This is a genomic window from Shewanella sp. SR1, assembly GCF_020447145.1.
GTDB classification, from domain to species: domain Bacteria; phylum Pseudomonadota; class Gammaproteobacteria; order Enterobacterales; family Shewanellaceae; genus Shewanella; species Shewanella baltica.
In genome coordinates, this window is record NZ_JAJAEF010000027.1 from 1 (window position 1) to 57,671 (window position 57,671).

At 45.9% G+C, this 57,671-nt stretch carries 54 protein-coding genes and 2 pseudogenes; 27 read left to right on the forward strand and 29 right to left on the reverse strand.

Translation table 11 applies throughout. The features are described 5' to 3' along the window. Positions 1-213 precede the first annotated feature (213 nt). From KV201_RS18860 to KV201_RS18870, 3 genes are all read right to left on the reverse strand, one after another. On the reverse strand, positions 214-534 hold the full coding sequence (locus KV201_RS18860) for a hypothetical protein (protein WP_006080276.1): 321 nt from the start codon (positions 532-534) through the stop codon (positions 214-216). A gap of 73 nt (positions 535-607) precedes the next feature. Beyond that, the gene (locus tag KV201_RS18865; protein ID WP_106651567.1) at positions 608-1,192 is read right to left on the reverse strand and encodes a peptidylprolyl isomerase; all 585 of its coding nucleotides are present in this window, start codon (positions 1,190-1,192) and stop codon (positions 608-610) included. Positions 1,193-1,221: 29 nt separating this feature from the next. Then, on the reverse strand, positions 1,222-1,788 hold the full coding sequence (locus KV201_RS18870) for a YajG family lipoprotein (protein WP_226060199.1): 567 nt from the start codon (positions 1,786-1,788) through the stop codon (positions 1,222-1,224). Positions 1,789-1,934: 146 nt separating this feature from the next. Here KV201_RS18870 and KV201_RS18875 point away from each other — a divergent pair, with 146 nt between their 5' ends. The 10 genes from KV201_RS18875 to KV201_RS18920 all read left to right on the forward strand — a co-directional run bounded on the left by KV201_RS18875 (position 1,935) and on the right by KV201_RS18920 (position 10,998). After that, positions 1,935-2,498, forward strand: coding sequence for a porin family protein (locus tag KV201_RS18875; protein WP_226060200.1), 564 nt, complete (start codon positions 1,935-1,937; stop codon positions 2,496-2,498). Positions 2,499-2,798: 300 nt separating this feature from the next. Next, complete coding sequence (locus tag KV201_RS18880) at positions 2,799-3,830, forward strand: DUF2804 domain-containing protein (protein WP_226060201.1); 1,032 nt, start codon at positions 2,799-2,801, stop codon at positions 3,828-3,830. 142 nt (positions 3,831-3,972) lie between these two features. Further along, complete coding sequence (locus tag KV201_RS18885) at positions 3,973-4,839, forward strand: sterol desaturase family protein (RefSeq protein WP_226060202.1); 867 nt, start codon at positions 3,973-3,975, stop codon at positions 4,837-4,839. Between the two features lie 169 nt (positions 4,840-5,008). Then, positions 5,009-5,632 carry a hypothetical protein gene (locus tag KV201_RS18890; protein ID WP_006080282.1) on the forward strand — a complete coding sequence of 208 codons (624 nt, stop codon included), beginning with the start codon at positions 5,009-5,011 and terminating at the stop codon, positions 5,630-5,632. A gap of 198 nt (positions 5,633-5,830) precedes the next feature. After that, entirely contained in the window at positions 5,831-7,222 is a 1,392-nt protein-coding gene (gene mpl, locus KV201_RS18895) for a UDP-N-acetylmuramate:L-alanyl-gamma-D-glutamyl-meso-diaminopimelate ligase (protein WP_226060203.1), read from the forward strand. Between the two features lies 1 nt (position 7,223). Further along, positions 7,224-7,883 carry a flavin prenyltransferase UbiX gene (locus KV201_RS18900; RefSeq protein WP_226060204.1) on the forward strand — a complete coding sequence of 220 codons (660 nt, stop codon included), beginning with the start codon at positions 7,224-7,226 and terminating at the stop codon, positions 7,881-7,883. A 7-nt stretch (positions 7,884-7,890) separates the two neighbouring features. Beyond that, on the forward strand, positions 7,891-8,421 hold the full coding sequence (gene hpt / locus KV201_RS18905; protein WP_011845844.1) for a hypoxanthine phosphoribosyltransferase: 531 nt from the start codon (positions 7,891-7,893) through the stop codon (positions 8,419-8,421). Positions 8,422-8,627: 206 nt separating this feature from the next. Then, positions 8,628-9,566, forward strand: coding sequence for an ABC transporter ATP-binding protein (locus tag KV201_RS18910; RefSeq protein WP_226060205.1), 939 nt, complete (start codon positions 8,628-8,630; stop codon positions 9,564-9,566). Next, a complete protein-coding gene (locus tag KV201_RS18915; RefSeq protein ID WP_006080287.1) occupies positions 9,563-10,333 on the forward strand; it encodes an ABC transporter permease in 771 nt (256 codons plus the stop codon). Before KV201_RS18910 ends, KV201_RS18915 begins: the two co-directional genes overlap by 4 nt. Before the next feature lie 152 nt (positions 10,334-10,485). Next, positions 10,486-10,998, forward strand: coding sequence for a hypothetical protein (locus KV201_RS18920; protein WP_226060206.1), 513 nt, complete (start codon positions 10,486-10,488; stop codon positions 10,996-10,998). Between the two features lie 71 nt (positions 10,999-11,069). Here KV201_RS18920 and KV201_RS18925 read toward each other — a convergent pair whose 3' ends face one another. The 3 genes from KV201_RS18925 to rluA all read right to left on the reverse strand — a co-directional run bounded on the left by KV201_RS18925 (position 11,070) and on the right by rluA (position 16,409). Next, positions 11,070-15,005, reverse strand: coding sequence for a rhombosortase-dependent M36 family metallopeptidase (locus KV201_RS18925; RefSeq protein WP_226060207.1), 3,936 nt, complete (start codon positions 15,003-15,005; stop codon positions 11,070-11,072). 169 nt (positions 15,006-15,174) lie between these two features. Continuing rightward, positions 15,175-15,636 (reverse strand): transcriptional regulator AsnC, encoded by a 462-nt coding sequence (gene asnC / locus KV201_RS18930; protein WP_006080290.1) that lies wholly within the window; start codon positions 15,634-15,636, stop codon positions 15,175-15,177. Between the two features lie 95 nt (positions 15,637-15,731). After that, complete coding sequence (gene rluA, locus KV201_RS18935; protein ID WP_012588501.1) at positions 15,732-16,409, reverse strand: bifunctional tRNA pseudouridine(32) synthase/23S rRNA pseudouridine(746) synthase RluA; 678 nt, start codon at positions 16,407-16,409, stop codon at positions 15,732-15,734. A 216-nt stretch (positions 16,410-16,625) separates the two neighbouring features. Between rluA and KV201_RS18940 the strand changes: the two genes are divergently transcribed. Together KV201_RS18940 and KV201_RS18945 are read left to right on the forward strand one after the other, a co-directional pair. Next, a complete protein-coding gene (locus KV201_RS18940; protein ID WP_226060208.1) occupies positions 16,626-18,545 on the forward strand; it encodes a U32 family peptidase in 1,920 nt (639 codons plus the stop codon). 200 nt (positions 18,546-18,745) lie between these two features. Continuing rightward, the gene (locus KV201_RS18945) at positions 18,746-19,120 is read left to right on the forward strand and encodes a PH domain-containing protein (RefSeq protein WP_006084057.1); all 375 of its coding nucleotides are present in this window, start codon (positions 18,746-18,748) and stop codon (positions 19,118-19,120) included. 157 nt (positions 19,121-19,277) lie between these two features. On the opposite strand, the gene KV201_RS18950 is transcribed toward KV201_RS18945, so the two are convergent. Further along, on the reverse strand, positions 19,278-21,794 hold the full coding sequence (locus KV201_RS18950) for a toxin-antitoxin system YwqK family antitoxin (protein WP_226060209.1): 2,517 nt from the start codon (positions 21,792-21,794) through the stop codon (positions 19,278-19,280). A 180-nt stretch (positions 21,795-21,974) separates the two neighbouring features. Between KV201_RS18950 and KV201_RS18955 the strand changes: the two are divergent. Together KV201_RS18955 and KV201_RS18960 are read left to right on the forward strand one after the other, a co-directional pair. Then, positions 21,975-22,091: pseudogene (locus tag KV201_RS18955) on the forward strand (cupin); the annotation flags it as partial. A gap of 219 nt (positions 22,092-22,310) precedes the next feature. Further along, positions 22,311-22,553, forward strand: a complete 243-nt coding sequence (locus tag KV201_RS18960; RefSeq protein WP_319000226.1) for a cupin domain-containing protein — start codon at positions 22,311-22,313, stop codon at positions 22,551-22,553. A 27-nt stretch (positions 22,554-22,580) separates the two neighbouring features. On the opposite strand, the gene KV201_RS18965 is transcribed toward KV201_RS18960, so the two are convergent. The 4 genes from KV201_RS18965 to KV201_RS18980 all read right to left on the reverse strand — a co-directional run bounded on the left by KV201_RS18965 (position 22,581) and on the right by KV201_RS18980 (position 27,067). After that, entirely contained in the window at positions 22,581-23,753 is a 1,173-nt protein-coding gene (locus tag KV201_RS18965) for an AAA family ATPase (protein ID WP_226060211.1), read from the reverse strand. A gap of 83 nt (positions 23,754-23,836) precedes the next feature. Then, entirely contained in the window at positions 23,837-25,003 is a 1,167-nt protein-coding gene (locus tag KV201_RS18970; RefSeq protein WP_226060212.1) for a membrane dipeptidase, read from the reverse strand. Positions 25,004-25,201: 198 nt separating this feature from the next. Further along, positions 25,202-25,648, reverse strand: coding sequence for a SufE family protein (locus KV201_RS18975; RefSeq protein WP_226060213.1), 447 nt, complete (start codon positions 25,646-25,648; stop codon positions 25,202-25,204). Between the two features lie 81 nt (positions 25,649-25,729). Further along, positions 25,730-27,067, reverse strand: a complete 1,338-nt coding sequence (locus tag KV201_RS18980; RefSeq protein WP_226060215.1) for a cysteine desulfurase — start codon at positions 27,065-27,067, stop codon at positions 25,730-25,732. A gap of 347 nt (positions 27,068-27,414) precedes the next feature. On the opposite strand from KV201_RS18980, the gene KV201_RS18985 reads away from it, so the two are divergent. Next, positions 27,415-29,115 (forward strand): methyl-accepting chemotaxis protein, encoded by a 1,701-nt coding sequence (locus KV201_RS18985; protein WP_226060216.1) that lies wholly within the window; start codon positions 27,415-27,417, stop codon positions 29,113-29,115. A 179-nt stretch (positions 29,116-29,294) separates the two neighbouring features. On the opposite strand, the gene KV201_RS18990 is transcribed toward KV201_RS18985, so the two are convergent. From KV201_RS18990 to KV201_RS19000, 3 genes are all read right to left on the reverse strand, one after another. After that, entirely contained in the window at positions 29,295-31,571 is a 2,277-nt protein-coding gene (locus KV201_RS18990) for a TonB-dependent receptor plug domain-containing protein (RefSeq protein ID WP_226060217.1), read from the reverse strand. Between the two features lie 53 nt (positions 31,572-31,624). Then, positions 31,625-31,921, reverse strand: a complete 297-nt coding sequence (locus KV201_RS18995; RefSeq protein ID WP_226060218.1) for a hypothetical protein — start codon at positions 31,919-31,921, stop codon at positions 31,625-31,627. 945 nt (positions 31,922-32,866) lie between these two features. Further along, positions 32,867-33,907, reverse strand: coding sequence for an NADP(H)-dependent aldo-keto reductase (locus KV201_RS19000; protein WP_226060220.1), 1,041 nt, complete (start codon positions 33,905-33,907; stop codon positions 32,867-32,869). 454 nt (positions 33,908-34,361) lie between these two features. On the opposite strand from KV201_RS19000, the gene KV201_RS19005 reads away from it, so the two are divergent. The 6 genes from KV201_RS19005 (at position 34,362) to nqrF (ending at position 40,293) form a co-directional block, all read left to right on the forward strand. Then, the gene (locus KV201_RS19005) at positions 34,362-35,735 is read left to right on the forward strand and encodes a Na(+)-translocating NADH-quinone reductase subunit A (RefSeq protein WP_071938532.1); all 1,374 of its coding nucleotides are present in this window, start codon (positions 34,362-34,364) and stop codon (positions 35,733-35,735) included. After that, a complete protein-coding gene (locus tag KV201_RS19010; protein WP_226060221.1) occupies positions 35,735-36,967 on the forward strand; it encodes an NADH:ubiquinone reductase (Na(+)-transporting) subunit B in 1,233 nt (410 codons plus the stop codon). Before KV201_RS19005 ends, KV201_RS19010 begins: the two co-directional genes overlap by 1 nt. After that, the gene (locus KV201_RS19015) at positions 36,957-37,763 is read left to right on the forward strand and encodes a Na(+)-translocating NADH-quinone reductase subunit C (protein WP_071938530.1); all 807 of its coding nucleotides are present in this window, start codon (positions 36,957-36,959) and stop codon (positions 37,761-37,763) included. Before KV201_RS19010 ends, KV201_RS19015 begins: the two co-directional genes overlap by 11 nt. Beyond that, complete coding sequence (locus KV201_RS19020) at positions 37,760-38,380, forward strand: NADH:ubiquinone reductase (Na(+)-transporting) subunit D (protein WP_006080314.1); 621 nt, start codon at positions 37,760-37,762, stop codon at positions 38,378-38,380. Before KV201_RS19015 ends, KV201_RS19020 begins: the two co-directional genes overlap by 4 nt. A 9-nt stretch (positions 38,381-38,389) precedes the next feature. Further along, the gene (gene nqrE / locus KV201_RS19025) at positions 38,390-38,998 is read left to right on the forward strand and encodes an NADH:ubiquinone reductase (Na(+)-transporting) subunit E (RefSeq protein WP_006080315.1); all 609 of its coding nucleotides are present in this window, start codon (positions 38,390-38,392) and stop codon (positions 38,996-38,998) included. Positions 38,999-39,075: 77 nt separating this feature from the next. Beyond that, on the forward strand, positions 39,076-40,293 hold the full coding sequence (gene nqrF, locus KV201_RS19030) for an NADH:ubiquinone reductase (Na(+)-transporting) subunit F (RefSeq protein WP_226060222.1): 1,218 nt from the start codon (positions 39,076-39,078) through the stop codon (positions 40,291-40,293). Positions 40,294-40,389: 96 nt separating this feature from the next. Here nqrF and KV201_RS19035 read toward each other — a convergent pair whose 3' ends face one another. The 7 genes from KV201_RS19035 to yjjX all read right to left on the reverse strand — a co-directional run bounded on the left by KV201_RS19035 (position 40,390) and on the right by yjjX (position 46,043). Next, positions 40,390-40,785, reverse strand: a complete 396-nt coding sequence (locus tag KV201_RS19035; protein WP_226060223.1) for a hypothetical protein — start codon at positions 40,783-40,785, stop codon at positions 40,390-40,392. A 464-nt stretch (positions 40,786-41,249) separates the two neighbouring features. Then, positions 41,250-41,909, reverse strand: coding sequence for a hypothetical protein (locus KV201_RS19040; RefSeq protein WP_226060224.1), 660 nt, complete (start codon positions 41,907-41,909; stop codon positions 41,250-41,252). Next, a complete protein-coding gene (locus KV201_RS19045) occupies positions 41,896-42,474 on the reverse strand; it encodes a biosynthetic peptidoglycan transglycosylase (RefSeq protein ID WP_226060225.1) in 579 nt (192 codons plus the stop codon). Before KV201_RS19045 ends, KV201_RS19040 begins: the two co-directional genes overlap by 14 nt. Before the next feature lie 44 nt (positions 42,475-42,518). Continuing rightward, entirely contained in the window at positions 42,519-43,400 is an 882-nt protein-coding gene (locus KV201_RS19050) for a restriction endonuclease (RefSeq protein ID WP_226060226.1), read from the reverse strand. 66 nt (positions 43,401-43,466) lie between these two features. Continuing rightward, a complete protein-coding gene (locus KV201_RS19055) occupies positions 43,467-44,054 on the reverse strand; it encodes a hypothetical protein (RefSeq protein ID WP_226060227.1) in 588 nt (195 codons plus the stop codon). A gap of 374 nt (positions 44,055-44,428) precedes the next feature. Next, the gene (locus tag KV201_RS19060) at positions 44,429-45,478 is read right to left on the reverse strand and encodes a bifunctional helix-turn-helix transcriptional regulator/GNAT family N-acetyltransferase (RefSeq protein ID WP_226060228.1); all 1,050 of its coding nucleotides are present in this window, start codon (positions 45,476-45,478) and stop codon (positions 44,429-44,431) included. Between the two features lie 4 nt (positions 45,479-45,482). Continuing rightward, a complete protein-coding gene (gene yjjX, locus KV201_RS19065) occupies positions 45,483-46,043 on the reverse strand; it encodes an inosine/xanthosine triphosphatase (protein WP_071938525.1) in 561 nt (186 codons plus the stop codon). Between the two features lie 701 nt (positions 46,044-46,744). On the opposite strand from yjjX, the gene KV201_RS19070 reads away from it, so the two are divergent. Further along, positions 46,745-48,040 (forward strand): aromatic amino acid transport family protein, encoded by a 1,296-nt coding sequence (locus KV201_RS19070; protein WP_006080322.1) that lies wholly within the window; start codon positions 46,745-46,747, stop codon positions 48,038-48,040. A gap of 115 nt (positions 48,041-48,155) precedes the next feature. On the opposite strand, the gene KV201_RS19075 is transcribed toward KV201_RS19070, so the two are convergent. Further along, the gene (locus tag KV201_RS19075; protein WP_226060229.1) at positions 48,156-48,611 is read right to left on the reverse strand and encodes a GNAT family N-acetyltransferase; all 456 of its coding nucleotides are present in this window, start codon (positions 48,609-48,611) and stop codon (positions 48,156-48,158) included. Positions 48,612-48,827: 216 nt separating this feature from the next. Between KV201_RS19075 and KV201_RS19080 the strand changes: the two genes are divergently transcribed. Together KV201_RS19080 and KV201_RS19085 are read left to right on the forward strand one after the other, a co-directional pair. After that, positions 48,828-49,124, forward strand: coding sequence for a hypothetical protein (locus tag KV201_RS19080; protein ID WP_006080324.1), 297 nt, complete (start codon positions 48,828-48,830; stop codon positions 49,122-49,124). A gap of 209 nt (positions 49,125-49,333) precedes the next feature. Further along, positions 49,334-50,668 carry a dicarboxylate/amino acid:cation symporter gene (locus KV201_RS19085; protein ID WP_226060230.1) on the forward strand — a complete coding sequence of 445 codons (1,335 nt, stop codon included), beginning with the start codon at positions 49,334-49,336 and terminating at the stop codon, positions 50,666-50,668. Positions 50,669-50,806: 138 nt separating this feature from the next. On the opposite strand, the gene KV201_RS19090 is transcribed toward KV201_RS19085, so the two are convergent. Then, positions 50,807-51,223, reverse strand: a complete 417-nt coding sequence (locus KV201_RS19090) for an META domain-containing protein (protein WP_006080326.1) — start codon at positions 51,221-51,223, stop codon at positions 50,807-50,809. 71 nt (positions 51,224-51,294) lie between these two features. Between KV201_RS19090 and KV201_RS19095 the strand changes: the two genes are divergently transcribed. Further along, positions 51,295-51,525 (forward strand): hypothetical protein, encoded by a 231-nt coding sequence (locus KV201_RS19095; RefSeq protein ID WP_006080327.1) that lies wholly within the window; start codon positions 51,295-51,297, stop codon positions 51,523-51,525. 68 nt (positions 51,526-51,593) lie between these two features. Here the strand turns inward: KV201_RS19095 and KV201_RS19100 are convergent, their stop codons facing one another. Beyond that, entirely contained in the window at positions 51,594-52,610 is a 1,017-nt protein-coding gene (locus KV201_RS19100) for a GGDEF domain-containing protein (protein ID WP_107403867.1), read from the reverse strand. Positions 52,611-52,778: 168 nt separating this feature from the next. Between KV201_RS19100 and KV201_RS19105 the strand changes: the two genes are divergently transcribed. After that, positions 52,779-53,321: a GNAT family N-acetyltransferase gene (locus KV201_RS19105; protein WP_226060231.1), complete on the forward strand. Its 543-nt coding sequence runs from the start codon at positions 52,779-52,781 to the stop codon at positions 53,319-53,321. Between the two features lie 80 nt (positions 53,322-53,401). Continuing rightward, positions 53,402-53,752 (forward strand): hypothetical protein, encoded by a 351-nt coding sequence (locus KV201_RS19110; RefSeq protein ID WP_006080330.1) that lies wholly within the window; start codon positions 53,402-53,404, stop codon positions 53,750-53,752. Positions 53,753-53,790: 38 nt separating this feature from the next. Here KV201_RS19110 and KV201_RS19115 read toward each other — a convergent pair whose 3' ends face one another. The 5 genes and pseudogenes from KV201_RS19115 to KV201_RS19135 form a co-directional block, all read right to left on the reverse strand. Next, a complete protein-coding gene (locus tag KV201_RS19115) occupies positions 53,791-54,195 on the reverse strand; it encodes a GNAT family N-acetyltransferase (protein ID WP_011845882.1) in 405 nt (134 codons plus the stop codon). A gap of 717 nt (positions 54,196-54,912) precedes the next feature. After that, a complete protein-coding gene (locus KV201_RS19120; protein ID WP_226060232.1) occupies positions 54,913-55,617 on the reverse strand; it encodes a hypothetical protein in 705 nt (234 codons plus the stop codon). Between the two features lie 96 nt (positions 55,618-55,713). Beyond that, entirely contained in the window at positions 55,714-56,442 is a 729-nt protein-coding gene (locus KV201_RS19125) for a restriction endonuclease (protein ID WP_149981248.1), read from the reverse strand. 74 nt (positions 56,443-56,516) lie between these two features. Further along, positions 56,517-56,738 (reverse strand): hypothetical protein, encoded by a 222-nt coding sequence (locus KV201_RS19130; protein WP_226060233.1) that lies wholly within the window; start codon positions 56,736-56,738, stop codon positions 56,517-56,519. A 348-nt stretch (positions 56,739-57,086) separates the two neighbouring features. Further along, positions 57,087-57,301: pseudogene (locus KV201_RS19135) on the reverse strand (IS91 family transposase); the annotation flags it as partial. Positions 57,302-57,671: the final 370 nt, after the last annotated feature.

Genomic DNA, 57,671 nt, shown 5'->3' on the forward strand with positions numbered 1-57,671 from the left:
AGCATAAGTCTTGGCATGGCTTGAGGTTATGGTTACTTTTGGCGAAGCAAATTATAACGTCTTGCCATGCTGTCTAAAAATCACTCTCGAAAGATCAACAGCCCCTAATACCTTGAGTAAAAGAGATCACAAAAATGAAGGGGGAGGAATGAATTGCGCGATAAAAAAAGGCCCTGATAACAGGGCCATTTTCTATCGATAGGAATGCTGAACTTAAGGTCTTATCCCGACGCATCCCTGCGGCACTCGGCCGCCTAAACTCAGATAGTCACAGCAATCATTCACTTGCTTACGCAGATATTGATTGCCGCGGATCACACAGTCAGGCCACCTGTTAAAGCTGTGGAGCAAGTGCCAAAACACTTTTTCAGTTTCCGTTTGCGCTTCGCCAGTCGAATTCAATTGCTGCCATTCTTCTAACGTGTCCCATAAGTAAAGTTGCACTTCATGGAAGTCGAGTTCTTCACTCAAAAACGCTTTTCCATAAAAGGCGAGTTGGGGCGCTTTATTATCGATGAACTCAGTTGCCGTCATCGTTTGCCTCCTTTCTGTTTGCTATAACAGTATAGATGCAAAATTAGCGCTTTTGCTCGAAATTATTTTTGGATTACTGTTTAGGTAATAACTTGGCGGTTTTCAATACGATAGGTGTCACAGGGACGTCAGGCCAATTGAGCTTAGTGTTCGTGCCTGTCTCAACGACAGCCATAGCTTCGAGGACAGTTTTCCCTTCAATCACTTCACCAAATACGGCATAACCCCAACGGCGTTTGGATGGGTCGAGCTTAGTATTGTCGGCCACGTTGAAGTAGAACTGGCGTGTGGCTGAGTGCGGCTCGTTTTCCCGCGCCATGGCGATAGTGCCTATGCTGTTGGTGAGACCATTTCCTGATTCGTTGACTATCGGCTTGCCGTCTGGCAACTCTTCATACTTAGGGGTGAGTCCACCGCCTTGCACCACAAAGTCACTGATCACACGGTGAAATATCGTGTTGTCGTATTCGCCTTTGACGACATAAGTTAAAAAGTTATCGACAGTGATAGGTGCGCGTGTCCTATCTAGCTCGACCACTATTTTGCCTAAGCTAGTGTCAAACTCGACTCTGGGATACAAGGTATCGGCCTGAATGTCGAGAGCGAGGCTATTGTGACTCATAAAGAGAAATAAGAGGGCTGATATCCAACGGAGCATATTGATTTCCTTATAATAAACTGACGCTGTTATTGTTGTAGAAACTGATTAAGCTCAGGATCATTGAGAATTTCACCTGTGAGTTGGCCGAGTAATTTATTCATATCCAGCTCTAAGGTCGCAAAATCGGGTGTTAAAGGGCCTTTCAAGGTGCCTTTTGCCTTATAACGTTTAACCAGTTCTTGGGTTGAGTTTTTGGCTTGCACTGCGATTAACACACTGTGTTTTGCCTCATAGCCAAAAGTCTTTTTAGTGACATCCATTTGCAATTCTTCTAATTGAATTTGCACTGAATTAGTCGCGCTAGGATCGATTTGATAACCCGCTTGGCTAAAGCTGGCGCGGAATACTTCATCGAGCAGCAATTTAGGCGGTTCACTCGGGCTGACCAAACGTGTTTTTGTCCCTTCTTCAATAAAACGCGCCACGAAATCGACGGTGCGTGTATCGACGGTTTCAAGAGAGATAGGAACACGTTGCGCGGTTTGTTGGCTGATATTGGGCACTTGGGGACTGAAAGCCATATGAGTCGGATTTTGGCTGGCACAGCCCGCGAACAGCAGGGGAAAAGTCAAAGTCAGTAATAGCCGTTTCATGGGATCTCTCGTACAAGTAAAAGTGGCTACAGCATACCAGAAATCACTTTTGATGCCACAGAACACCTCGATTCAGTTGGAGTACAGCTTTTAGTGATAATATCCAGCGTTCACTATGGGTTAGTTCATTTCTTTAGGTGAAAAATATGCCAAAACTGTTGATAATTTCGTTTATTGTGGGCCTGACACTGGCGTCAAGCATCATGAGCACCAATGCATTTGCGGGGGACTCTGCCCATATACTCGGCGGCAGTTTAGGCTACGGTAGCCAAGAGTTTGAAACTAAGAATGGTAAATATGATGCCGGTGACACCCTGAGTGGCGACTTATATTACCGTTATATGCTCAACGAGCATTTTGGGGTTGAAGCGGGTTATTTAGCGGGTTCCGGTGGTGTTGCGAGTGCGCTTGTCAGTATTATCAGCGAGATAAAAAACTTGAGTTATAACGGTGTTAGAACCACAGCCTACGGAGAGTATGCGTTGTCTCGCGGTAACAGCCTTTATGCCAAGCTGGGCGCTGCCTACACTCAAGTGAGCTATGAGATGCATAAGCAGGAGATGGACTCGAACGATGTCGGCTTTTATGGCGCGGTTGGTTGGCAATATCGCTTTAAGTCAGGATTCGGTTTGAATTTGGAGTATGAATATCTTCCGATGAAAGAGTTAGAGTTGCAGGGGATAAACTTTGGAATGAGCTATCGATTCTAGTCCTGCTTAGCATCTAGCATCTAGCATCTAGCATCTAGCATCTAGCATCTAGCATCTAGCATCTAGCATCTAGCATCTAGCATCTAGCATCTAGCATCTAGCATTAAAGCGCCTTAGGGCGCTTTTTTCGTTTTATAACCTAGGATGATAAAGCATTAAACAGAATACTGACTGGCAACAAAATGACAACATTTTGACCTTGCACTCTTTTAATGCAAAGGGGGACGGGTTAGAGTAAAAATTCGATGTTTAGAATGAGAGAGCACAGATGCTCCCGCGTTATTTCTGTAAGGCTTAGTCATGTTAACGATAGCAACGCAAATCGCCCCAGATAGCCTGATCAATCCGAAGGGGTTACCCCATTTCGGCCATTTCGATGGCATAGTCAAAACCTTAGGTTTAGCGGACTTTGCTTATTTCGACACTATGGATAAACCCGCTTCAGCGTGGGCCAAGCATTTCGATTATAAACAGTTTCAGTTTGTCTCTTTGGTCACGCCGCGTTATGTCCTTGGTGTCGCACTCGCCGATATTGCTTACGTCGGCAGTGCGTTTTGTTATTTATACGATATAAAAACCAACACTCTCACCCAGCTTGATTGGCTAAAACCTTTAAGATTTGGCTATCAGATGACGCCATCGCCTGCCGAGGGTAAAAGTCGTATTGGCCGTAAAGGAGCGCAGTTAAGCTTTGAGATTGTAGAGGGCGGTTGGCGGTTAATCATTGATACTAAAAATATTCAAGCCGATGTGACTTTGCACTCAGCTCCCTTAAGTTTGCCTATGGCCATGTGTAGTCCTACTGGATACAACGGCTGGACTTACACACAGAAACATAATGGTTTGACGGTTAAAGGTAGTTTGACTGTAGCTCATGAGCCGCAGCCGCTGAATCACGCTTTAGCTGGTTATGATTTTTCGGCGGGTTACATGCGCCGCGATACCAGTTGGCGCTGGGCGTCGATCAACGCGCGGATCCATGAGGGCATTATGGGGCTTAATTTAGCCGCGGGCGTCAATGAAACCGGCGCTACTGAAAATGTCTTTTGGATTAATGGCGAGCGTCATTTACTCGGGTCAGTGCAATTTGAGTTTGATCGACATGCCACGCTCGGCGCCGAGGTTTGGCGAGTCTACAGTCAAAATGGCCAAGTGGATTTACAGTTTGCGGCGCGCAATTGTCGCAGTGAAAAGCGTAATTTGCTCTTGCTTAAGAGTAATTTCCGCCAATTCATCGGCCATTTCAGCGGCACTATTACCGATAATCAAGGACACAGTTACCAGATAAATAATGTTCTGGGGCTCGCCGAAGATCACTATGCCCGCTGGTAACCGAATGCGGGTCGTCAAACGTTACTAACCGACCGCTGTTGTCTGTGTTGTGGCGTTTAATGCAGTTTATAAAGTTCGCTCAGAATCGATATAAAAACACTAAAAATAGTCATAAAACAACAAGAGAACAGGACGACCTTATATGGATATCGCCTCGCTGATCCAGCACCCAGAGCTGTTACTGCTAGTGCTCGCACCTTTGTTTTTCGTGTGTATTTTGCTGGAATGGTACTTTGGCGATAAAAGACAAAGGCTACCGTTAAGTGCACGTTATCGTGGCCAAGAAGTGCTGTGTAATTTCAGCCTCGCGGCCATGCATCAAGGCGCCGATCTGCTCACTGGCTTGTTGATCGCTAAGCTGTATCTGGCGATGTTTGGTTGGAAGTTATTCGATATTGAAATGGGCCCATTAAGCTTTATTGCCTTGATGATCGCGCAGGACTTTTGTTATTACTGGTTCCACAGGGCGAGCCATAGAGTGCGCTGGATGTGGGCGGCTCACGTGGTGCACCATAGCTCTGAGAATATGAATTTTAGCACGGCGTTTCGCCAGAGTTTAATGTATCCGTTTGCGGGCATGTGGGTGTTTTGGTTGCCGCTGGTGGTCATAGGTTTCGACCCAAACTGGGTGGTATTTGTGGTATTACTCAATCTGGGATTGCAATTTTTTGTGCATACCCAAGCGATTAAATCACTCGGACCGCTGGAATGGGTCTTCAATACACCGTCACATCACAGGGTGCACCACGGTCGTAATCCCCAATATATAGATAAAAACTATGCGGGTGTGCTGATTATCTGGGACAAGCTGTTTGGTACTTTTGAGCCCGAGGTAGAGACTGTGGTTTACGGTATCACTAAGCCTGTGAATAGTTTTAATCCCCTTAAAGTGACGTTTAGCGAATGGCGAGACATGTTTGCTGAGGTCACCGCGACAGGCTTGAGTGTTAAACAACGACTACGTATCTTGTTTGCTCCGCCTTCCAGCAGTTTAAAAAGCGAGGAATAACAATCCACTGCATTTTCCAAGTTAAATAGCGCAAATGGCTAATAGAGTCTTGAATTTAGCCTTGCTAGCCTATATTCCGTTTTTTGCCACTGTTTTGGTGTAAAAATGTACAATCCCATACTTTGGTGGTACTTTTTGGGATAAGGAATTTAACTTGGGAGGACTTATCATGATGGATGAACCTCGATTATCCGCGGAGGAGCTTGCTTGTTTTAGCGAACTTTTTTCGCCGACTCGTGTGGGCACTGCCTTGACTAACGATCCCCTTGTCAATCACGTGCTCACAGTCACAACTGAAGTGCCGCAAGTTATCGCTTCGATTCTCGGTAAGGCAAAACTCACTCTATTAGCCGAAGTCGGGCCCTATAAACTCTGGTTTCCGCTACTGATGAAAGTGGATGACTTTGGACAGTTTCAACCCACTTTAGGCGTGCCTGAAGTACTCGATGCCTCGGGAGTGGAGCGCAGTTGGCGGTTAACCCAAGCCGATGATGTATGGATATTCGACCACGATCAAGGTGAGCAATGGTCAGTTGCCTCGTTATCCAGTTCTGGCATGGCTATTCGCGCTAAATCGCAGCAGCAATTTAAGCAATTGTTAGGCAGTAAAGATCTGCAATTACAACTGCCCAATGGCGAGACTATGCGCGTCGATATCGAGCCTATTCGTAGCGAGAAAGGTCTGGCCTTCGTTAAGTTTCAGGCTGAAACCGAAGAGCGTGAAGCGTTACGTCAATTCTTATTTAGTCGTCACCGTAGCCAGCACGCTCAGCTCTACCGTGACTTACGTTAGTACTTGCATTGCAACAGTTTTCGGCCTTGTGTTAGTTTTCCTGTTATCTAAAAATCTCAGTTCTGCAACTCGAATGTGAAATCCACGGATTTAAAAACTGTCATTTGCGATTGCAGTGCTTTTCGCCGATTGTTACCTGCCAATCTGTCGCCCGATGGATTAGAATGGCATTGAATTCAAAACATCAGAGCGAGCGGTATGCACGTACATATTTTAGGAATTTGTGGAACCTTCATGGGTGGTCTAGCGTTATTGGCTAGGGCAAAAGGGCACAGAGTGACGGGCTCGGATGCCAATGTCTATCCTCCAATGAGCACGCAACTAGAGGACCAAGGCATTGAGCTTATTCAAGGTTTTGATCCCAGCCAGCTGGGTGAAGCAGGGCATTATCCTGACTTAGTTGTCATTGGTAATGCCATGAGCCGTGGTAATCCTTGCGTGGAAGCCGTGTTGAACATTGGCATCCCTTATACCTCTGGCCCGCAGTTTTTAGCCGATCATATTTTGCCTGAGCGTTGGGTACTGGCAGTGTCTGGCACTCACGGTAAAACCTCGACTTCTAGCATGTTAGCCTGGATTTTAGATGATTGTGGTTATGAGCCTGGGTTCTTAATCGGTGGTGTACCGCAAAACTTTGGTGTGTCGGCGCGTTTAGGCAAGACGGCTTTCTTTGTGGTTGAGGCCGATGAATACGACAGTGCCTTCTTCGATAAACGTTCGAAATTCGTGCATTATCATCCGCGTACCTTAGTGATAAACAATCTTGAGTTCGATCATGCCGATATTTTTGCCGATCTGGCCGCGATTCAAAAACAGTTTAATCATTTAGTTCGCACTGTACCTGGCGAAGGAAAGATCGTTTGGCCCGCCGATTCCCATGCTGTTAAGCAGACGATTGATATGGGTTGCTGGAGCGAGCAAGAAACCTATCATTTAACCGAATCGACCAGCGGTTGGTATGGCAAAGCCTTAAGTGATGATTGCCATCGATTTGAAGTGTTTTTTGATGGTGAGTCCCAAGGTATTCTCGAATGGGATTTGATTGGTCAGCACAATATTGAAAACGCCATGATGGCCATTGCTGCCGCGCGTCACGTGGGCGTTAAGCCGAGTGCTGCAATTGAAGCCTTAGCTAAGTTTATGCCACCTAAACGTCGACTCGAATTACTCGGAATCGTTAACGGCGTGAGCGTTTACGATGACTTTGCCCACCATCCAACGGCCATTGCGACCACGTTAAAAGGCATGCGGGCTAAGGTCGGCCAGAGCAAGATTACTGTGGTACTCGAGCCGCGCTCAAACACCATGAAGAGCGGTGTCCATAAAGACACTTTAGCTTTTTCTATGATGCAAGCCGACGAAGCCTTTTTATATCAAGCCGATACCATCGGCTGGAATATGAAAGAAGCCATGGAAGCGGCGGTGATCCCCGTGACTGTGTTACATCAAATTGATGATGTGGTCGCCAAAGTAACGGCAACGGCCAAAGCGGGCGACACCATAGTGGTGATGAGTAACGGCGGTTTTGGCGGTTTACATAAGAAGCTGCTGGCCGCATTAGAGCTGCGTTCAACTGTAGAGCAGGTTTAAGATGAGCTACGCAAAGTCGACAAAGGCAATTAGCTTAGCTTGGACGGGCGCCTCGGGTGCGCCCTATGGCCTTAAGTTGCTCGAGTGTCTGTTGGTATCGGGTTATCAAGTGTTTTTGATGATCTCTAGTGCTGCTCGGGTAGTATTAGCGACTGAACACGGTCTGCAGTTAAGCGCCAACAGCGACAAAGCCCATGCCCAGCTGTTGGCTTTACTGCACGAAAAAGGCGTGATTATCACTGGCGAGTTAGTGGTGTTAGGCAAAGATGAGTGGTTTTCACCGCCTGCATCCGGTAGCGCCGCACCTAAACAAATGGTGATTTGCCCTTGCTCGACGGGGACGTTAGCGGCTGTGGCTACCGGAATGAGTAATAATTTACTCGAACGCGCCGCCGATGTGGTGATTAAAGAGCGCGGCCAACTTATCCTAGTGCCGAGGGAAACTCCTTTTAGTGCCATACACTTAGAGCATATGTTGAGCCTTTCTCGCCTCGGCGCGACCATTATGCCCGCCGCCCCCGGTTTTTATCACAATCCCAAATCGGTTGAAGATCTGGTAGACTTCATGGTCGCTCGAATTCTCGATCATTTGGGCGTTGACCATGCATTAACGAGTCGCTGGGGTTATGACAAACAGTCTAACCGCGACCTCGACAATTGAGACTTATATGAAACACACCACCGAAGTGATGATCTCTGCGGAAGAGATAAGCCAGAAATTGGATCAAATGGCCGAGCTAATCAATGCCCATTATGCCCACAGCGAACGTCTGCTGATGGTAGGCTTGTTAAAAGGCTCAGTGGTCTTTATGGCTGACCTGTGTCGCCGAATTAAAGGCCATGTTGAAATCGATTTTATGTCGGTTTCCAGTTATGGCAATGCTATGACCAGCTCACGGGATGTGAAAGTGCTGAAAGATGTGCAATCAGATATCGCCGGTCGCGATGTATTGATTGTGGAAGACTTGATTGACTCAGGTAACACCTTAAGCAAAGTGCGCGAGATGCTGTTACTGCGCGAGCCTAAGAGCCTTGCACTGTGCACCCTGCTGGATAAACCTGAACGTCGTGAAGTGGATGTGAAGGTCGATTTTATCGGTTTCACTATCCCTGATGAGTTTATCGTGGGTTATGGTATTGATTATGCAGAGCAATATCGCAATCTACCTTACATCGCGAAAGTCGTGCCACTCGATTAAGTGTCCGATACCGTTTAAAACTCCCGCAACAGGCGGGAGTTTTGCTTTTTACGGTTATATAAAAAATAGTATAAATAATTGAACCATTAAAGATTGGTTTTTCAATCGATTAGCTAATTTTTTGCTTTAGTTCTGCAACCCATCATTGTAATTGTGTTTTTTAGCACCATCTTATTACTTTCTAATGTGTAAGGATCGGTACAAATATGGCGAATATTACCCATGCTCTGGTACTCGAAGGGCTTAAAAAAACCTATAAAGGCGGCGTCGAAGCGGTCAAAGGCATCAGCCTCACCGTCAATCAAGGGGATTTCTTTGCCTTACTCGGCCCCAATGGTGCGGGTAAATCCACCACGATTGGTATTATAAGCTCCTTAGTGCAGAAGAGTTCAGGTTCGGTCAAAGTCTTTGATTATGATATCGATAAGCAGCTAGAACACGCCAAGCTTTGTATTGGTCTAGTGCCGCAAGAGTTTAACTTCAACCAGTTTGAAACCGTACTGCAAATCGTGGTGAATCAAGCGGGTTACTATGGTGTGCCTAAGCCTGTTGCCCTTGAACGCGCTAAAAAATACTTAAGCCAACTGGATTTGTGGGAGAAACGTAATAGCCAATCGCGGGAATTATCCGGCGGCATGAAGCGACGGTTAATGATCGCCCGCGCCCTGATGCATGAACCTAAGTTGTTGATTTTAGATGAGCCTACCGCAGGCGTGGATATTGAACTGCGTCGCTCTATGTGGGAGTTCCTCAAACAAATTAATCAGCAAGGCGTGACGATCATCCTGACCACCCATTACCTTGAAGAGGCTGAAATGCTTTGCCGTAATATCGGCATTATCGACAAAGGCATTTTAGTGGAATGCACTAGCATGAAGGCGCTGCTCAGTAAGCTGAATATGGAGACGTTTATTCTCGATCTGCGTCGCGATACAGTAACGGCACCGGTACTCGATGGCATGGCGTGTCGCTTAACTGACTCTCATACCTTAGAGGTGGATGTGGTTAAAGAGCAAAATCTCAACGATGTCTTTAGCCAATTAAGTGCGGCCAATATAGAAGTGCTATCGATGCGCAACAAGTCTAATCGCTTAGAAGAACTCTTCGTCGAACTCGTGAAGAAAACTCAGGGAGTCTCTGCATGAATCAGCTCTACTTTATCGCCTTTAAAAGCATCTTAAGCAAAGAAATTAATCGGTTTACGCGAATTTGGATCCAGACTTTAGTGCCGCCTGCGATTACCATGACCTTGTATTTCTTGATCTTTGGTAACTTAGTCGGCAGCCGAATTGGAGAGATGGGCGGCGTATCTTATATGGAGTTTATCGCCCCAGGTTTGATCATGATGTCGGTGATCACTAACTCTTACTCGAACGTGGCGAGCTCATTCTACAGTGCTAAGTTTCAACGCAATTTAGAAGAGCTGATGGTGGCTCCTGTGCCCCATTATGTGTTGATTGCAGGTTATGTTGGTGGCGGCGTGGCGCGCGGTTTGTGTGTCGGCCTAATAGTGACGCTTGTGGCCATGTTCTTCGTTGATATTAGCTTGCATCATGCTGGTTTAGTGGTAATGACAGTGTTTTTAACCTCAGTGCTATTCTCCTTAGGTGGCTTGATTAACGCTGTTTTTGCAAAAAGTTTTGATGATATCAGTATCATCCCCACTTTTGTGCTTACCCCATTAACTTACCTTGGCGGGGTATTTTACTCGCTGTCACTTTTGCCCCCTTTCTGGCAAGGCGTGTCGGCACTCAACCCTGTGGTCTATATGATCAACGTGTTCCGCTATGGCTTTTTAGGCTTCGCCGACATCAGTGTGCCATTGTCCATCGCCATTATGATCGGTTTCTGTGTCGCCCTGTGGACCTTAGCGTATTACTTAGTCTCGCGCGGAATAGGGTTACGTTCGTAACTGCTTAAAATTAAGATTGAGATTTGAAGGGCATAAATTTTAATGCCCTTTTTATACGTAAATTTTGGTTTAGGCATTATTTTGCTTCATTTGCTATAGGAACTTGTTAAGGTAAATCTATAACTCGGCTCGTCGTTTTTAAGGGTAAAAGTATGAGAAATACTTTATATATGCTTGTTGTGAGTTGTTTATTTGGCTGTACTAATGCAAAAAACGAAACGGTAGCCACTGACAACCTCTCAGATAATAGTGCTAAGGTTGCAACTTCACCCGCACAAGATGTTGTATTAAATCCACTGCAAAAAGTAGCTCCAGCACCCAAAGGTGTTAATTCATCTACTGAGAAAAATAAATTGTATCGTTATCAATTTAATGGTCGTCAGTTTACTACCTCAACGGATCAGTTAGTGAAAGGAACCGTGGTTTACGATACGCAAATGTCTGTATTTGGAAAGCTAAAAGGTTCGTTAATACTTGTTAGTCAGTTGCCATTATCAACATTCTCCTCTGGCTTTAGCATTGATAACATTGCCGAGAATACCTATCGACTGATCCCACTCGATAGCCGTATTTTATTGCTTGATGTGCTTAAACATCTGCAGGAGTTTGGTCAGGCTGAGTTGGAAGTTGATTATAGTCCAATGGATAGAACACCCATTATTTAGAGAGAGTTGGGCATCAGTACAGATAATAAAAAAGCCGCAAATTGCGGCTTTTTTAATTTTGGTTAATCTTATTATTTACGGCGGCGTAGTGCTGCCAAAGGTAACAAGATGAATGATAGCCAACCTAAACTACCACCAGAGTTTCTATTTGATACTACTGTTGGTGTCGGTTCAGGAACATCTCTCACTTTAACTGATATCGTTTTGACAACATCAGCGGTACCATCATTTACCGTCAGACTAAATGCTAGTGTTTCGAGTTTGCTAACCTGCGGTGCAGCGAAGCTTAAGGATGCGGTGTTGGCACCTGTAAGTGTCGCTGTAGCGCCAGAGGTTTGTGTCCAAGTATAAGTGAGTGTATCACTGGCGTTAGCATCAACAGCTGTGGCGTTGATCGTAACTGCATCACCCTCTTTGACTTCAGTCGCACTTGCAGCCAAGGTGACGCTTGGCAAGCGGTTGTCGCATGGATTGACATCGCCAGCCGTCTGCTCATGAAACACACTCGTTACAATATTTGAGAAGGTGACATTATCGACAATCCAACCAAATTCATTTGAGTTAGTATCAGAGACAATACGGAAGCGGAAGCGAACTTCGTTACCATTTAATGCTGTACCAAAGTTAACGGTTTCTATCTCGCCAGCGGAGGCCATGATGCCAGTAAAGGCTTTCCGGCCTGGAAGTAAATCTGCCAACTCACCTGTATAGCCAGCGCCTTCAAATGCACCACCCATTTTAGTTACATCGGCCCAGTCACCACCGTTGATGCTGATTTCAACTACACCACCGTCATAGTTTTCTTCAATTTCAAAGTATTGGAACCAGCTAATTTTGAAGTCGCCACCATAGCCAACCGTTACGGGTTTAGTTTCGTAGGCAACGTCTGAAGCGAAACCGTTGTTGGCAATACGAAGGTATTGAGTATCGACTGGGAAGTAGTCAGCATAATCGCTTTCAAGTTTTGCAGTGCCTTTGGCCATATCGCCACCGCTGATGATGTGCTCTTTAAAATCAACTAACCCTGCCTGATTTTCCATATCACTTACAGACATATTGCCAACAAGAGACTTGTCTTTAAAGTCTAAATTGACGGTAGTAGTAAAGCTATACTCATCGGCCTCAGTCCCTTCCTCTAACGTTGGGAATGTCAGTTTTAGCTCGATAGTATCGGCAGTTGCAGCATCATTGAGTGTCAGCTCAATAGGTGTGCTTGTTGCCTCGGCATATAGTCCTAAAGCACCAAATGTCACTTTGCCATCATTAGCAAAGGTAATATTCTGGCCACTTGTAACCTCAATTTTTCCTTCGAGCCCTGCAAACGCTTTGCTGCCTCGGTTAGCTATCGTGAAGCTAACAGTTCCAGTCTCACCTTTATCTAAAATACCATCTTTGCTGCAGTAGCCTACTGTCATGCCTTCATAATCGGCATTAACTGTGTGACTTGCTACATTGAAGGTTGATAGCTCAGTCTTATAGGACTCTACAACCCCTTGATGTTTAGCGTCGTAACGTTCAGGAGATACAGCACCAAGACCCATACCACGACGAGCAAAGGCTTTTAGGAACAGTTCATAGTCTTTAGGTTCACTAGCGTAGGCTGCGGCAAGCAAGGCGTCACGAGCCTCGGTATAGGTTGGCGCAATTGGTGTCATCTTATAAGCTGCAACGAGGTAATTCATCATCATGCTGCGAGCTTCAGCAAAGCTATAGCGTTCGTCGTTGATTAATGAAACATAACAATCCCATAGCATTGCAGCCCATGGTTCACCTGCATCATGGACTTCAGCATTACCATTAACATCTGCTCCTGTTCCTTTGCCTAGTTCAACATTACCGAAAGTGAGCGGGTTCACTTCCATATCAGTACTGTAAGGGTAATTACGAATGCCAGAATAGAAAGAGGCGACATATGTAATTGCAGCATAAGGTTTTTGGAATAATTCGTTGCCAGCGATGAGTGCATCATCTGCTTCTGATATAACTAGCAATGCATGGAAATCACCCCAGCCTTCGCCCATCGAACGGCCTTGTTGGTTGATTAGACCTGAAGAATTGCCTACTAAACGGTTACTGATGTAGTGTCCCCATTCGTGGGCAACAATCGCATTATCCCAAGAGCTATCTTTAAATGGCTTAGTATTGAACATGGTTACTGTGACGGGTTTAGCCGCGTCGAGTTGCGCATAAATCAGTGCACCATCATTTTTTGATAAACCAATACTTGGGACTTTAACTGTATCATCGGTGCCACCCATAGGTGCCGGTTCAACAGTGCCAGAGTTATTCGCAATGAGCACACCGATAGCGCCTGCTTGCTGAGCAAACTTAGCTTTAACGGTAAACCCACAGACTCCACGATCAATAATGGCAATTTTGCCTGCTAATTCAGCAGCATTTGTTGGTGCAGTACAGCCATCGTTAACGGGTGCTACATCATCGACTAAACGAACCACATCGCTACTGACTTCAAATTGACCTTGTCCAAAACCTGCGCGCTGTGTTGAATCAAGCAAACCGATAGCAGCATCAGAGGTCACTGTTACGCCATAGTCTTCACCGTTTACGGCGTCTTTACTATCCCAGAGATACATTTGCATTCTAGGTGAATTACCATCAGCAGGTGTACTCATGTTGGCATTATTAAAGCCTGAGTTATCTTGAACTTCAGCCCTAATCGCATCACCTTCTTCGCCGCCACGACCATAGTTTTGAACTTGAGCGTTACCCGCAGCCTCATCAAAACCGTGGTCATAAAACAAATCATGTAGATAGTTGTTCATATAGAACAAGTTTACGATTGATGCCTTACGGTTATTAACTGAGCTTTCAGCTTGAGTTGTATTGTATTTGTAGTCGAAGGTTTTATCGCTGGTGAGCTCAGAAGTGAAGTCGCCGTTGGTAAAGCCATCTGGAGCAAGGGCATCTACGTAAGCAAATACGTTGTTACCAGAGGTGGTTGTAGCCTCTTCTGTTAACCAAGGGTCCATTGTACTGATTGGGCCTGAAGTGATAGTGACCATAGGAGCATCTAAATATTCAGTTGCATCAACTTGGTCTTTGCTCATCGCGGGGACAACATTGCCATGGGGACCATCCCATGGAATACCCTGATCATCTGCGTATATGCGGTAATTGAATGCGGCTTCCTGTGCGGTAAGATTATGTTTAAATAAAACTTTGTTATCTAGATCACTAATGACAAAAGAATAGAATTCAGAATCTACACTTTTATTGTCGGCGACTTCAATTTCGACATAATGCGCAGGAACCAGCGAGCCCTTCAATTCAAAGAATACGGGTTTAGATCGAGGTTCACCTTTAAGTATTTTTGAACTACTAGACGCGGCTACATTAAAAGACTGATATTTACCAATCTTAGAGGTCGCACTGATGCTCACATCGGCAACACCCATTGCTTTAGAGGCGGCTTTTACTGCATTAGCAGGGTCATTAAAATCTGGTTTTATGCCTTTCAATTCAGTGGTATTGGCAGTGCTAGCGGGTAGTAAGCTGCCAGAAGTTGCGACTAAATCAAACTCTCGATTCATTAAAACATTAAAACTACTATTAAATACTTCAATACCTTGATATTCCTGCTGATATTTTGCAATCATAGCACCGCGGCCAGTATCGTGTAGGCTTGCTAATATTGGTTTCAAACTGGTGTTTTTACTTGTTGATAATCCAGTTACTTGATTGAGGTAATAATCCGCAGCAAAAGTGAGTTTGTACTTAGCATTTAAGGCACCCATATCAGGAGTTCTTTGGCCAGATTTTGCCCATTGGAAAGTGGCATTACCTGTTTTAACGTCATACTGATCTTTCATCCCACTAACAGAATTTGCTGTTTGACTCTGTTGGCTGTTAGTAAGGTTCTTTGGGATTTGGTTAATACGAAGTGTATTATTGTCTGCATTGGCGGCAGCTGAAAGCAGCGCCGCTGAAATGGCGATCGATAGTTTTGTTTTCACAACTTCTTCCTTGTCAATGAATGCCTTCAGCACTTTATTGAATGTGCTTGTAGCTAAATTGTTATGGTTATGCTGCACTCTTTGGTGGTAGCGATGAAGTTGTAACACAAAAGTGATATGTGGGTAACACTTTTGGGTAAAAAAAGACTTATGCCATATTTTGCCGTATATCACTCTGTTTAAGGAGTTGAGATCTTCTTGCCTAAGGCTTAACCGCTCTGACTATTGGGTTTTGTAGGCTGATTAAGGTTTCTGTTGACTGGATTTCATCAATAGATTGGATGCGATTGATGAGTACGTGCTGTAAACCATCGATGGATTGGCACATTACCTTTACGAAAATACTGTAGTTGCCTGTGGTGTAATAGGCTTCGACGACTTCTTCGAGGGCGTTGAGTTTGGCTATGGCGGCAGGATAATCGCCAGCACTTTTAAGATTGATACCGATAAAACAGCAGACGTCATAGCCTAAGGCTTTAGGGTTTACCGTGATCTGCGCGCCTGTGATGATCCCCGCTTGCTTCATTTTTTCTACCCGAACATGGATAGTGCCAGCGCTAACGCTAAAGCGTTTAGCGAGTTCGGCAAAGGGCGTGCGGGCATCCTGCATTAGGGCTTCGAGGATATGATTATCGAGTTGATCGCGCTGAAATGCGGTATCCATAAATAAACTCTCTATAACGTAATGAATTGTCATAAAGTTACGTTTTTTTATGGGGAATTGCTACCGATTTTGCCCGTCTTAGTTGATTTTAGTGATCATTGTTCGCCCAAAGGCTCACAAAAAGGCACTTCTGCGCTAAAAGTCATACTGACACCCGTGTAGGGATGTTTGATGGTGAGCTCTGCCGCATGCAGTAATAGGCGAGGCGCTAAGGATTTGGCTAATGGGTCGGCATAAAAACCATCGCCTAAGATCGGATGGCCTAGCGCCATCATATGCACGCGTAATTGGTGTGAGCGGCCAGTAATTGGCGTGAGTTTCACCAGCGTCGAGCGTTTGGCACGACTTATTACTTGGTAGTGAGTTAAAGACGGTTTGCCCACAAGATGATCGACTTTCTGTTTGGGGCGATTTGGCCAGTCGCAGATCAGCGGATAATCAACACTACCAGTGTCATTCTTGACATGGCCAGCGACCCTTGCAAAGTAGGTCTTGCTGGTTTCTCTATCGTGGAATTGACGTTTTAATTCACGTTCGGCGCTACGAATAAGGGCGACAACGATCACGCCTGAGGTCGCCATATCGAGGCGGTGGACGATTTGGCTATGGGGATGTTCAGCTTTTACCCGAGCATAGACACTGTCGTAATGGGCGGGGGAGCGACCGGGCACAGACAACAATCCCGAAGGTTTGTTTATGACGATAATGTCTTTATCTTGATAAAGAATATCGAGCCAAGGAGTTGTCGGTGGTTGGTAAATAAAATCAGTCATAATGAGGCCTATTCGTCAATGCGCCGCAAAGATACTCTGCTAGGCTTGAGGGTGCAAGTGCGACGCCCAAAGATTGCCTGTGGCATGAACCTTTCTGAGATAACTAAAGCGTCGAAGTAAAGCGTATTAGTTGATGATTTGCTGATAGAGCTGGATTTGAGTTCTTGCTATAATTACGCTCTTTTTTGTTAACGACCCTGTTGAGCCTTTGAAGCCATGAGCCAGCCAGAGATATACACTCCCGAGAATCTTTCTCACGTCCATAACCGCCTTGAGTTATTGGCGCCTGCAAAAAATGCTGACTACGGTATCGAAGCCATACGCCATGGTGCCGATGCGGTATACATAGGGGGGGGGCCCGCATTTGGTGCGCGGGCAACGGCAGGTAACAGTGTTGAAGATATCGCGCGACTCTGTACTTATGCTCATCAATATCATGCTCAGGTATTCGTCGCCCTCAATACTATTTTGATGGATAACGAACTGGCCGACGCCGAAAAACTCATTTGGCAATTGTACGAAGCCGGTGCCGATGCGCTGATTGTGCAGGACATGGGTGTATTGCAACTCAATTTGCCGCCGATTGCCCTGCATGCCAGTACCCAAATGGATAACCGCAGCCCAGAAAAAGTGGCGTTCTTAGAGCAAGTTGGTTTTTCTCAGGTGGTGCTCGCCCGCGAATTAGGCTTGAGCCAAATCCGTGATGTGGCCGCGCATACTAATATGCAGCTCGAATTCTTTATCCACGGCGCTCTGTGTGTGGCTTACAGTGGTTTGTGTAACTTGAGTCATTCCTTTAGTAACCGCAGTGCTAACCGCGGCGAATGCTCGCAAATGTGCCGTCTGCCGGGCAATCTTAAAACCCGTCAAGGCGATGTGTTAGCGCAGAATGAACATTTATTGTCTTTAAAAGACAATAACCAAACCGAAAACCTTGAAGCGCTCATCGATGCGGGCATTCGCTCGTTTAAGATTGAAGGTCGCTTAAAAGATTTAAGTTACGTTAAAAACGTCACCGCACATTATCGCCAAAAGCTGGATGCGATTATGGCGCGTCGTCCTGAGTTTAAGGCTTCGTCCCACGGCCGCTGTGAACATTCCTTTATCCCAGATCCTGAAAAGACCTTTAACCGTGGCAGCACAGATTACTTTGTTAACGAACGTAGCCAAGGGATTAAAGATTTCCGCTCGCCAAAATACATAGGCGAAGAAGTCGGTAAAGTGGTCAGCATAGGCAAAGACTTTATCCAAGTGAGCTCAAATCATGAGTTTAATAACGGCGATGGCTTAGCGTTTTTCCCTGCGAATTTTGCCATGGCAAAACAATCGGATGACAAACTGCAAGGCCTGCGGGTTAACCGCGCCGAAGGCTTAAAACTGCATATATTGCAGGTGCCAAAGGATTTAAAAGTCGGCATGACCTTATATCGTAACCATAACCAAGCCTTCGAAGCACTGTTATCGAAAGAATCTTCTAAGCGGATTATCGGCGTCGATTTACGTTTGAGCGACACTCAAGACGGACTGGCGCTGACCTTGACCGATATCTATGGCCTAAGCGCCACAGTGAGTTTAACGGTCGAGAAGACACCTGCGACAGATGTCGACAAGACCTTGCAAAATACCCGCACTCAGCTGGGTAAGCTCGGTAGTACCGACTTTGTTGCCCGCAGTATCAGTATCGATACGGCGCAAGCCTGGTTCTTGCCAGCGTCTGTGCTCAATGGCCTGCGTCGTGATGGCGTGGCCGCCTTAGAGGCTGCCCGTATACAAGGTTATGTGCGTCCACTGCCGTGGAAACATAATCAAGATGCAGTGTATCCCGTCAAGCATTTGAGTTACTTAGGCAACGTAGCCAACGAAAAGGCCAAGGATTTTTATCAACGTCACGGCGTGATTGAGATCCAAGATACCTATGAGAAAAACGGCGTCACTGAAGACGTGCCATTGATGATCACTAAGCATTGTCTGCGGTTTAACTTCAATCTGTGTCCGAAGGAAGTACCAGGCATCAAGGCCGATCCTATGGTGCTTGAAATCGGTAACGATGTGCTCAAGTTGGTATTCGACTGTCCTAAATGCGAAATGATGGTGGTCGGTGAAAACCGTCAAGTGCGAGGCCAGAAACACCTTTAACACTTGTCATTAGGAGCATTGCCCAGTGCAATGCTCCTAACACCCATTCAGCTAACATCCGCGCGCCTACATGTGCCTACCTATCATTGATGTTGTTCTCACCATAGCTACTCCCATATTTTCATCAAAGCCCGATATTGCACATGCGACGTTCAGCGGCTATCTTATTGAAAATAATATCAATAATAAGGGATGTTAAAATGGGATTGTTAGACGGTTTACTCGGTAATGCTTCTGAGGTTGATTTACAGGAATTAGCCGAGGAATTAAGGCCCATCATGGGCATTCAAGAAGAATTAAAACTCGCCTACAAAGTGATCCGCGATTTGTTTATTTTCACCAATAAACGTCTGATCTTAATTGATAAGCAGGGGCTTACTGGCAAGAAAGTTACTTACCATTCCATACCGTATAAATCCATTACCCATTTTGAAGTGGAAACCACAGGCCATTTTGATATGGATGCCGAGCTCAAAATCTGGATCTCAGGCCAGAGTGAGCCTTTAGTAAAAGAGCTTAAACGTGGCACGGATGTCGTCGGTATTCAAAAGACCATCGCCACTTTTGCGCTTTAGTTTTAAGTGTTGCTACTTAGATTTCCATTACTTCTATCGAGCTGGCGATTAAGGTAAGTAAGATAAATAAGGTAAGCCAAGTTAAATCAGGGCTTACCGGATTATCTATACTCACCCTTCATACCTATTGGTACTGAAATTATCCATATCAATTTGATTAATTTAATAATATCGCACTCGTGCTGGTGGTGTGCTCTATCGGCTCTCCTGCCATAGTGTAGGTTTCGGAGAGCTTGAGCTTACCTTGCTCGTCGTATTGATTGTGGATACCGACCCAGAATTGTTCTTCTCCTTGGATCTGTAAATTACCTTCTTCGGCAATGTGGCTATTGGGATGATAGCGCTTCATTGAATAAAGCTTACTTTCGTCGTCAAATTTTAAGTGGTAAGACAATATCGGCTCTTTGGCGTCGACATCCGCTGCGGCTTGAGCTTGTGCTTGTTTCGCTGTGGTATCGGCATGGGGTCTGTGATACTTGTTGCGGGACAAATATGCGCTATTGTTGCTATGGCTAGCGCTATGTCCATGGTTATCTGAACGCTGGTTTAGCCCGTCATTTTCCCAATCAGCACGATCATAATCAAAGTCATCACCCTCGTCTTCGCTTTCATCATAGTCACTGATGTCGCAATTATCATAGCCATAATTACGGGGCTCTGCGTTATCCCATTCTGCTTCGTCATCTTCTTGAGTCGATAGAGGCTGATTAGCATCAAAGTAGTGACGACTTTCTATAAGTTGGCCTTCTTCATCTAGCCAAACTTCACGATACACTTGTCCTTGGGGCGTAAACCGTTGCCAATGGCCAACATCGAGATAACGGCCATCGGTAATTTGGATTGTGCCAGTTTCTAAAATTAAACCTTGAGGTGATAAGGATTTAGAGCTAAATAAATCCCCTTGTGTACGGGTGAGTAACCAGCGAATAGTGCCATCTTCATAGTATTCGATGCGAGTGTCGGCAATACCATCTTGATAGTATTCCCTTTGATTATTCTCAAGATGATAGCCACAGCGGGTATTAGAGTGGCTCTGATAGGATTCGAGGATCCCCTTTTTATTATAAAAGCTGGATTCTCTGAGGTAGCCTTGGCCGTCGCGCACTTCATATTCTGAGATAGTGCGTATCGTGCCATCTTCATAAAACCAGCGAGCCGTGCCGTCACGGTTGCCTTGGGTGTGCGGTAAATACATTTGAACTTGCTGGTTTTCGTAATATTCGATAAAGGGCGCTACCGAGAGATTATTTTGGTATTGGCCTTCTCCCGAAAGCACGCCGCTTTTGTAATAGCTTTTAAACAGACCTTCTCTGAGTCCCTTTTCAAGGTAGATCTCAAGGGCGAGTTGGCCATTGTCATGGTACCAATAAGCTGTGCCTTGTTCTTTGCCATTCTCGAAGGGGATTTTTTCTTCGAGCTGACCATTGGCATACCATTTTTCTCGGTCGCCGTGGGCGATACCGTTAGTGAAGTTGAGTTGTTTGGCGAGCTTGCCATTTGGATGCCACTCTTTACGCTCCCCTTCAATCAAACCTTCAGGATTGAACTGCTCTCGCCATGCGATATGACCGCTTTCGTAGAAGGTTTCGACGCTTTTACCCATGTCATTAATGAAGATAGTTTGCTTGATCAAGCCATTGGTGTGAAACCAAAACTCTTGCACTATATGGCCATGCTCATGAGTAATTTCGGCTTGTAGGGCGCCACATTCGTAGTACATATACTCAATGCCGTGGATTTTATTCGCCACCATAGGGCGGTTAAGCCATAAATTCCCCGATTCGTAGAAACGCGCCAAGTTGTTGATATAGTTGCCACTGCGGTCGAGTTCGGCGGTTTCTCTTATTTTGCCATTCGTATGATAACGGGTGACATACATGCCATTCGCGTGGCGATCTTCACTTTGCGTTTTCTTGCCCTCATGGTCGTACCATGTTTGTTTGCCGAGTTGTTGGTCATTAACAAAGTGGCCTTCAAATAGCAGCGTCCCTAGGGCGTCGAATTGGCGCGAAATCCCATTACGCTCGCCAAAATAGTTTGAATCGACGGCTTGGGTGAGGCCTGGGCTTTGGGTGATTATTCTCAGCATACCCGCGCCGTCTTCAGAATGGAGTTGATGGTAAGTGCGATGCAGTTGGCCCGTTAAACGGGCGTAATCTTGAATGTCGCCTTGTATTATATTGTCTGCATCGAGCGTAAAGTGGCTTATCAATAAAGCCTCTAGATTGTTAAGTTCAACCTGCCACAATTCTGTTGTTTGGTCGTTCGTTTTTGGGATGATACTGCAGACTTTTTCTTTGCCGAGCCAAAAGTGTTGCTCGGGAAAAGGGGATTGATTGCCGATTTCGAGGCGGTCGAATTCGGTTTGGTGAAAGTCACAGCATTCATTGGCATTTTCCCAGCCTAAGAGTTCTATGACTTGGGGCGTATAGTAGTGATAGAGAGTTAAGCCGTGGTTGGCATTTTCTTCACAAGCGGTCGCGTCTGCCTTTGTCGCATGGATTTTTAAGCTGAAGTGACGCTGGAATAGCGGCACCGCGACTAACGGCTCCTGCGTTTGCTTTTGTTCTTGGCTGTGGGCTTGTGGTTCAGTTTGAAGATGAATGTCTTTTGGATCGCGGCTAGTTTGGCTTGAGGGAAATAATTTGGCTTTTAGTGCGCGAAACAACGACATTGGGGGAAATCTCCATATCCATATGTAAAACAATAAGCTTATCTGATGGATACTCATGGCCCTTGAGTATTTCAGTGCGCATATCATAGCGGTTAATGGTTTCGTTTCTCAATGTTTGATTGTTAAAAATACAGTTTAATCAGCATAGAGAGCGAATAAAAGCAGAGGAATAAACACAAAATGCTTGATAACTTTTTTGCAAAATTACCCACTGATTTATCGGTGGAAGTGTTTGAAAAACTGGCGGGTAATGACACTGTGACCATAGAGCGCATCGTCTCTAATGGGCAATATACCCAAGCTACCTGAAGATACGAGTTTCAGAGCGCTTAGGGTGCTTCAATTCAAGGCGCATCAATGACAGAATGTCGGCCACCTTCTGAATTGATGCAACACGGAAGTGGAGTGCCCTAAGCGCTCCGTCCCGGCGGGTTTTAACGCACTTTATGCCGTGTTGGCTATTTTTAACTTAGTCCACTAGGTCTGCAAATAGCCGCCTTGCCTAAAGTGCGTTAAATTCCCGCTGAATCCTGCATCTTCAGGTGGTTTGGGTATCTACCCGAAGCTCAATGGTACGATCAAACTCAACATGAATGGGTGATGTTCCTTAAAGGGGAGGCGACGCTTGAATTTGAACAAGATGAACCCGTTACGCTAACCCCTGGTGATTACTTAACGATTGTGCCCCATCAAAAACACCGCGTTGCTTCGACTTCTAACAGCTCAGAAACTCTATGGCTCGCGGTATTTTACGATTGATGAGGGCAGTCGCGTTAACACCGCCGACTAACGATTCTGCCATAGCCAACTGGGCGTATTGAGCAAGTCTTGGCCTTGGATCTGCGTTTGGCCTAAGGTTTTGTCTAAGGCCAAGGTATTGCAGTGTTCAAATTGGCTTAAGGCATTGATAAGCCGATTGGCGTGGGATACCACCCACAGCTGACACTCCTCTGATACCTTAGCAATTAAGCGTGCCAGCGCAGGCAATAAATCTGGATGCAGACTGGTTTCTGGCTCGTTTAACACCATAAGTTCTGGCGGTCTTGGGGTCAGTAGGGCGGCGATTAACAGCAAATAACGCAAGGTGCCGTCCGACAATTCACTGGCATTGAGTGGCCTTAATAAACCATGCTGATGAAATGCGAGCACTAAAATTCCGCCCGCTTGAGGTTCGATTCGAACCTTAGCACCGGGAAACGCATCGCTCACCGCATGATCGAAAGCGGTTTTATCACCAATCTCAAAAATGGTTTGAATTGCCGAGGCTAAATCACGGCCATCGTGGTGCAATACCGGCGTGGCCGTGCCTAATTGTGGTCGCCGTGCAGGGGCTTCGGCATCGGTTCTGAAGTGATCGTAAAAGCGCCACGCGCGGATACTGTCGCGAAGCTTGAGCACTTCTGGGCAGCGCTCGGGATCGGCAAGCTCGGTAAAAATACTGTCGCCAGTTTGCAGGTGGGCGCCTAAGATTATCCAGCCTTTTCCATCAGCACTGAGGCTTTTCACCATTGGACCACGGCGCTCGACTAACACTGTAGAGGGGCGATACTTAGGTCCGTTCCAAATGGCTTCGCGCTTGATTTGTGGATCTAAGCCAAACAGCGTAGTGGCGTCGGGTTCAGGTAAACCGAGTTCAATAAGATAGCTAAAGTCCTCGCCGCCAAAGCCGAGCTTTAAGCGTTTTGGCGCTTGCCTGACGGTGGCTTCAATGGCTGTGTCGCCCGCTAACATGCTTTTGGTGAAGTTTTCTGGCCCCGCCCAAAAGCTGGAGTCGAGTCCGCCTTCTTGGGCTAATGCGTTGACGACGCCGCCTTGCGCCGTTTGTGCCAGTAAACGTAGCGCCTTGTATAGGTTCGATTTACCACTGCCATTTGCCCCTGTGATCAAATTGAGTTGCCCTAGGGGCAAGACGATTTCACGCAGAGAGCGATAATTGAAAATGGCGAGTGTGGTCAGCATAGAATATCCAAGACTGAAACGAGCAGATAAGCCCGTAAATTTATCGACAACGTAAATTAAACAGGGCGATAAAACAATGGCATTTACAGTAGTACTTTATTGAGCACGCGTTGCCAGTTACCACCCATAAAGCGGTCGCGGTCGGTGGCTTTAAAGCGCGCCTTGGCTAAGGCATCGTCTATACGACTCATGCGATCGATATGATTTAGCTCGGGGATCACGACATGCCTTGGCTCTGCATCAAAACCTAGCACGCCTTTTGCCCTCAGGCTGTACCACCATTCTTGATATTCTTTAATGCCTTGGGCGTTATTGTTATCAAGAGCCAGTAAGTTTTCTTGGCCACGCAGTGGGAAGTCATTGGCGATTGCCACACTATCCACACCGCCGACACGCGACACATATTCCAGTTGGCGAATATAGTCATCGATCGTGGGCACGGCATTATTGGTGAGCCAGAAGCTCATCATAAATACGCCGAATACGCCGCCGCTATCGCCGATGGCGCGGATCACTTCATCGGGGGAACAACGGGCATGGTTAACTATGCCGCGCGCTGCACCGTGACTCTGCACTATGGGAGACTTCGTGATCTTAGCGACATCTAAAGCGGTTTGGGCGCTGGAGTGACTCACATCGACCAAGATATTGGCATGATTGAGTTTGGCGATAAGTTCGCGTCCATGGGCGGTGAGCGGCTTGTTGAGTCCGCCATTGGCATCACTGTCTAAGGCGCCGCCGGCGAAGGTGTTGCCATAGTGGTGGGTGAGCTGTAATACGCGCAGCCCTTGTTGATGGAATTCATCCACCTGTGCCCACTGATTAGCTTCACTGTCTTCTTCGACACAATCTGCACCTTGGATCTGAAAGAATACCGCAGTGCGTTGGCTATCGCGGGCACGTTGAATATCGCGCCCCCTCAGGCCTTGCAGTAAAATATCGGGATGATCGCTCACTCGTTTAGCGGCCTGCTTAATGCTTTCCATGCAGGCTTTATAAGTGCGTTTGTAGTTTTGAGTGCCATCGGCTTGTTCTATGGTCTCAATCGCCGAAATATCGCATATATAAGCATCGAGTTTAGAGGCTGTTACATCACTTAAGTCATCGGGAAGGAAGGATAAACCATCGACATATATCCGCCTCTGTGCGGCGGCAAAGCTAGGCATACTGGCGAGTGGGCTTAATAGTGTTGCTGCGCCAAGACCTTTAAGAAGAGTACGACGGTGGTGATTGACTGCCTTGATGGGCATGCTCGGTTCCTATCAATAACTCAAATGTAACTTCTTTATACCTTTTTAGGGCGTAGAAGTCTTTGATTAAATCCCTTTTTTGGCCTTTGTCCCCGAGTTGGAGTTGTGATGATTCGTTATTGCCAAGCGGTTTCAATTATCGCTGGTCGCAGTAAATGAAAACCCTTGGCCTGTGGCTATCGTGAAGATATCGTGAAGCTATAGAGTGGCTTCAAGCATTGCTTTTGCGAGTGAATTAAGGCCGTTGGTGCGTGATGGGCTGAGCTGACCTTCTAGGCCCAATTGTTTGAAGTAAGCTGTAGGATCAAATGCTTGGATCTCAGCGCGACTTTTGCCATGGCAGGCGCCAAGCAATAATCCGATCAATCCCTTAACGATGCGGGCATCGCTATCGGCTAAATAATAGTGCTTCCCAGCTTGTTGGAGGTGATAAATCCACGCATCACTTTCACAGCCTTTTACCTGAGCGGTTTCGACGCGAAGTTCTGGGCTTAAACTCGGTAAGTCTTTACCTAGCAACATAATTTGGCGATATCTTTCCTGCCAGTTAGGTGCCTTGGTAAAACGCGTTAGCAAGATTTCGGCATCTTGCACTGAATAGTGAAAATCGGTCTCGCTTGGCATAGGCATAGTCGAATCAGTCATAGGGCTAAATCCTGTCTCACATATTTGAGCGTAACTTTTCTTGAGCGCATAAGTCGCGTGGTTCAGTCGTTAAATACTGGATCACAGCAGCAAGTCTTTTACCGAGGCCAACGCGGCAATAAAGCGGTCGATATCGTCTTTATTGGTGTAGATACCGATAGAGGCGCGGCAACAGCCCTTAAGATTCAGGCTCTGCATTAATGGCATGGCGCAGTGATGGCCGCAGCGCACGGCAATCCCTTGTTGATCCAGTAAAATGCCTACATCTTGATGATGTTCATCGGCAAGATTAAAGGCGACGACGCCGATATTGTCATCAAAAGCGCCGTATAAATGCACTTCACCGAGCGCGCGCAATTGGCTTTGTAAATAGTTAACTAATTCAGCTTCATGAGCTTGAACCTGCGGTGTAAGCTCGGTTTGTAAAAATGTAATGGCCGCGCCTAAACCTATAACTTCGGCAATTGGTGGCGTGCCCGCTTCTAAGCGATTCGGTAGGCTGCCAAATTCTGTTACCTCAAAGCTCACGCGTTTAATCATCTCGCCACCAGTTAATAGTGGCGCGAGATTATCTAACACGTCGAAACGGCCGTAAAGCACGCCAATACCAGTGGGACCATACATTTTATGCCCCGAAAAAACGTAAAAATCGCAATCGATTTCAGCCACATCCAGCGTTAAATGTGCCACTGCCTGCGCACCATCAACTAAGGTTATTGCACCTTGCTTCTTCGCTAACTGCACTAGCTGAGTCACGGGATTGACTGTGCCTATGGCGTTGGAAACATGGCAAAGCGCGACGATTTTTGGCTTTAACTCGAGCAAGGTTTTATAGGCGCTGACATCTAAGCGGCAAGCTTGATCGAGAGGGATTGGCTTAATCACAGCGCCCGTGCGTTTCGCCAGTTCCTGCCAAGGTACGATATTGGCGTGGTGGGCGGCGGCGTCGATTAATATCAGATCACCAGCGTTGACGTGTGCAGTGAGTCCAAAGGCGACTAAGTTGATTGATTCTGTGGTGCCGTGGGTAAAGATGATTTCTTCGCGGCGTTCGGCCTTTAAAAATTGCTGCAGTTGATCGCGCACTTTTTCATAACTTAAGGTCGAGCGCGCCGATAACTGGTGCGCCGCGCGGTGCACATTGGCATTGTCGTTAGCGTAAAACTGCGCCATGGCATCTAACACCATTTGCGGTTTCTGGCTGGTGGCTGCGGTGTCGAGATAACACAAGGGATAGCCATCAAGCAGTTGATTTAACGCTGGGAATTGCGACCTAATTTTAGCATTGCGCTGCTCCGCTTCTAATGAACAAAGAACCGCAGTGGCATCAGGCGCGGCACTTGCCGAAGGATGTGAGGCAACAGTATTCGTCGCTGTGTGAGTCACAGTATTTGGCGTAGGCGATGCAGGTTGAGTCATAGATGAGGCTAAAGGCAATGGAAAAGGCCAAGGGATCTTCTGTGATCTGCCATGTTAATGCAAGTTTTAGCGGTTTGTTGAGGTGCTGGTATTGGAAGGCGCTATTGAGCATCTAATTTCACCAACGTTTGTTCAAACTTCTGCCCTCTGGTATTTCGCGCGCCTTAAATGGGTTTTGACTTTCTAACATATCATCGAGCTTAGCTATGATGCGATTTTTCTAATGTTTCAGTTTTTCTTTTAAATTCAGCTAATACTTTACGCTCAATTCAACCACCCAAAGTGAAAACTGCGACTATTCTAAATGGGACGTCCTTTGATATCGGTGTTTGTTGGAGACCCGTTTTATGGTGCAGTTTTTAAAAGATTTACGGATTAAACATAAGATGATCGCCCTCGTTGGGGTGATGTTAGTGCTGATCCTGATTTTGTCTGGTTTTAGTCTGTTGAAGATGCAGCGAGTTTCTGAGGAAATCCAAGGCATTGCAAAGGAAAATATTCCACTAGTGAGATTATCAACCGACGTTACCATTAAGCAGCTCGAAAGCTCAGTCATTTTAGAAAAAGCGTTTCGTGCGGCGGACATTGAAGCCGCATCGAGTCAGCCCATTTTAGCGGCGTTTATTGCGGATGTTATTCAGCATAAAGAAGACATTAATAAGGAGTTACTCTCGACTCAGTCTATGCTCAATGTGGCATTAAAAGAGGCTAAAAATCCGCTATTACATGAAAAAACGCAGCAGTTAAATCAAGATATTGGCACGATTATTCAACGTTTTGGTGACTATGAAGCTTTACTTGCTACTGTCATCACAGGTATCCAGCAAAAAGAAGAACCAGCCGCTTTAGCTAAGCGGGTTGAATCCTTAGAGGTTGCGCAAAACGAGTTTAATACTGAGCTAAGTCAGTTCGTTGAGCGGTTAGAGCAAATGACTCAAACCGCGGTTTCTGTGACTGAGGACGAAGAGCTTAGGGCTATTTATGGCTTAACGACTATTTCTATCGTGTCTTTAGTCATAGGCTTATTGATTGGCATCGCTTGCAGTCAATACATGGTCAAATCTATCAATCGGTTACGTAATTCTGCCGCTAAGATGGAACAGGGTAACTTTAACCAAGAGCTGCGCGTCGACTCTAAGGATGAACTGGGCGAACTTACCGTCAGTATGAATCAAATGGCGTGGACCTTAAGTAAAACCGTCGGCCAAGTGATTGCTCGAAGTGAAGAAATTGCCTCTATGGTGACTGAGCTTAATGCGGTTGCCGAAAATAATCGTGAGGCCATGTTAAGGCAGCAGGATAATACAGATCAAGTCGCCGCCTCTATGACCCAAATGGCGGCAACGATCACTGAAGTAGCGAGCAGTGCCGAAACCGCTTCGTACTCAGCGGGACAAGCCGAGCATAAGGTGAAAGAAAGTTGCGAGGTTGTCGATGCGAGCGAAAAGATCTCGAAGCAGTTAGTCGCCAGCGCCCAGTATTCGAATCAACTTATTCAACAGGTTCAAGCGAGTACCGGAAAAATCCTCAACTTTGTCTCTGTAGTCGATGCGATAGCGGGGCAGACGAACTTGTTGGCCTTGAATGCATCGATTGAAGCGGCGCGGGCGGGAGATCAAGGACGTGGGTTTGCTGTGGTCGCCGAAGAAGTGCGGGCGCTGGCAACTCGTAGCCAAACCGCCACACAGGAGATCAGCGATCTTATCCAAACACTCGTGAAAGATGCTAAGTCCTCAGTCGAATCCTTCGCCAATAATGATAAGCAAATCAGTGAGTCATCATTGCTCGTTAATCAAGCCAAGCAGCACCTATTTGAGATTTTAGATGCCTTAACTGAACTGACTCAGGCCAATGCTCAGGTCGCGACCGCAAGCGAGGAGCAAGCCGTCACCGCTGAGGATATCAGTGAGCGTATTAATGAGATTCGAGATTCAGGGGAATTGGTACTTGGCAGCGCCAATGAAACTGCAAAAGCCAGTGAGTCACTGTCTCAGCAGGCCAATTCATTAAGGGAAACCATGCAGCAGTTCAAGGTGCGCGCTGTTTAATTGAGTGTGCGGCCAGATTAAGTGTGCCAGTTAACATAGTTGCTTAACTTCACTGTGCAATATCAAAGCTGTTGTTCTGCTTATACATTTAACCTGTATCCATTGTTTAATTGAAAAATAAAAGCGAAGTCTAGGACTTCGCTTTGGGCTTAACTTATTGTCTTTTACAACTCCTGTTTTTAGAAGTTATAGGTGACACCTAACATAAAGTTGCGTCCCATCAGTGGGGCGTAATCTTTAAGTAACGAGGTGTGTGGCCGCGCGTCTTGGTCGAGTAGATTTGTGCCTTTTACATAGAACAGCATGTCACCCGCAGAAGTATATAAACGGTAGGTGACGGCGGCATTCACTAGCGCATAGCCTGCCGTTTCGGTTTCATTTTCGGCGGTATCCGTTTGTTTAGCATAGCCAATCGCGCCGACTTCAGCGTGCCATTGTTGTTGGTCAAAGTTTAAGGTCGAACCGATACGCATGGGCGAAATGAGTGGCAAGTTACCACCATCGACCAGCTTGCCACGGGTGTAATCGCTGAACATATCCAATGACCAAGTATCGTTGAACGGGATACTGGCTTGGGCCTCGAGGGAATAAAGCTCTGCATCGCCTTGGGTGTATTGGTAAACAGGTAAATCACCTTCAGCATCGCCGTTGACTATATCAGAGGCGATTAAACCCGTATTTTTCTCGTAATAGAAATTATTGACTCGGTTGTAGGCCATGCTCAATGAGCCTGTCCACGCACCCTCTAATTTGCGCAGGGTTAAGTCGATATTATTGGCGACCTCTTTATCGTTATTGCCACTGTTAGTGATGATTTGACCATTTTCAACGCTGAACTGAGAACCAAGCTCAAAGCTTTGGGTGGCATCGTGGGGACCATAGCTGTAAAGCTCTTCGGCTGTGGCCGAACGTTGGGCGCGGGTGAGCGATAGTCCTAAGTTATAGGCGGGATCGAAGTCCCACACCATGCCCGCCGATACAGTTAAATCATTATCGACTAGGTCTTCGGCTTGGTAGGTTTGTTCGCCATTTAGTGTGTCTAACGTCATGCTGTCTGGCGCTAAGCGGTAATGCTCTAAGCGGCCGCCAAGCTCGAAGCGAAAATCTCCGACCTTACGTTCTTGCACGATAAAGGCGGCTAAGGTATCGGTTTTGCTGTCTGGTGTCAGCGCTTCTTCGCCTTCAACGGCAAAATCACGGTGTACAGCATGCAGCCCCATAGTGCCTTGCCACTCACCCCAAGGACGATTGTTAAGGCTTAAGCGCGCTTCACTTTGCTTGTTGAAGAAAGTCGTGCCGGCAACCCCATCTTCTTCCTCAGCATGTTGATAATCGGTATAGCCAGCATCAAAACGCAGTTTACTGAAGCCAGCAAATGGATCTAACAAACCACTGTGCAGCTGCCATGCGGTTTTCTTTAAATCTATGGTTATATCGGGCGCATCGGCTTCGCCGCGGCCGGGAATACCGTAATTCGATTCAGTGCGCGCGCCGGATACGCTGACAAATCCCGTGTCACCGGTATAGCCAACCCCCGCGGCATAGTCGTCGAGTTTTTGGTTACTGTTCGCCAGTTTTCCATGGGTTTCGGGCAGATTGGCAATGGCATTTCCCGGAATATCGACATCGTCGGTAATGCGGTGGGTGCCATCTACATGCCAATTGAACTGACCATTGCCACCATCGATATCCCCGTTAAAGGTGCGTCCATTACTGGCCGTATCGTAGCGAGTGCCAAATTGTCCCGACAGCTCATCGACTGGGCTCTCGTGGTAGCGTTTATCCACCACATTGACTACGCCGCCAATGGCACCGTTCCCGTAAAGCAATGTGCCGGGGCCGCGCAGGATCTCAATTTGCTGCGCCGAGGCGGCTTCTGCTGTTACCGCGTGATCGGCCGATACCGTCGATGCATCACCAACAGACAGGCCATTTTCAAGCACTTGTACTCGAGGACCGCCCATGCCGCGAATGATGGGGCGACTCGCCCCCGCGCCAAAGTGGGAGGCTTGAACGCCGGGCAATTTTTCTAAGGTGTCACCTAGCGTCGGCTCGATATTGAGCTTGAGTTGATCTTCGGTCAGTACACTAATTGGCGTCGTGCTTTCGAGCGCAGAGCGGGCGAGCGGCGATGCGGTCACGACAATGTTTTCCATCGCCGTTTTGGTCAGTGAAATATCCTGCGTCATCGCGCCAGTGTTTATCTGCAAATCCCTATCAACATGCTTAAACTCGGCATCGCTAATGTGGAGATGGATATGACTATTGTCGGCGACAGTTAACTGATACTGGCCCTGAGGATTTGTGCTTGTGCTCGTCCCACCGTCGATGCTGACAAGGGCGCCAGCGATAGGTGCGCCTTGCAGATCGGTCACTTGACCTTGTAATTGAGCGGCCATAACCGGTGAACACACGCCAGCCACTGCTAGCGCTATTGAAGATAGTGCAAGTTTCATTGTGCCTTTCCTTTAGATAAGCAAAAAATAGATTTTTAAATGATTGAATTTGCTTAAAACAGGAAGGGCGGTGCGCGCACGTTGAAGTGACGTAACCAAGGTAAACTCGGTTGTTGATAAGGTTTCTGCGGGATGCTTTCAGCTTGCTGCAATCCCATCGGCGGCATAAGCACAGACGATGGACCTGCATTTTGCTCATGACCAAAATCGCACAGGAAACAGTGGGCATGCTCATGTTCTAAACTGTGTTCAGCAGAATGCGACAGCGCAACCGATTGGATGACAATCAGCCACAAGCCGAGCAGTAGCCAAAGCCACTTTCTGTGAGTTGGGGAACTTGAGTGAGTCATTATTCTTCTATGGGTCAGAGTTATCTTAGCGTCGCACCAGTCGTCGAGCGCGAGATACAGTTGATCCTAATTTGTGACCCGACCCTACTTGAATTGTCAGTCTTGGGTCTAGTTAACCTTTGTTAATAAAGAATGTTTAATCTGTTTCGATGATGGGAAAATTTAATCTATTAAATTGTTTTGATTATTGATTTTAATCATTTCAATTTATGTGGATTGACGAAGATGAAGGTTTTAATACCCTAGTTACATCCTCAATCGATTCAGCTGACAAGCGTATTGGGCGCTAAGTTTCCCCCCTTGCTTAGGTTCACTTCCTTGCGCTTTGCTGACAGTTCTTGCTATCTGACGATTTTATCGTCGCAAAAAAGTCACTGCTTGTGCAGTGGCGGATAAAAAGACTAGGGCGTGTTGACGTTTCGAGATTGAATTTTGTTCGCTCTGGCAAGCTCGTGATCGCGAAACGAGGAGTGAAGTGTAGTTATTCTACTCAAATGACGAGCGGCTTGTGTAATAGTAAAGTAAGAGCAAGAGCTTGCCAGACGAACCCTTCACTTGTGATTACAAAGCAAAGTTTTTTCATTTTTTGATCCTTAAGACATCTGTCTAGTGACTGTGGCGCCACTATATTTCAGTTCTTAACAGGACTCTGTATCCGAATGTAACCTGAAGCATTTTACCGGGGGACCGTCGAAGGGTATTGGGCTGAGTATGTTGCTGCGAGTTTAACGGGGGTAATACGATAGCTTTGTGTTTGGTCAGTACAAGAGAGTTTGGGTCAGATGGTTTGCCGTTAACCTAAAGCGAGGTGCGACAAGGAGGCGGTATTTAGAATGGGAAAGCGGCGTTGAGCTCAATGAAATCAATAGCATCAGGTATATTGGCCTGATGCTATTGGTTATTCAAACGACTCGCTGACTAAGCCTAGGGGCTGAGATTCGGGGGCTAAGGGCAAGGTAATCTGAATTTATCGGACAGTTCGTTTAATTGCACTAATAACTCTGGCGATAAGGTGACTTTTAGGCTGTCGATGTTTTCTTTCAGTTGATACAAGTCGGTGGCGCCGATAATGTTGGAGCCGACAAACTGACGTGAGTTAACAAAGGCTAGCGCCATTTGCGCTGGCGTGAGTTTGAACTCGCGGGCCAAATCGACATAGGCTTGCGTGGCCTCCAGTGCCATTTGCGAACCTGTGTAACGGGCGAAACGCTTAAACAAGGTCAGGCGTGCACCTTCGGGCCATTGGTCGTTGCAGTATTTGCCGGTTAAGGCGCCAAAGGCCAGTGGTGAGTAAGCGAGCAGCGGCAGGTTTTCACGGTGGCTGATTTCGCTCATGCCGACTTCGAAGCTGCGATTGAGCAAGTTATAAGGGTTTTGCACACTCACAATACGCGGCAAGCCGTGTTTTTCGGCCAGTTGCAGGTACTTCATCAAGCCCCAAGGCGTTTCGTTCGACACACCGATATAGCGCACTTTACCTTGGCGAATGACTTCGGCGAGGGCTTCTAGGGTTTCGAGGATCGGCGTTTGATGTTCTTGATCTTGTTGATCGTAAAACAGTTCACCAAAGAAGTTGGTATTTCGGTCGGGCCAATGGATTTGATAAAGATCGATAGTGTCGATTTGGAGGCGTGCTAAGGAGGCATCGACCGCTTGGTGGATGTTGTTCCAGTCCAGCGCCATATTCTTGCGAATATAATCACTTTTACCACCCGGTGCGGCAATTTTAGTGGCAATCACTAGGTCGTCACGGTTGCCGTGTGCCTTGATATATTGCCCCAGAATACGCTCGGTTTCCCCTTGGGTTTCGGGCTTAGGTGGGGCGGGATACATTTCCGCCGTATCGATAAAGTTGATGCCATTTCCTATGGCGTAGTCCAGCTGTGCAAATGCTTCGGCTTGGGTATTTTGTTCGCCCCAAGTCATAGTGCCCAAACAGATTTTGCTGACCTCGAGATTAGAATGCGGTATGCGTCTGTATTCCATCTATTTCTCCTACGAAAACTCTCTTAGTTTGAGGCTACCAAGCTTTTGCTGTAAAGCAAAGGTTAAACCATAGGTTGAAATGTTAGTGCGCTAAAAATAGCCAGCCCGCTAAACGGTATTGCGCCCTTTTGAGGCATGCCATTGGTTGAAGTTTGTTCTCTGAGTCGCGCTTTTAACGGTTTTATCGCTTTGCTGCACTGAGATGGGGATTTTGGCTTATTTTTGTAAACCTTAGGTATGACTAAATCAGTAATAACGTATTTATGAATAAATTGTTATAAAACTACATTTATAGATCGCGGCGAGTTTGGAAGTGAACCTGTGTCACAAAACGGCGTAAATTTACGTATCTAACTTACGAATTTGCGGCGGAATGTGACGCCAATATCGGAAACTGGGTTAACAAATCTCTACCCTGAATTTATCTAAAAATTTTTCATGGTTGATATTTGTGATGGCAGATTTTTCAAACCAAATTGTAACGATCAAAAAAGGCCTCGACTTGCCGATTGCTGGCGAGCCGCGACAGGTCATTGAACTCGGTGCTAAGCCATCCCAAGTGGCTGTTCTGGGTGAAGAATTCGTTGGGCTTAAGCCGACGATGTTGGTCGAAGAGGGCGATTGGGTTCAAAAGGGCCAAGCCCTGTTTGAAGATAAAAAAACACCGGGCGTGTTGTTCACTGCACCCGCTAGTGGCCAAGTCGTGGCGATTAACCGCGGCGAGCGCCGAATTCTACAATCGGTTGTCATTCGTTGTGATGACGGCGAAAACCGCGATGGACAGATTTCCTTCGAAATCCATCAAGACATTGCCGCTTTAGCAAGGTCAACCGTTCAGGCGCAATTAGTGAAAAGCGGTCTATGGACTGCACTGCGTACGCGGCCTTTCTCGCGCGTGCCTGCGCTCGATAGCACGCCCGCAGGGATTTTTGTTACCGCAATTGATACTAATCCACTGGCCGCCGATCCGCGTTTGATCATCGCCGAGCAAACCGAAGCTTTTAAAGCTGGCTTGCTGGTGTTGAGCCGCTTAACCGAGGGCAAGGTTTACCTGTGTCAGGATAAGGGCGAAGCGATTGTGAAAGAGGCATTGCCGCAACTTGAGCTGCGCCGTTTTGACGGGGTTCATCCTGCAGGTTTAGTCGGCACTCATATTCACTTTATTCTACCTGTGAGTTTAGAGCGTCAGGTATGGCATATCGGTTATCAAGACGTGATTGCCTACGGCAAATTATTCCAAACCGGTGAGTTATATACCGACCGCATAGTCGCCTTAGGTGGCCCGAGCGTGCTAAATCCGCGTTTACTGCGCACTCAGTTAGGCGCCGAGTTAAGTCCCTTAGTCAGTGATGACATCAAACCCGGCCAAAACCGTGTGGTATCGGGCTCTGTGTTATCTGGCCATACCGCGGTTGGTGTGCATGACTTTTTAGGCCGATTCCACAACCAAGTGTCAGTGCTGAGCGAAGATGCGCAGCACCATGTACTTTCTTGGGTACGGGGTGGCTCGGATAAATTCTCTATTACCCGTGCGGTGACATCACGTTTGTTTGGTGCCACTAAGCTGTTCGAATTCACTACCCATCAGGGCGGTTCAGCCCGCGCCATGATGGCCTTTGGTCAGCTAGATCGCGTGATGCCACTGGATATTTTACCCACCTTGCTCGTTCGAGACTTAGTAGTGCGTGATACAGATGAGGCGCAGGCCTTAGGTGCATTGGAGTTAGATGAAGAAGATCTGGCGCTGTGTACTTTTGTGTGTCCCGGCAAATATGACTTTGGTAAAGAATTACGTGCCTGTCTAGATGTTATCGAGAGGGAAGGTTAATGACTAAGCAAGTTAAAAAACCTGATTTACAGCAAGTTACTGATTTACAGGAAGAATACTACGCCACCGGTAAGTCGATGAAGGGCTTTTTGCGTTCACTCGTCATTGCCAGTGGCCACAGCACTAAGGGTAAAGTGCATGTGCGTGACGCGATTGACGTGAAACGTACCATGACGCTAGTCGGTTTGTGTTTACTGCCCGCCATTTTATTCGGTCTATATAACATTGGCCTACAGGCACAACTTGCGCTTGCTGGCGGCTTATCGACCCCAGATATTTGGAAGTTAGAAATCTTTAATACCCTGTTTGGCGGCCTTAGCCAAGACACTGGGATATTAGGTTTATTCCTCTATGGCCTTAGTTTTTATCTGCCGATTTACCTGACAGCGCTGCTCACCAGTTTGTTCTGGGAAGTGGTATTTGCGCGGGTTCGCGGCCAAGAGTTGCACGAAGGTTTCTTCGTGACGGCGCTGCTGTTTACCTTAATCTTGCCAGTATCGACCCCGCTATGGCTGGTGGCCATGGGGATTTCCTTCGGTGTGGTTGTGGCTAAAGAGCTGTTTGGCGGCATGGGATATAACTTCCTTAACCCTGCGCTGGCGGGCTTGGCTTTTATCTACTTTGCCTATCCCTCTGAAGTTGCAACCATTAAACAGCTGGTTGCCATTGATGGTTTCTCTGGTGCGACTGCACTGGCACAAACCGCAGCGGGCAAGCTGAGCTTTGCCGATTACTCTTGGTTTAGCGCCTTTAGCGATCCTAATTGGTGGAACAACTTTTTTGGCTTCACCGTGGGCGCAATTGGTGAAACCAGCACCTTAGCGATTTTGATCGGTGGTTCATTACTGCTGATCAGCCGCTTAGCCGACTGGCGCATTGTGCTCGGTGTGCTGCTGGGCATGATTGCGACTGCAACGCTGTGTAATTACATCGGTTCTAGCAGCAATGACATGATGGCAATGCCGTGGACTTGGCATCTGGTCACTGGTGGTTTTGCGCTGGCGATGATGTTTATGGCCACCGATCCTGTGACCACTTCCTATACTCGCCAAGGCAAATTTGCCTACGGTGCTTTGATTGGTTTTATGACAGTGCTTATCCGTGTCGCTAACCCCAAAATGCCTGAGGGCGTGATGTTAGCCATTCTGTTCGCCAACCTTTGGGCGCCGCTGTTCGATTATCTGGTGGCCCGCGCCAACATCAAACGGAGATTAAAACGTCATGGTCTTTAAGAAAGATACTGTGGTGGGGACCATGATCTTCACCATCACGCTCTGCCTCCTGTGCTCGTTTATGATCACAGGCACAGCAGGCATATTGAAAGAACGTAAAGTCGCCAAAAAACGTGACGAAGTGAAGCGTTATGTGTTGATGGCAGCCGATGTGAACTTAGGTCAGGACTCTGATTTTAGAGAGATTTTCGCTAAATCGGTTAAGCCATTATTGATCAACCTAGACACAGGTAAGGTGGATTCAGACGCTAACGTACTCGATTTTGATGAGCGTATGGCGGCGATTAATCCTGAGACCTCTAGCGCACCGAAAAAGGACATCGCCAAGATTAAAACCCGTGCTAACGATGCCCGCGTATTTAAAGTGCTCGATGCCGATGGCAAGTTAGACAGTGTGGTTGTGCCTTTTTATGGTAAAGGTCTGTGGTCGATGATCTACGGCTATGTGGCGGTTGAACCCGATTTCAACACCATTAAAGGGCTAGTGGTGTACGAGCACGGTGAAACCCCAGGTATCGGTGACTTTGTAACGGATCCCCATTGGTTATCACTGTGGAAGGGTAAGCAATTATTTGATGAAAAAGGCAAATTTGCTATGCGCCTCGTTAAAGGCGGCGCTAAAGAAGGCGATGTCCACGGTGTCGATGCTGTGAGTGGCGCGACCATGACAGGCCGCGGCGTGCAGCGCGCAATGGAGTTTTGGTTTGGGGTTGAGGGTTTTCAAACCTTCTTCAATCAGCTGAAAGCGACGGCCGCGCAGGGTGAATTGCAAGGTGAGTTGGGAGAGGCAAAATGAGCAACACTTTATCCATGCGTGACATGTTAACGGGGCCAGTGTTTGCCAATAACCCCGTCGCGATGCAAGTGCTGGGCGTATGTTCGGCGCTGGCGGTCAGTAACTCAATGCAAACCGCTGTGGTAATGACGCTCGCAGTGACCTTTGTGTTGGTGTTTTCTAACCTGATTATCTCTGCCATCCGTAACTTTATCCCGACCAGTGTGCGCATTATCGCGCAGATGACGGTTATCGCCTCCTTGGTGATCATTGTCGACATGGTGCTGCAGGATGTGGCCTATGAGTTATCTAAGCAACTTTCTGTATTCGTAGGGTTAATTATTACTAACTGTATCATCATGGGCCGCGCAGAAGCCTTCGCCATGAAGTATCCACCGCATTTAGCGGTCGTCGATGCACTCGGTAATGCGACAGGTTATGGCTTGATTTTGATCAGCGTTGCCTTTGTACGCGAGCTGTTAGGGACTGGCAACTTATTCGGTCATAGCGTGTTTACCACCATTGAAAACGGCGGTTGGTACTTGCCAAACGAGATGTTCAAGTTACCACCGAGCGCCTTCTTCCTGATCGGTGTGTTGATCTGGACTATCAATGTGATCCAGCGGAAACGGGGTTAAGGAGCAGATATGGAACACTATATAAATCTATTTTTGCAGGCCACTTTTATCGACAACATGGCGCTGTCGTTCTTCTTAGGCATGTGTACTTTCTTGGCCGTGTCTAAAAAGGTGTCAACCGCCTTTGGTTTAGGCGTCGCCGTTATCGTGGTGATGACCTTAGCTGTGCCGTTAAACCAGATAATTTACGTCAAAGTGCTCGCACCAGGCGCACTGTCTTGGGCGGGATTACCCGGTATTGATTTAAGTTACCTGCAACTGATCACTTTCATCGGTGTGATTGCGGCGTTAGTGCAAATCCTTGAAATGTTTTTGGATAAGTACATTCCTAGCCTATATGACTCCCTTGGGATCTTCTTACCTTTGCTCACAGTGAACTGCGCGATTTTTGCTGGGGTGATCTTTATGGCGAACCGTGATTACAACTTCGGTGAGTCAGTGGTGTTTGCTATGGGCTCAGGTCTTGGCTGGGCAGTGGCGATTGTGCTGCTGGCGGGACTGCGCGAAAGAATGAAATTCAATGCGATTCCCGAAGGCTTACAAGGTATTGGTATCACCTTTATCACAACAGGCTTGATGGCGCTGGGCTTTATGTCTTTCTCGGGGATCTCGCTGTAAAGCTACAGTAGGCGAGCCAAGAGTTGAGAAAGTGAAACCAGATTCTTTTTAGAAAAGAGCTAGAAAAGGGTAATACGATGGAAATGGCAATTGGCATAGGCATGTTCACGCTAGTGGTCTGTCTATTGGTGATAGTGATTCTAATCGCCAAAAAGCAATTAGTGGCTTCGGGTGAAGTGACGATCAGCATCAATGAAGATGCCGAAAAAAGCATTCAAGTTGCGGCGGGTGACAAGTTGCTCGGCGCCTTGGCGAGTCAGAGTATTTTTATTCCGTCAGCCTGTGGTGGCGGCGGAACCTGCGGTCAGTGCCGAGTGAAAATCAAATCGGGCGGCGGTGACATTCTGCCGACTGAAATGGGCCATATCACCAAGAAAGAGGCTAAAGAAGGTTGTCGTCTCGCCTGCCAAGTCTCAGTGAAAACCGATATGGAACTTGAGCTCGACGAAGAAATTTTCGGCGTGAAAAAGTGGCAATGCAAAGTGATCTCTAACGATAACAAGGCGACTTTTATCAAGGAGTTATTGCTTGAGTTACCCGAAGGTGAAGATGTTCGCTTTAAAGCGGGGGGTTATATTCAAATCGAAGCGCTAGCCCATGTGGTGAAATACGCTGACTTTGATATTCCTGAAAAATACCGTGGCGATTGGGACAAATACGGCCTGTTTGACATTGTCTCTACCGTAAACGAAGAAGTGTTGCGCGCTTACTCTATGGCCAACTATCCCGATGAAAAGGGCCGCATTATGCTGAACGTGCGGATTGCGACGCCGCCATCGGCCAATGTGCCAGCGGGTAAGATGTCATCTTACATCTTCAACCTAAAAGCGGGCGATACAGTGACGATTTCTGGGCCATTCGGTGAGTTCTTTGTGAAGGAAACCGATGCAGAAATGGTGTTTATCGGCGGCGGTGCCGGTATGGCACCTATGCGTTCACACATTTTCGATCAGCTTAAGAGTAAGAAAACCACACGTAAAATGAGCTTCTGGTACGGCGCACGTTCGACCCGTGAAGTGTTTTACCAAGCGGATTTCGATGCCCTAGCGGCCGAGAATGACAACTTCGTTTGGCATGTGGCGTTATCTGAGCCGTTGCCTGAGGATAATTGGACTGGCTACACGGGCTTTATTCATAATGTGATTTATGAGAATTATCTTAAAAATCATAAGGCACCAGAAGACTGCGAGTACTACATGTGTGGTCCTCCAATCATGAACTCCTCAGTGATCAAGATGCTCGAAAGCTTAGGCGTTGAGCCCGAAAACATCTTACTCGATGACTTTGGTGATTAGCCGTTAAACTTAAGCTAGAGCTTAATCAGAGCTTCAATTAGCGGTTAAAGTTTGAAACTAAAAACTCGCGTTAAGGCAACTTAACGCGAGTTTTGTTTATTGCTTGTTAGCGTTTTTAAGTTCAAAGCCTCTAACAATGACATATGCGATAAGGGCAAATATGAATACGATGAGGTACATCCATGCGATACTTTGCAAAGTTTCAATAATTGTCCGATAGATCTCAATAGTCCAACGTTCTAGAGTTAGCTGTAGAATTTCAACATCTTTATGTCGAGCGGTAATGTAGCGCTCTAAATCATAAATCCTAACTCCACCTGAAATGCCCACAACGTATGTGGCAAAAATGATATATTTTTGCCAGGCGGCACTGATTGAATCTTGAATTATTCGAGAAAATATTTCTCCTAGTGGTTTTTTGAAAATCGAAACAACTAGAAATGAAACGGTTATAGATAGTGCAAATGTAATAAGCAGTAATGTAAAAAACATGCTCTCTCCTTAGAACAGATAATCAAATTGAAAACTTTACCAGCCATTTAAAATCAACAACATAATCTGCTTTCGGCTTACGTTCAAGCGAATAGTCATTGAGGTTGCTTTAAGGATGTGGCAAAAGTCGCTGTTAACATTAGTCAATGAGAATAGGCTCGCCATGGCATTGACTCACCGACACGCAGCAAGTCCGTCCTTGGATGCTCGACCGCCCCGTCCATGGGGCGGACGGTCGTCTCGCCAATCACCATGGCACACCTTTCGAGCATTCGCGTAATCTGTAGATTTAAAAGACATACGCAACACACTTTGGGACAAAACCTTGTTAGGTGTTTAGCTCTATTTCAAAGCTTTCAGATTAAAATTTCTATGGATTAACGCTTTGCTAAGCGGCTAAAATTTGCGAGGAACGAGAACCGCCAACTGTTTTGTGTCCGTTTAAGCAACTTGTTAGTTTTCGATTACTGAAAGCCTAAAGATATTTGCTGTACATAGCTTGCCCATGATTTATAACATCTTACAGATGCATGGCTGAATTTCGGAGCTTCAGATGTAACATCTAGCTTTTCCTTAAGAAGGTACATGGTTTGAGCAACGTTTCTAACATAACGATATTTGTCATGATTTGGAACTATATTAGAGTCTATGAAGCCCCTCGCTATGTTCTTAGGCCCTCTATGTAAATTTTCTTTCCAAAATCCGCTTTCTCTCTCATTTGAAGCGCTGATGACTCCACTTTCAAAATCATAAGACCATTGATTAAAGTCACTTTTTAACTGCTCAAACAGCTCACTAGAGATAATGAAAATATCTAAGTCTGAACCATCTCCAAATGGCTTGCCCATTTTATTGGGAGCTAAAGATTGTCCTAATCTTGCACTACCAGTTACATTCAATTCCTTTGGATCAATATTTAGTCTTGAGCCAACCCATGAGCGAATTGATTCATAAATCCCTGGGCACTCCTTAAATGCGAATGGAATACCCTCTGACAACCACTGCCTAGCGATAGCTTGTCTTGCAGATTCTCCACCATTCTTTGCAGCTTCCGAGATTAATTTTGCTTCTGGGTAGGCAGATACCACACCCCTTAAATGGCTTGATACCTTAAATGGTTCCATAATTCCCTTTAGAATTTAATTGGTTAAATCGGTTCATAATGTGGTTGGCTCGCAAATCAATAGTTCTTAGCCTCTTATTTTTATTAAATCTTGGCTCAGGATATTTTATTCTTGCAACTATCGAAGCTGCTTCATAATTTGTTAGAGCACTTTTATCCAGATCTAGAACTTTACAAGCTTGTTCAATTCCGTGCATATTCCATCCGAAATACGCAATATTTAGATAAATCTTTAATATTTCTTTTCTTTCAAGGGTTAAGGTTACTCGCGTGGCTAGATAAATTTCTTTAAATTTACGTCGCAGACTTATTTCATAGCGCTTAGTAATTGTTCTTACTAGTTGCATTGCTATTGTAGAGCCACCTTCTCGCCTGTTACAAAATGAGGTTTTCAAAAAGGCTCTAGCTAAACCGATTGGGTCTACACCAAAATGTAACCAGAAACGATGATCTTCTCCTGCAACGAGGAGCTCTAATAAGTTATCAGAGAACTCTGCTCCTGCACTTTTTGATCTTATTTCATCAATGCTCTTGCTGAGCTGATTCCATTCATCTTTAAATTTCATTTATGGCTGACTATTATCCTTAGAAAACTAACGCCTCAATCAGCCTACGCGTCAGCGGTCGGCTGCATTGGTTTGTTAGCATCTTGATGTTCAATTTTTATTGGTCGAACTGCTTCCATAATATTTTCCAATTTTCGGATATTGCTCTTCGAACGATTAACCGGCGAGAACATGACACAGAAGAAAATGAAATCTTCAAATTCAACAAACCCTGTATATTCAGGCGTTGGATAGTTTTTAGTATTGGCAACTCTTAGTTTTGTTTTTATATCTTTTCTTCGAATTGTAGGCAAAAACTCAATTGAACACTCTGGGTCATTCTCTCGAAACATCTCCTCCTGCAAATTTAGAAGATCTTCTAAAGAGTCTCCATCTTTATGCCTATCCCAAAACTGAATATACATAAACTCATTATCCTGCATGGCTTCACCTAAAGTTCGACCTTGCTGATAAAGAGTGGCAAGCCAAGCAGGTGTTGTTTGACCATCTACAACCCAACCAAATGGTGAAGGAACTAAAGCGCCATTATTTCCCGCATAAGGAATTGCACCGTGTGACTGAAATGCGTGAAGATCTTTAAAGTTGAGTATTTCCAGTTCAATTTCAGCCGAGCCAAAATGAGCTCGATTATATGCCGCCTCAGTAAACCCCTCTTTTGAAATCAATAACCCTTTGTGCGCACCGATGTCTTCGAGCATGCTTATGTAACTTTCGACAGCTTTTACATCGACCTTTTTATTGAAGTACTTACCGTCTATAGCTATCACAATCCTATTACCAGCAACATGTTGCTCTATAAGAATGTCAATCTGGCGCTTAGTCTTCGAAAATAATCCATCCTTTTTTGCATCCAAAGTTATTTCGGCATCAGGGTACTGCCCTTTAAAATGCTCGTAGATTTCTTTTTCGTATTTCTTCCAGTCCATGATCTACTCTAGATTTGAATGTTAACGCCGCGCTCTGCGGAAAATTTGTCCGATAGCAGCGCTTTGTTATGCATGCCACTCATTAAACGCATGGGTTTCTGATGGCTTAGTATTTGTGAAGTTAAATGGGATAGAAATGGTTTTTGTGCCGTAGTCAATGACTAGTTTCCATCCGGTTAATGGCACTTCTAGCCACCCATCCATTAGTCGCTCAGAATCAAACCTATCTGTAATAGTAAGTGTTTTACGTTGCCCCTCACTGATGCACAAGTCCCTTGTGTAATCAGATTCTTTAAATAAACGTTTGACTTCTGTTTCATATTCATCTGTATCTAAAGCCAGTACGTCCTGAGCTAAGTGCTTTACCACTTTATTGGCGTGAAGCTTTGATGATAGGTTAGATGGTCCAAATACTTCAGTTGGATGTTCGATCCAAACATCCTTTAGGTATACGTCTTTTCCAGTAGCAAAAACATTTAAACTCACTAAAAAGTCATATGCATCCGCTGAACGCCATTTAATTTCGGACTTTTCGATTTCAACCTTTATATTTCCTTTGCGAAAGAAGTCTTTGTAGAGGGATATCCCCAGATTTAATACCCCGAGTCCCAGACCACCAAAAGCAGCAACTGTCTTCGCTGTCTCAAATTCCAAAACTATGTTCTCCAGATCGTAAATCTATGCATAACGCCTAAATTAGGAGCGCCGTAGGCGTCATCTGTATTTACTTGTTAGCACCTAGCCTTAGTTTAATAAATTAAGCAAATTGTCATATTCTTCTATTTCTATATCAGTGAGAAAATCTTTCAACTTGACCGTCATTGTTGTTTTAGTTTCTCGACCATCATGCTTATCAATATGCACCACAACGTCCGGAGTGAAGCATTTAATTATGTCAATGAGACCATTATCATCTGTAATGAAATTCGATCTAAGGTATCCACTAACTCCATCACGTCCAAGTTGTTCAATCTCAAGCTTGATACCTGCGAACCTAGTTATTCGCATAATATCAATTAATACAGCAACTAACGATGCAGCTCTAGCAGCATTGGCATTTCGCAGGCGTCGTGGCCTGTATTCCCTAGGGGAGCGGATAGATGCACAAAGCCCAATTTCTCATAGAGTTTTACGGCTTCATTTAACGCGGCTGTGGTTTCTAAATAGCAGCTTTGATAACCCGTTTCGCGGGCGAAATCGAGTGCCATTAGTGCTACGCGTGTTGCGAGTCCTTTACCGCGAATTTCGGGCATAAAGTACATTTTCTGCAGTTCACAAACACCCTCATTGTTGGCTAACGGCGCAATACCAGCGCCGCCTAAAATGCGCCCCTCTAATTCAATAATCCAATAGCTGGCGCCCGCTTGGGAGTAAATCTGGCTGAGGCAATCTAAGGTCGGGTCGGCCACGCTATAACCTTTATCCGCGGTTAAGCCGTATTCGGCCGAGACATCGCGGATGACTTTTGCAATCGCGGCATCATCTTGGGCTGTGGCTTGGCGAATGTGACAGCCACTTTGGTGTTTGGCGTTATGTACGGCTTGGTTATATAACATAAGTGCCTCTTCAATTTGTGAGGTTTGTGCCGGAGTTAGTTGGGCTAAGATCTCTTGAAATAATTGATTTTGCTGAGTATCTAATTTCAGGAGTAACTTCTTCCCCGCGGGCGTGAGTTGTACGACTAAACAGCGACTGTCCCGTGGGTGTATTTGACTCTGGGCAAGATTTTTATCAATCAGATGCTTAATGGCTCGGCTCGCATTGGACTTATCTATGCTGAGTTTGCAGGCCAGCTCTTTGATGGTCAGCGGCTGCTTGCCTATCTCAAACAAGGCGTGGGCTTGCACTGGCGAGAGGGGCAAATCTCCAAAGGCGGCGTTGAGCATGCCTAAATTCCTCACCAGATAGCGAGATAAGTGCCTGAGTTGAGCGGAGGAGCCTGACTCCGCCGTTTGCTTAGCGTGAATTACAGGCTTAACTGGATCTGGAGTCGATGGTGCGTCTGTGTGAGCCATAGTCGAATGGGTTTGGTTGCATGTCACAACTAAGTTAGCGGGCTTCAACTGCGCTTGCAACATGTTACTAACAAGTTTGTGCGTAAATATCGGGATTTAATAGCGGCGCCATGGCGAGAATAATCGCTTGGGTGTAATTACTTTCACGGGTCGCGTGGCCGTGGGTGAGCAAACCTATGGCACCGCCTTTTTGTTTAATATTGACGGTATTGAACAATCTATCCATCACATGCCCGAGTTCTTCACCTGCTTCTAATGCCCGATAAACCTGCATTGGCAGAGGTAAAATTGCGCTGCGGCCAATGGCAAGTTGGTCTTTATGCCCAATGGCGATATAGGCGAATGTGGCTGGGCCAAAGTCGAAACAATCGACACCGCCTTCCATCGCAAAATAGTAGTCGGCTTGAGTATCTTGTTGATCCTGTTGTTGACAGTAGTGCACCCGATTAATCGCCCCTTGGCGAGTGTCTTTATCTGTCATTGGCTGCGCAGCAACACCTGAAGGCGCATCCATACCGCTGGCTTCTATGATACTGTCAGGGAACAGTTGTGCCATCGCTTTGGTTGCCGCGTTGATTTTTACTGGGTTTTTAGAACCCACTTTTATCTTGATAATGTTTTGCTGCATATAAGTTATTTATTTCAGCTTTTAATGTGGATGCTCGTTTGAATCATTGCTTAAATGGTCTGAGGTGTCTAAGCGTTTGGGTTTTCTATTCTGCCACAGTCGTCGGCGAAGCTCAGTAAAAAGCCAACAGTAGGGGAGGCAATAGCCATTCATTAAAGCGGTGAAGGCTCGGTTTACTATCTTATCCGGCAATACGTCGCTGTTTAGTTTCGATGGCCCAATACCCTATGCCAGTGCACCAAAGCTCAAGCGAACTGATTTTGCATTAATCGTTAACGGCTCACTCCGGCGTTGGTTCCGTAGTGAGCCGTTTTTTATGGCGTTTGCGACTGATAGCGATTTGTAAAAATTTAACATTAGCGGATGTGATCTTGATCGACTTTAGCTATCTATATGCGGCATTGGATCTCGTTTTATGGCTTTTTGTGATCTAGATCCAATTCGGTGTTTTTCTCGGCGCTTATGCTATGTCGCTGCTTTTGGTTTAAGGTGAAAATATTGTGTCTTTAAGCGGTTTTTTATGTGTGTTTTTTGCTGCTACATTGAAAACTTATTACATTAAATCAGCGATCTAGATCTCAATATCAGTTTATTATGAAATTCCCTTACATAAAGCAGTGTCAGATCAACTTTTATGGGCTTTTTTTGGTTATCCTTACGACGAATTTATTATGCTAGTCACACCGTAAGGTAACTTTTATATGCAAAAAGATGCGACCAGTGTTCTTGGAACACCTCAAAGCACACAGAATCTAGATTCAACGAAACACTTACCTTGGACTCGCCAAGATACGACTTGGATGTTGAGTTTATTTGGCACAGCCGTTGGCGCTGGAATTTTATTTTTACCCATCAATGCGGGCATGGGCGGCTTTTGGCCTCTCGTACTCATGGCAGTGATCATCGGTCCTATGACCTATCTTGCCCACCGCGGTTTATCTCGTTTTGTTTGTTCATCAAGCATTCCCGGTAGCGACATCACCCAAGTAGTAGAAGAACATTTTGGTGTGGGTGCGGGTAAAGCCATTACCATACTGTATTTCTTCGCCATCTATCCGATTGTATTAATTTACGGTGTGGGTATTACCAACACAGTCGATAGCTTTATCGTCAATCAGTTGGGCATGGCATCGCCACCACGCTTTATTTTATCGGGTGTATTGATCCTTGGTATGATGGCTGTGATGGTTGCGGGCGAGAAGTTCATGCTGAAAGTGACACAATTGCTGGTATATCCGCTGGTGGGTATTTTGGCCTTTATGTCGTTCTACCTGATCCCAGAATGGAAAATGGATGCCTTGCAAGTTGTGCCAGAAGCGGGTGCATTTTTAGGCACAGTGTGGTTGACGATCCCAGTATTGGTGTTCGCCTTTAACCATTCTCCTGCGATTTCACAGTTTTCAGTGTCACTGAAACGTGACCACGGCGCCAACGCTTCTCGTAAAGCTGACGTGATTTTACGTAACACTTCGATGATGTTAGTGGGCTTTGTGATGTTGTTTGTGTTCTCTTGTGTGCTGTCGTTATCGCCAGCCCAATTGGCAGAAGCGAAAGCGCAGAACTTACCGATTCTGTCTTACTTAGCTAACGTGCATTCAAGTGGTTTTGTGAGCTACTTTGGTCCGTTAATCGCCTTTATCGCGATTGTGTCCTCTTTCTTCGGCCATTACATGGGCGCGACAGAAGGCATGAAAGGCGTGATCGTTAAGCAGTTACGCTCAAGCGGCAAATCAGTCACGGATGCTAAGATCAACAAGTTCATCCTAGGCTTTATGTTTGTCACTATCTGGGCTGTAGCTGTGATCAACCCAAGTATCTTAGGCATGATTGAAGCCTTAGGTGGCCCAATTATCGCGGCTATCCTGTACTTGATGCCTATGTATGCCGTGTATAAAGTGCCAGCGTTAAAAGCCTATCGTGGCCGTATCAGCAATATCTTCGTGATCATTGCAGGTTTACTGGCGATGACGGCGATTCTGTTTGGTTTCTTCCGTTAAGTTTTACGAGTGCAGTGAAGCTTAACGAGGAGTTAGCGTTAGGTTTTTAATCTGAATCGTGACTCGTAAAAAAAGGATCGTGCCATTGGCCCGATCCTTTTTTATTGCTAATAAGCTATTGAAGGATTTGTTTTTCTTCGTACATTAAGTAGTAACTCTGCTTCATCCCTAAGGCTTGATAGGTCTGCTGGGCGGCGAGGTTTTCTTGCTCGACATATAAACGGAAGCTGGCGGCGCCACCATTGGCTTCGGCCAGTTGTTTGACCTCACTGTAGAGCTTGCCATAAATGCCTTGGCGACGATTTTGCGGGCGAATATATACACTTTGGATCCAGTAATAATCCTTGGCGCGCCAATCGCTCCATTCAAATGTCACCATAAGCGAACCAACTATCTCACCTTCAATTTCGGCGACGAGGTAAAACCCTTTTTGCGGGCTCTCAAGTAGCGTGCCCACGCCGCGGGTCAATGTCGCTTCATCTAAGGCTAAGCCTTCGGTTTCTTGGGCCATCGCCTGATTAAATTGGACTAAGGCACTGAGGTCCTGAGCCTTAGCTTTACGGATCAACATACAACAACTCCTAGGCGGTTATTGAGTAATACCGCTCTTGTTTATTGAACAACCATTTTGTGGCTCACTTTAGCATGGAACATTGTGGGATAACGAGTTCGACAGTCGCGGTTTTGGCGGAGTGAGCTTAATTGTTGCTGCGGATTTTTGTACGACTAAAGTCTTATCTGCTAGGCTTATCTCTAGTGCCCTTTTTCTGAACTAAGTGAGCCTATGATGGGATTCGTTAAGTCGACACGCCGCTATAAACTTAAGGTGTTGCCCGTTGTTGATCTGACTGCTGATGAGCAAATAAACCATCGACTGCATTTTATCTTAACTTTGTTGAGTTTTGGTTTATGGGGACTCGTTTGGTGGTGGTTGATTCTGAAAGCCAAGGGTAAATCTGACTTTATTTTCAGTGGTTTTGATGACGATTACTGGAGTTATTTGATTGAACGTGAGCAACCGCCAGCAGCGCTTTATCGTCAGCAAATTGCGCCAAATAAAGTCACAGAATATTTTGATGCTTAAGCAGAAAAACTAACATTTCAGCGGCTAATTTAACAAAGTTAGTTTGGTTAATGTTACTGATTTTAAGGCAGTTTAGCTCAACGTGACCCAGATCATCCCTCGATTAAAACCCCTCTGCTAGACTCGGCGATTGCCTCATGTAGACTGAGAAACTAGCGCGCTAGTTTTGGTCTTTGCCCCATCATAGTTTCGAATTCAAGGTTATGAATATGACAAAACCTAAGTCGTCGGCATTAGGCCGTGTTTGGTCTCGCTGGATGTCAGTGCCGCTGTGGCTGCAAATTGTTATTGGTATGGTGCTAGGCATTATTGTCGGCGTTATTTTTGGTGAGCAAGCCACTTGCCTAAAGCCGCTCGGCACCTTATTTGTTAATGCCATAAAGATGCTGATCGTGCCACTGGTTTTTTGCTCGCTGATCGTGGGCGTTACGTCGATGCAAGACACCGGCAAGATGGGGCGAATCGGCATTAAATCCTTTGGGTTTTATCTGTTTACTACGGCTATCGCGATCAGTATCGGCCTGCTTGTTGGTTATGTGCTGCAACCCGGCGCAGGCTTAGGATTAACGCTGGCAGAAGGCGCGACTCAAACCGCCAAAGCTGTGCCTTCATTAGTCGATACCTTGGTTGATATAGTGCCGACAAATCCGATTGCGGCCATGGCAAGCGGCCAAATTTTGCAAGTCATCGTATTTGCCATCGCCTTAGGTATCGCATTAGTGCTGATTGGCGAGCACGGTAAACCTGCGATTAAAGTGTTCGAAAGCCTCGCCGAAGCCATGTACAAACTGGCTGACATGGTGATGAAACTCGCGCCCTACGGCGTCTTTGGGCTAATGGCTTGGGTGGCGGGGGAGTATGGTATTGATATGCTTTGGCCCCTGATCAAAGTCATCATTGCTGTATACCTTGGTTGTATTATCCACGTGCTGGGTTTCTATAGTTTTTTACTGCGTGGATTTGCGAAGTTAAGTCCGCTGCAGTTTTTTAAAGGCATTAGCAATGCCATGTTAGTGGCGTTTACCACGTCTAGCTCTGCGGGTACGCTCCCTGCAAGCATGAAGTGCGCGAGTGAAAACCTAGGCGTTCATAAGAAGATTTCTAGCTTCGTGTTACCGCTGGGTACCACCATCAATATGGATGGCACTGCGTTATACCAAGGCGTTACTGTGCTGTTTGTCGCGCAGGCGTTTGGTATCGACCTGACTGTTGTCGATTATCTCACCATTATTTTAACCGCGACTTTGGCTTCTATAGGCACTGCGGGTGTGCCCGGTGCGGGCTTGGTGATGCTGACGTTAGTGCTGACAACCGTAGGGCTGCCCTTAGAAGGGGTGGCATTGATAGCGGGGATTGACCGTATTTTAGATATGGTGCGCACTGTGGTGAACGTTTCCGGTGACTTAGTGGCGACAACTGTGATTGCCAAGTCTGAAGATGAGCTGGATATGGCGCATTACAATGCCGACACGGAGCAAAGTGCCGTGCTAGCCGAGCAGAATATCGCCCTTGAAACGGCGGCGGAGAATAGCACCAAAGTCTAGTTGGCTTCAGTTGCTGGCTGTGGAACTAAAAAACCGCCATTGGCGGTTTTTTTATGCGGACAAATTTTTCTTTGCGGAAGCTTACTTCACTGGGTTTATTGCACTGTGCTTACTTCACTGGGTTTAATTTATTCGGGCTTACTTCAGTTGGCTCAAGATTAGCACTGGCTTGTCGTCGCTGTTGAGTAGCGTCAAGCGACCTTGCACTAGCTTAGCTTTAGCCACTAATGGCATTGCTTGCATCACTTTGTGCTCTTGCTGCATTAGCGCATCGACACAGGCTTTCATTGTGCTACCGGCAGGAGATAGCTTAAGCTCTTGGCCTTGCTGAGTATATTGACCGAAAAAGTTATTACAGCTGTTGTTGCCGTGTAATTTGCCTTCGGCCTCAAAGGTGATTTGCGCTGGGCTGTAATCGATAGTCGGTTGGCCTTGAACCATCTCAATGTGCCAGCTGCCCTCTAATGGAATGGTCTCATTTTGGGCGACATCGGTACTTTGGCAGGCGGTGAGTCCCAACAGTAGCGCACCTAAGATGAATGTTTGTTTTAACATCGTTACGGTTCCTTTTTCCATGGTTATGGCCATAGTGTGACAAGTTTTACTCAAGATCTAAAGAGGTTTATATGACGGACTCATTTAAAAGTACTATGAATTTGTTGAAGTTTTTACATTGGTTAGGTGTATTGATGCTAGTTTGTGGACTTGGGTTCTATATGTTGACGCAATGGAGTCTAGAGATAAGCGGCATGTTACTGATCTCAAGCCTGATTGGCTTAGGGTTAGTCCTGATGTCACCCTATCCCGTGGTGCTGTTTATCCAGTGGGCGAAGCGCCAGGATGAGCAATCTAAGTGATTTCTTGCTGTGTAATTAAACCAAAAACTCGTTAACTCGCCACTTCGTTAAATCACTGCTTCATTAACTTAAAGCGCCGCCGAATCTGCGGCGGGATTATCGTATAAGCTTGAGTCTATGGCGGGCTTAACTGGTGTGTCTTCAACCTCAGGCTTTGGTGGTTGCATTGAATCGAGTTTGCCCCGCGCGAGTTCCATCATGGGCGCGAGTTTGGCGCTGGATTCAGGAGTGAAAAAACTGTAGCTCGCATCGAGTTTAAGCTGGTGGTTTTGCTGTTCTAACTGTTTTTCTACCCGCTTCATAATATGTTGAATATCCCGCTCACCATCCACAAAGGCCAGTACCACAAATTGCGTGGTGTTGTAGTGGGCGGCAACGTCAGCGGTCCGTATCGTATCTTGGATCAACTTGCCCAACAGCCTGTGGTGATTATCTTCGAGGGGGATGGGCGTGTTATCCGGACTCAGTAATTCAAAGAAGATGATGCCTGCATGGGCACCAAAGCGGCGGCCTAAATTGAGTTGTCTTGGCGCCATCATCAAAAAACCATAATGATTGAGCATGCCGGTTTCTTGGTCGCGCATCGAAAGGGATTCAATGCGATGGTTCTGGCACAGCAAAGATAATTCCTGTTGCAGCAATATCTGAAACGGTTCGAGCATAGCGGCATTGGCTAGCGGATCTGCCATATGTGGGTTGAGTACGCACAGGGCGCCAAATTGGCTGCCATCAGGCCAAGCAATAGTGCGCGAGAGAATGTGCTGAATGCCATCAAAATCCCGTGGTAAATCATCCAACATAAAGCTGCCGAGGTTTTGATATAAACCGTCGGGCTGGCTATTTTGTATCTGTTTAAAAAGTTCGAGTTCTGCGGAGTACAAAGTACCTGCGGTAAATTGTGGTTTTTCAGTGATTGCGCTGACAATGATCTCAAATCCTGCGCTGGTCTTTTGGAATATAAAAACCGTGTTAGCGTTGTAATAGCTGTTGATTAGCTCACATTGGTGCATCCAGCGAGTGAGATTCACTTGTTGATTGTCGCTATCAAGTAAACTCAAGTTGGGATTAATGGTTTCGGGCAACATACAAACGCCTAACTAGGGCTAAATATTCATTAAGTTTGGGAAATAAAAGGGGATTTAGCAAATCAAGGCACTAAATAATACCTTGTTCTAGCTGTGTCTATTAATCCAACCGAGTATACTGACGGCCTTAAATTAGGCCTAAAGCCAAGATGATGCCGTGAGAACACTGTGAAGATTAGATTAGCCTTACCCCAAGATGTTGATTTATTAGCGATGCTAGAGAAAAAACATCTGAATGACGAATTAGCTTCCGCCAATATGGGACTGCAAGGGCAAGCCTTTTCCCACAGTGAACTGAGCGAATTGGTGCAGCATCATTGGGTCGTGGTGGCGCAGGTTGAGCAGCAGATCGTCGGTTATGTGATTGCCGGTCGCTGGGGATTTTTCGAACATTGGCCCATTTATCGCACTTTGTTGAATCGTTTGCCGCAACTCGATTGGGATGGACCAAAATTAACTAAGACTAACTCTTGCCAATACGGGCCGATTTGGGTGCAGCAAGCCTACCGTGGACAAGGGATTTTTGAGGCATTAGTCAGTGAAATTCGTCGCCAAGTTGCCCCGCATTTTAGCTATATGTTGACCTTTATCGCCGAAGATAATGAACGTTCCTTTGCCGCCCACTCGGGAAAAGCGCACATGCAGGTAGTGGATTTTTTCACTGTCTCAGCACGGGATTATTATTTAATGGCGGCAAAGACCCAAGCTTAGTTGTTCGATGATAGAAATTAAGGATTTAATCTCTACTGTGTAAATAACCCGAGTTCAGGTTAAATAACGGAGATAAATACATGAATGTACAATTTGTTGAGTCACTATTAACGGCCTATGCCGAAGTCAATTTATCGGCTTGGGACAACTTGAGATTGGTCTTATCTGAATGCTCCCACCATGAATGTGAGGCGAGGGGATTTGAAGTCGAGTTTGTCTTAGACTCAGGGCAAGCGCAGCATTATTGGGTACAAGTGGGGAATATTTGGCTCGATTGTGGCCGAACCAATGCCTATTCTGCGACGATAACGCGACTGACGGATGAGCAAGTCAGCCGCGCGAATACAAAAAAGGCGCTGGAGTGCGCCATTTTATCCCAAGAGCAGATTGGTCTAATGTGCATGCAAAACGCCCATTTCGACCATTGCTAAGTGCGCTTATTCAGTCAGTTTCTCAATCGCTTTTTTGATCAATACTTCTTCATCAGAAAGATCCGCTGAGGGGTAGTGGTGACTGTGCCTATGATCTCAAACCCTTGTTTTTCATAAAACACAGGGGCTTGAATCGATAAGGTATCCACTTGAGCTACCAAGCAACCCCGTTGCTTCGCCTCCGCTTCGGCAAGCGCCATCAGTTTATGCCCAAGCCCTGTACCTCTGGTTTGGTCATCAACCCAGACAACATTGATTAAGAAGTTTTTATAGATAGTCCGTCCACCCACACCCCCAATCAACTTGCCATTTTCATCACGTGCTATGACAGTCAAAGGCACTGATTTCTCAGGCCCTAATAGCCCAGCATTAAATTGCCTAACGCCGTCTACCAGCGCATCCACAATTGCGTTATTTTCTTCATGAATAACTTCAAATTTCACTTAAATTTTTTCCTTAAAAATATTTTTTTGCTTTTAAATCATATAGCAACTATCAGTAAACTCAATGTTGGACAGAAATGTGTTGGAAAGTAGTGTTTTGGGAGCAGTAATTTCAGTTGTTAGAAGTTTAGCGTTTACGGGTATCCACTCACACAGGCTTGCCATGGCATTCGCTCGTCAGTCCTTGGATGCTCAACCGCCCCGTCCATGGGGCGGACGGTCGTCTCGCTATCACCATGGCTCACTTTTTTGGTATTAACGGAACCTGTGGATTGAAAAGATTACACAACATACTTTTGGACAGAAATGTGTTGGAAAGTAGTGTTTTGGGAGCAGTAATTTCAGTTGTTAGAAGTTTAGCGTTTACGGGTATCCACTCACACAGGCTTGCCATGGCATTCGCTCACCGACACGCAGCAAGTCCGTCCTTGGATGCTCGACCGCCCCGTCCATGGGGCGGACGGTCGTCTCGCCAATCACCATTGCTCACCTTTTGGGCACTAGTGTAACCAGTCTGTATGAAGGAGATACCCAGCAAGCTTTTGGACAAAAACGCGTTAGTTTTTTTACTCTAATAAGTTGGTTTCGGATTAATATTTCTATGGGGTACGCCAAGTGCAGCGGCAGTTTGTGGAGTGGCGTTTTGTGCTAGCGTAGCGACCAGCGCAAAAAGAGCCACGGAACAAACTGTCCGACTAGCACATATTGTTAGGCTTTTTATTCTAAAAAGTAATCTAAGGTTCTAATGCACTTCTGTAGATTACAACCATATATTTCATTTTTCTCGGTACAACCACCACTTACAAGACTTACTACCTTACCATTTTCTCCGATAATCGGTGCACCGCTACAACCTTGAAACATTTCATGGCCAGGATGATTTTCAGGTAATTTAAAGTAATGCATATCATTTTCTAATCTGTCATATCTTAATCCATGATATATGAGTTGCGTAGTTTCAAAAGCATTTAGATCAGGGAATGATGTTGGATGTATATCGCCAGAAAACCCATACATAGTGTCTTTGTTTGGCTCGCCAATATCATCTACTGTAAACACTGGTCTTTCTTTTATTTCTAAAGTTTCACCTTTGTATGTTCTGTTGTGAAAATAGATCTTTAAGTCTGGGCGAACAGGATGAAAAGAAAACTCTACGTCTTTTATTGATTTTTTATCTTCAGAATAGTCCGCCAAAAAACAAAATTGATTAAGAAATAGAACCTCAATCTTCTGGACCTGATCGTTAAACTTTATTTGGGCAGACCATTTAGATGACTTTTCAGCAACATGGAATACCGTTAATAAATAGCGATTTTCTTTAAAGTCAAGAAGGCAGCCTGAGCCAAAACTAGAGGGTATGTCATTTTCATCATGCTTTCGTAGTTGAACGCTAGAGTATTTGATTAATTCTTGCCAATTCATAGTTTTAAAGCCTAACGCCCGCATTTGGGGCCGTAGTGAAGCGCAGCGGAACGAAGGTCCAGCCCCGCAGGGGCGAACAAAATGCGCTTGTTAATTTCAATTTAGCGGCTTTCTATCCGCGATTAATGCATCTGTTAAAGTAACCAAAAGCAGGTATACAGACTTCAATACTTCGTTGCCACCTTCACTACTTTCATCTTCTTCGATGGCGGTAAGCCAAAACCAAGGGTGGTTGCAGTTGCACTTCAACTCACTTTCATCGCCCAAACAAAATTTACCACCACAGTCCCAACACCAAATATGAAAATCCCCACAGATATCGCATTTACCAATAGTAGTAATTGATACTGGAGTAGATGGTGCTCCTATACCCATAGGCGAATCCCAAAGTACTAGACCTCGCTCTTTTCTTTCATTACAACTATCACTTATACAGTCATCCCACAGCGAGAGATCAACATTTTCTAATTCAGAGAGAGCAACAATTTTCAAATTAATATAATCTTGTGCTCTTCTTTTTGCCGCCTCACTATAGCCGTTTGGACAAACTAAAATGCCAGCTTTTGAGGAGCAGTCCATCATCATTCCATGGAAACTTTCAACGTCTTTAACATTTAGGGGACGGCTATATTTCTTGGCATCTACAATAATCCTGCGATTTCTATCGTCACCAAAGCGAGAGTCTATTAGGACATCTACCTGTCTAATCGTTTGACTTAAACAACCTTTGATTTTGGCATTTGGGATAACCGTGACATCTTGAGATTGATAGTCCTCAGAGCAAAGTTCGGCTATGAAACGCTCATACTTCTTCCAGTCAGTCATGGTCACCTTTGAAAATTAACGCTCAAAGCAGCTGCGCGGTACGCGTCGGCTGGCTTTGCTTGTTATAAACCACCTTACCCACTTACTACTGCTGATGTCGAACCTACATCTTTTTTTAGCACCAGCACCACCAGATAAACCAGACCAAACGGTGGAATGATTGAAAGCACCATACCAAGTAGACCGGTCAACACTGGCGTTTGGGTTTTACGACGACCAAGGTAGTAACACAGTGCCCCCATAATTAGCGCGAACACAATAATGAACTGGCCTAAAACTGTTGCATTGATATTCAAATGAACTCTCCTTGTGGTTTATAACGTCTTAGTATTTATGCGCTGCGCTGTTTGCAGGGCATAAATCGCTTGTTGGACTTGGCCGCTGCCACATCCGTGTAAATGGGTATGAATAATGCTATAGGAATTTGCTTTTTTGCGGTAGCGGTTTTTTTATACAGTTTGATGGGTAATCACTTGATATCGTTTTATCTTTCTCATTCTTTTACGCTCACTTTTGACTGACTAAGGCGCGTGGTCCACTGCATTCCAGCCCAGACTCACTCTCGCACCACATCCCCTCATCGGCTTGCGCCCATAAGGCTGGCTGCTTTTCGCTGCATTACGCTACGTCTTTAGGGCGTGGGGTTATCCTGACATGCGTACAGGCTGACCTTGGTTGTTTATCATCACTACCGACTGCGGCCTTATCAGCCCAATAAACTATAAATGACCAAGCTGGCATTGCGGGCATGACCACCAACAGTCCCCTTAACCAAAGGACTCGCAAATGCCGCCTGCGGTTGGCGCAATTATTGCTGGATAAGCGCTAACTTTTTGCGGCGGCAAGCATTGGCGAGAAAGATCGGACAGGCATAACTTCTAGATTGAAAGTAGTCCACCACATTAGCTTTTCTATAGCTAAAGCTTTATTCGGACTGTTTGCTTTTTGAACTTCGAAACTGATTTTGGGGCAATAGCTTTTTTAGTTGAACGAACAGCGAGAGGGTTAGTAAGGATTGGCATTGTTGCAACAGTGACCGTTGGCGGCATGGATGCCGTCGTCGAGCCTATAGGGATATATTTACGGCGAGTCACTGGGGAAATAATGACAATTCATGCTGCACAACTGACTACAAAGTTATCTTACTTTGGGTAAATAGCTTTTTTTGCTAAACGAACAGCGATTGGCATTGTTACACCTGTGACCTTCTAAAACAGGATGTTTTAGTT

Excerpts from the sequence above, each read along its gene's own strand:
- KV201_RS18860 (WP_006080276.1), bottom strand. The coding sequence starts at position 534 with ATGACGGCAACTGAGTTCATCGATAATAAAGCGCCCCAACTCGCCTTT.
- KV201_RS18865 (WP_106651567.1), bottom strand. The coding sequence starts at position 1,192 with ATGCTCCGTTGGATATCAGCCCTCTTATTTCTCTTTATGAGTCACAAT.
- KV201_RS18870 (WP_226060199.1), bottom strand. The coding sequence starts at position 1,788 with ATGAAACGGCTATTACTGACTTTGACTTTTCCCCTGCTGTTCGCGGGC.
- KV201_RS18875 (WP_226060200.1), top strand. The coding sequence starts at position 1,935 with ATGCCAAAACTGTTGATAATTTCGTTTATTGTGGGCCTGACACTGGCG.
- KV201_RS18880 (WP_226060201.1), top strand. The coding sequence starts at position 2,799 with ATGTTAACGATAGCAACGCAAATCGCCCCAGATAGCCTGATCAATCCG.
- KV201_RS18885 (WP_226060202.1), top strand. The coding sequence starts at position 3,973 with ATGGATATCGCCTCGCTGATCCAGCACCCAGAGCTGTTACTGCTAGTG.
- KV201_RS18890 (WP_006080282.1), top strand. The coding sequence starts at position 5,009 with ATGATGGATGAACCTCGATTATCCGCGGAGGAGCTTGCTTGTTTTAGC.
- mpl (WP_226060203.1), top strand. The coding sequence starts at position 5,831 with ATGCACGTACATATTTTAGGAATTTGTGGAACCTTCATGGGTGGTCTA.
- KV201_RS18900 (WP_226060204.1), top strand. The coding sequence starts at position 7,224 with ATGAGCTACGCAAAGTCGACAAAGGCAATTAGCTTAGCTTGGACGGGC.
- hpt (WP_011845844.1), top strand. The coding sequence starts at position 7,891 with ATGAAACACACCACCGAAGTGATGATCTCTGCGGAAGAGATAAGCCAG.
- KV201_RS18910 (WP_226060205.1), top strand. The coding sequence starts at position 8,628 with ATGGCGAATATTACCCATGCTCTGGTACTCGAAGGGCTTAAAAAAACC.
- KV201_RS18915 (WP_006080287.1), top strand. The coding sequence starts at position 9,563 with ATGAATCAGCTCTACTTTATCGCCTTTAAAAGCATCTTAAGCAAAGAA.
- KV201_RS18920 (WP_226060206.1), top strand. The coding sequence starts at position 10,486 with ATGAGAAATACTTTATATATGCTTGTTGTGAGTTGTTTATTTGGCTGT.
- asnC (WP_006080290.1), bottom strand. The coding sequence starts at position 15,636 with ATGGATACCGCATTTCAGCGCGATCAACTCGATAATCATATCCTCGAA.
- rluA (WP_012588501.1), bottom strand. The coding sequence starts at position 16,409 with ATGACTGATTTTATTTACCAACCACCGACAACTCCTTGGCTCGATATT.
- KV201_RS18940 (WP_226060208.1), top strand. The coding sequence starts at position 16,626 with ATGAGCCAGCCAGAGATATACACTCCCGAGAATCTTTCTCACGTCCAT.
- KV201_RS18945 (WP_006084057.1), top strand. The coding sequence starts at position 18,746 with ATGGGATTGTTAGACGGTTTACTCGGTAATGCTTCTGAGGTTGATTTA.
- KV201_RS18950 (WP_226060209.1), bottom strand. The coding sequence starts at position 21,794 with ATGTCGTTGTTTCGCGCACTAAAAGCCAAATTATTTCCCTCAAGCCAA.
- KV201_RS18965 (WP_226060211.1), bottom strand. The coding sequence starts at position 23,753 with ATGCTGACCACACTCGCCATTTTCAATTATCGCTCTCTGCGTGAAATC.
- KV201_RS18970 (WP_226060212.1), bottom strand. The coding sequence starts at position 25,003 with ATGCCCATCAAGGCAGTCAATCACCACCGTCGTACTCTTCTTAAAGGT.
- KV201_RS18975 (WP_226060213.1), bottom strand. The coding sequence starts at position 25,648 with ATGACTGATTCGACTATGCCTATGCCAAGCGAGACCGATTTTCACTAT.
- KV201_RS18980 (WP_226060215.1), bottom strand. The coding sequence starts at position 27,067 with ATGACTCAACCTGCATCGCCTACGCCAAATACTGTGACTCACACAGCG.
- KV201_RS18985 (WP_226060216.1), top strand. The coding sequence starts at position 27,415 with ATGGTGCAGTTTTTAAAAGATTTACGGATTAAACATAAGATGATCGCC.
- KV201_RS18990 (WP_226060217.1), bottom strand. The coding sequence starts at position 31,571 with ATGAAACTTGCACTATCTTCAATAGCGCTAGCAGTGGCTGGCGTGTGT.
- KV201_RS18995 (WP_226060218.1), bottom strand. The coding sequence starts at position 31,921 with ATGACTCACTCAAGTTCCCCAACTCACAGAAAGTGGCTTTGGCTACTG.
- KV201_RS19000 (WP_226060220.1), bottom strand. The coding sequence starts at position 33,907 with ATGGAATACAGACGCATACCGCATTCTAATCTCGAGGTCAGCAAAATC.
- KV201_RS19005 (WP_071938532.1), top strand. The coding sequence starts at position 34,362 with ATGGCAGATTTTTCAAACCAAATTGTAACGATCAAAAAAGGCCTCGAC.
- KV201_RS19010 (WP_226060221.1), top strand. The coding sequence starts at position 35,735 with ATGACTAAGCAAGTTAAAAAACCTGATTTACAGCAAGTTACTGATTTA.
- KV201_RS19015 (WP_071938530.1), top strand. The coding sequence starts at position 36,957 with ATGGTCTTTAAGAAAGATACTGTGGTGGGGACCATGATCTTCACCATC.
- KV201_RS19020 (WP_006080314.1), top strand. The coding sequence starts at position 37,760 with ATGAGCAACACTTTATCCATGCGTGACATGTTAACGGGGCCAGTGTTT.
- nqrE (WP_006080315.1), top strand. The coding sequence starts at position 38,390 with ATGGAACACTATATAAATCTATTTTTGCAGGCCACTTTTATCGACAAC.
- nqrF (WP_226060222.1), top strand. The coding sequence starts at position 39,076 with ATGGAAATGGCAATTGGCATAGGCATGTTCACGCTAGTGGTCTGTCTA.
- KV201_RS19035 (WP_226060223.1), bottom strand. The coding sequence starts at position 40,785 with ATGTTTTTTACATTACTGCTTATTACATTTGCACTATCTATAACCGTT.
- KV201_RS19040 (WP_226060224.1), bottom strand. The coding sequence starts at position 41,909 with ATGGAACCATTTAAGGTATCAAGCCATTTAAGGGGTGTGGTATCTGCC.
- KV201_RS19045 (WP_226060225.1), bottom strand. The coding sequence starts at position 42,474 with ATGAAATTTAAAGATGAATGGAATCAGCTCAGCAAGAGCATTGATGAA.
- KV201_RS19050 (WP_226060226.1), bottom strand. The coding sequence starts at position 43,400 with ATGGACTGGAAGAAATACGAAAAAGAAATCTACGAGCATTTTAAAGGG.
- KV201_RS19060 (WP_226060228.1), bottom strand. The coding sequence starts at position 45,478 with ATGTTGCAAGCGCAGTTGAAGCCCGCTAACTTAGTTGTGACATGCAAC.
- yjjX (WP_071938525.1), bottom strand. The coding sequence starts at position 46,043 with ATGCAGCAAAACATTATCAAGATAAAAGTGGGTTCTAAAAACCCAGTA.
- KV201_RS19070 (WP_006080322.1), top strand. The coding sequence starts at position 46,745 with ATGCAAAAAGATGCGACCAGTGTTCTTGGAACACCTCAAAGCACACAG.
- KV201_RS19075 (WP_226060229.1), bottom strand. The coding sequence starts at position 48,611 with ATGTTGATCCGTAAAGCTAAGGCTCAGGACCTCAGTGCCTTAGTCCAA.
- KV201_RS19080 (WP_006080324.1), top strand. The coding sequence starts at position 48,828 with ATGGGATTCGTTAAGTCGACACGCCGCTATAAACTTAAGGTGTTGCCC.
- KV201_RS19085 (WP_226060230.1), top strand. The coding sequence starts at position 49,334 with ATGACAAAACCTAAGTCGTCGGCATTAGGCCGTGTTTGGTCTCGCTGG.
- KV201_RS19090 (WP_006080326.1), bottom strand. The coding sequence starts at position 51,223 with ATGTTAAAACAAACATTCATCTTAGGTGCGCTACTGTTGGGACTCACC.
- KV201_RS19095 (WP_006080327.1), top strand. The coding sequence starts at position 51,295 with ATGACGGACTCATTTAAAAGTACTATGAATTTGTTGAAGTTTTTACAT.
- KV201_RS19100 (WP_107403867.1), bottom strand. The coding sequence starts at position 52,610 with ATGTTGCCCGAAACCATTAATCCCAACTTGAGTTTACTTGATAGCGAC.
- KV201_RS19110 (WP_006080330.1), top strand. The coding sequence starts at position 53,402 with ATGAATGTACAATTTGTTGAGTCACTATTAACGGCCTATGCCGAAGTC.
- KV201_RS19120 (WP_226060232.1), bottom strand. The coding sequence starts at position 55,617 with ATGAATTGGCAAGAATTAATCAAATACTCTAGCGTTCAACTACGAAAG.
- KV201_RS19125 (WP_149981248.1), bottom strand. The coding sequence starts at position 56,442 with ATGACTGACTGGAAGAAGTATGAGCGTTTCATAGCCGAACTTTGCTCT.